General features: G+C 64.8%; 60 protein-coding genes (1 of these 60 cut by a window edge). 34 read left to right on the forward strand and 26 right to left on the reverse strand.

The annotated features are described in order from the left end of the window. Window positions 1-38 precede the first annotated feature (38 nt). The 3 genes from PSET11_RS06575 to PSET11_RS06585 are packed head-to-tail and all read left to right on the forward strand — an operon-like array spanning window position 39 to window position 1178. Window positions 39-371: a TadE family type IV pilus minor pilin gene (locus PSET11_RS06575; RefSeq protein WP_238989073.1), complete on the forward strand. Its 333-nt coding sequence runs from the start codon at window positions 39-41 to the stop codon at window positions 369-371. Next, entirely contained in the window at window positions 371-751 is a 381-nt protein-coding gene (locus PSET11_RS06580) for an Rv3654c family TadE-like protein (protein WP_124091315.1), read from the forward strand. Before PSET11_RS06575 ends, PSET11_RS06580 begins: the two co-directional genes overlap by 1 nt. Window positions 752-803: 52 nt before the next feature. Beyond that, on the forward strand, window positions 804-1178 hold the full coding sequence (locus PSET11_RS06585; protein WP_124091316.1) for a hypothetical protein: 375 nt from the start codon (window positions 804-806) through the stop codon (window positions 1176-1178). Window positions 1179-1196: 18 nt separating this feature from the next. Here the strand turns inward: PSET11_RS06585 and PSET11_RS06590 are convergent, their stop codons facing one another. Both PSET11_RS06590 and PSET11_RS06595 read right to left on the reverse strand, forming a co-directional pair. Then, a complete protein-coding gene (locus PSET11_RS06590; RefSeq protein WP_124091317.1) occupies window positions 1197-3569 on the reverse strand; it encodes a DEAD/DEAH box helicase in 2373 nt (790 codons plus the stop codon). Window positions 3570-3650: 81 nt separating this feature from the next. Next, the gene (locus tag PSET11_RS06595) at window positions 3651-4343 is read right to left on the reverse strand and encodes a GNAT family N-acetyltransferase (protein ID WP_124091318.1); all 693 of its coding nucleotides are present in this window, start codon (window positions 4341-4343) and stop codon (window positions 3651-3653) included. Window positions 4344-4474: 131 nt separating this feature from the next. Between PSET11_RS06595 and trhO the strand changes: the two genes are divergently transcribed. Next, window positions 4475-5368, forward strand: coding sequence for an oxygen-dependent tRNA uridine(34) hydroxylase TrhO (gene trhO, locus PSET11_RS06600; protein WP_124091319.1), 894 nt, complete (start codon window positions 4475-4477; stop codon window positions 5366-5368). 35 nt (window positions 5369-5403) lie between these two features. On the opposite strand, the gene PSET11_RS06605 is transcribed toward trhO, so the two are convergent. After that, a complete protein-coding gene (locus tag PSET11_RS06605) occupies window positions 5404-5976 on the reverse strand; it encodes a hypothetical protein (RefSeq protein WP_124091320.1) in 573 nt (190 codons plus the stop codon). Between the two features lie 46 nt (window positions 5977-6022). Further along, on the reverse strand, window positions 6023-6502 hold the full coding sequence (locus tag PSET11_RS06610; protein WP_124091321.1) for a hypothetical protein: 480 nt from the start codon (window positions 6500-6502) through the stop codon (window positions 6023-6025). A 91-nt stretch (window positions 6503-6593) separates the two neighbouring features. On the opposite strand from PSET11_RS06610, the gene PSET11_RS06615 reads away from it, so the two are divergent. The 5 genes from PSET11_RS06615 (at window position 6594) to proC (ending at window position 14166) form a co-directional block, all read left to right on the forward strand. Next, window positions 6594-8228 (forward strand): N5-glutamine methyltransferase family protein, encoded by a 1635-nt coding sequence (locus PSET11_RS06615; protein WP_124091322.1) that lies wholly within the window; start codon window positions 6594-6596, stop codon window positions 8226-8228. Between the two features lie 121 nt (window positions 8229-8349). Further along, the gene (topA, locus tag PSET11_RS06620; protein ID WP_124091323.1) at window positions 8350-11079 is read left to right on the forward strand and encodes a type I DNA topoisomerase; all 2730 of its coding nucleotides are present in this window, start codon (window positions 8350-8352) and stop codon (window positions 11077-11079) included. 124 nt (window positions 11080-11203) lie between these two features. Then, window positions 11204-11623 carry an SseB family protein gene (locus tag PSET11_RS06625; protein ID WP_124091324.1) on the forward strand — a complete coding sequence of 140 codons (420 nt, stop codon included), beginning with the start codon at window positions 11204-11206 and terminating at the stop codon, window positions 11621-11623. A 7-nt stretch (window positions 11624-11630) separates the two neighbouring features. Further along, window positions 11631-12626, forward strand: coding sequence for a Ppx/GppA phosphatase family protein (locus PSET11_RS06630; RefSeq protein ID WP_124091325.1), 996 nt, complete (start codon window positions 11631-11633; stop codon window positions 12624-12626). 706 nt (window positions 12627-13332) lie between these two features. Beyond that, window positions 13333-14166: a pyrroline-5-carboxylate reductase gene (proC, locus tag PSET11_RS06635; RefSeq protein WP_124091326.1), complete on the forward strand. Its 834-nt coding sequence runs from the start codon at window positions 13333-13335 to the stop codon at window positions 14164-14166. A 208-nt stretch (window positions 14167-14374) separates the two neighbouring features. Here the strand turns inward: proC and PSET11_RS17085 are convergent, their stop codons facing one another. From PSET11_RS17085 to PSET11_RS06650, 3 genes are read right to left on the reverse strand one after another with little or no spacing between them, the layout of a single operon-like run. Further along, the gene (locus PSET11_RS17085; protein WP_345788819.1) at window positions 14375-14725 is read right to left on the reverse strand and encodes an SDR family oxidoreductase; all 351 of its coding nucleotides are present in this window, start codon (window positions 14723-14725) and stop codon (window positions 14375-14377) included. Window positions 14726-14735: 10 nt separating this feature from the next. After that, window positions 14736-15422 carry a potassium channel family protein gene (locus PSET11_RS06645; protein ID WP_124091327.1) on the reverse strand — a complete coding sequence of 229 codons (687 nt, stop codon included), beginning with the start codon at window positions 15420-15422 and terminating at the stop codon, window positions 14736-14738. After that, a complete protein-coding gene (locus PSET11_RS06650) occupies window positions 15415-16848 on the reverse strand; it encodes a TrkH family potassium uptake protein (RefSeq protein ID WP_124091328.1) in 1434 nt (477 codons plus the stop codon). Before PSET11_RS06650 ends, PSET11_RS06645 begins: the two co-directional genes overlap by 8 nt. A gap of 103 nt (window positions 16849-16951) precedes the next feature. Between PSET11_RS06650 and PSET11_RS06655 the strand changes: the two genes are divergently transcribed. After that, window positions 16952-18163 (forward strand): acetoin utilization protein AcuC, encoded by a 1212-nt coding sequence (locus tag PSET11_RS06655; RefSeq protein ID WP_124091329.1) that lies wholly within the window; start codon window positions 16952-16954, stop codon window positions 18161-18163. Between the two features lie 68 nt (window positions 18164-18231). Next, window positions 18232-18789 carry an ArsR/SmtB family transcription factor gene (locus PSET11_RS06660; RefSeq protein ID WP_124091330.1) on the forward strand — a complete coding sequence of 186 codons (558 nt, stop codon included), beginning with the start codon at window positions 18232-18234 and terminating at the stop codon, window positions 18787-18789. 9 nt (window positions 18790-18798) lie between these two features. On the opposite strand, the gene PSET11_RS06665 is transcribed toward PSET11_RS06660, so the two are convergent. Continuing rightward, window positions 18799-20124: an alpha-hydroxy acid oxidase gene (locus tag PSET11_RS06665; RefSeq protein ID WP_124091331.1), complete on the reverse strand. Its 1326-nt coding sequence runs from the start codon at window positions 20122-20124 to the stop codon at window positions 18799-18801. 98 nt (window positions 20125-20222) lie between these two features. Between PSET11_RS06665 and PSET11_RS06670 the strand changes: the two genes are divergently transcribed. Beyond that, window positions 20223-20912 (forward strand): FadR/GntR family transcriptional regulator, encoded by a 690-nt coding sequence (locus tag PSET11_RS06670; RefSeq protein ID WP_124091332.1) that lies wholly within the window; start codon window positions 20223-20225, stop codon window positions 20910-20912. Window positions 20913-21054: 142 nt separating this feature from the next. On the opposite strand, the gene PSET11_RS06675 is transcribed toward PSET11_RS06670, so the two are convergent. Continuing rightward, a complete protein-coding gene (locus tag PSET11_RS06675) occupies window positions 21055-23553 on the reverse strand; it encodes a beta-glucosidase (RefSeq protein ID WP_124091333.1) in 2499 nt (832 codons plus the stop codon). A gap of 97 nt (window positions 23554-23650) precedes the next feature. Here PSET11_RS06675 and PSET11_RS06680 point away from each other — a divergent pair, with 97 nt between their 5' ends. The 5 genes from PSET11_RS06680 to PSET11_RS06700 all read left to right on the forward strand — a co-directional run bounded on the left by PSET11_RS06680 (window position 23651) and on the right by PSET11_RS06700 (window position 27488). Next, on the forward strand, window positions 23651-24241 hold the full coding sequence (locus PSET11_RS06680) for a TetR/AcrR family transcriptional regulator (RefSeq protein ID WP_124091334.1): 591 nt from the start codon (window positions 23651-23653) through the stop codon (window positions 24239-24241). 123 nt (window positions 24242-24364) lie between these two features. Further along, complete coding sequence (locus tag PSET11_RS06685) at window positions 24365-25378, forward strand: acetylxylan esterase (RefSeq protein WP_124091335.1); 1014 nt, start codon at window positions 24365-24367, stop codon at window positions 25376-25378. 317 nt (window positions 25379-25695) lie between these two features. After that, window positions 25696-26895: a 3-deoxy-7-phosphoheptulonate synthase gene (locus PSET11_RS06690; protein ID WP_238989062.1), complete on the forward strand. Its 1200-nt coding sequence runs from the start codon at window positions 25696-25698 to the stop codon at window positions 26893-26895. A gap of 91 nt (window positions 26896-26986) precedes the next feature. Then, a complete protein-coding gene (locus PSET11_RS06695) occupies window positions 26987-27199 on the forward strand; it encodes a helix-turn-helix domain-containing protein (protein ID WP_124091336.1) in 213 nt (70 codons plus the stop codon). Between the two features lie 190 nt (window positions 27200-27389). Further along, window positions 27390-27488, forward strand: coding sequence for a 30S ribosomal protein bS22 (locus tag PSET11_RS06700; RefSeq protein ID WP_003792170.1), 99 nt, complete (start codon window positions 27390-27392; stop codon window positions 27486-27488). Window positions 27489-27625: 137 nt separating this feature from the next. On the opposite strand, the gene PSET11_RS06705 is transcribed toward PSET11_RS06700, so the two are convergent. Then, window positions 27626-28441 carry an HAD family hydrolase gene (locus PSET11_RS06705; protein ID WP_124091337.1) on the reverse strand — a complete coding sequence of 272 codons (816 nt, stop codon included), beginning with the start codon at window positions 28439-28441 and terminating at the stop codon, window positions 27626-27628. Window positions 28442-28511: 70 nt separating this feature from the next. On the opposite strand from PSET11_RS06705, the gene PSET11_RS06710 reads away from it, so the two are divergent. Beyond that, complete coding sequence (locus PSET11_RS06710; protein ID WP_124091338.1) at window positions 28512-28766, forward strand: glutaredoxin family protein; 255 nt, start codon at window positions 28512-28514, stop codon at window positions 28764-28766. A gap of 98 nt (window positions 28767-28864) precedes the next feature. Beyond that, window positions 28865-29581: a redox-sensing transcriptional repressor Rex gene (locus tag PSET11_RS06715; protein WP_377947131.1), complete on the forward strand. Its 717-nt coding sequence runs from the start codon at window positions 28865-28867 to the stop codon at window positions 29579-29581. A gap of 43 nt (window positions 29582-29624) precedes the next feature. Here PSET11_RS06715 and PSET11_RS06720 read toward each other — a convergent pair whose 3' ends face one another. Beyond that, window positions 29625-30365: a hypothetical protein gene (locus PSET11_RS06720; RefSeq protein ID WP_124091340.1), complete on the reverse strand. Its 741-nt coding sequence runs from the start codon at window positions 30363-30365 to the stop codon at window positions 29625-29627. 286 nt (window positions 30366-30651) lie between these two features. Beyond that, entirely contained in the window at window positions 30652-31203 is a 552-nt protein-coding gene (locus PSET11_RS06725) for a YceI family protein (protein WP_124091341.1), read from the reverse strand. Window positions 31204-31386: 183 nt separating this feature from the next. Here PSET11_RS06725 and PSET11_RS06730 point away from each other — a divergent pair, with 183 nt between their 5' ends. Genes PSET11_RS06730 through ccsB form a run of 5 tightly spaced genes read left to right on the forward strand, consistent with a single transcriptional unit; the run spans window position 31387 to window position 36264 of the window. Continuing rightward, complete coding sequence (locus PSET11_RS06730; RefSeq protein ID WP_124091342.1) at window positions 31387-32067, forward strand: histidine phosphatase family protein; 681 nt, start codon at window positions 31387-31389, stop codon at window positions 32065-32067. Continuing rightward, window positions 32064-32684 (forward strand): TlpA family protein disulfide reductase, encoded by a 621-nt coding sequence (locus tag PSET11_RS06735; RefSeq protein ID WP_377947134.1) that lies wholly within the window; start codon window positions 32064-32066, stop codon window positions 32682-32684. Before PSET11_RS06730 ends, PSET11_RS06735 begins: the two co-directional genes overlap by 4 nt. Window positions 32685-32699: 15 nt before the next feature. Beyond that, the gene (locus PSET11_RS06740) at window positions 32700-33455 is read left to right on the forward strand and encodes a cytochrome c biogenesis CcdA family protein (protein WP_124091343.1); all 756 of its coding nucleotides are present in this window, start codon (window positions 32700-32702) and stop codon (window positions 33453-33455) included. Continuing rightward, window positions 33455-35182, forward strand: coding sequence for a cytochrome c biogenesis protein ResB (gene resB / locus PSET11_RS06745; RefSeq protein ID WP_124091344.1), 1728 nt, complete (start codon window positions 33455-33457; stop codon window positions 35180-35182). Before PSET11_RS06740 ends, resB begins: the two co-directional genes overlap by 1 nt. Beyond that, entirely contained in the window at window positions 35182-36264 is a 1083-nt protein-coding gene (ccsB, locus tag PSET11_RS06750) for a c-type cytochrome biogenesis protein CcsB (RefSeq protein ID WP_124091345.1), read from the forward strand. Before resB ends, ccsB begins: the two co-directional genes overlap by 1 nt. Window positions 36265-36395: 131 nt before the next feature. On the opposite strand, the gene PSET11_RS06755 is transcribed toward ccsB, so the two are convergent. Then, complete coding sequence (locus PSET11_RS06755) at window positions 36396-36821, reverse strand: PLD nuclease N-terminal domain-containing protein (protein ID WP_124091346.1); 426 nt, start codon at window positions 36819-36821, stop codon at window positions 36396-36398. Between the two features lie 62 nt (window positions 36822-36883). Between PSET11_RS06755 and PSET11_RS06760 the strand changes: the two genes are divergently transcribed. Next, window positions 36884-37198 carry a DUF4229 domain-containing protein gene (locus PSET11_RS06760; RefSeq protein WP_124091347.1) on the forward strand — a complete coding sequence of 105 codons (315 nt, stop codon included), beginning with the start codon at window positions 36884-36886 and terminating at the stop codon, window positions 37196-37198. Between the two features lie 38 nt (window positions 37199-37236). Here the strand turns inward: PSET11_RS06760 and PSET11_RS06765 are convergent, their stop codons facing one another. From PSET11_RS06765 to PSET11_RS06785, 5 genes are all read right to left on the reverse strand, one after another. Beyond that, a complete protein-coding gene (locus PSET11_RS06765) occupies window positions 37237-38118 on the reverse strand; it encodes a 1,4-dihydroxy-2-naphthoate polyprenyltransferase (protein WP_124091348.1) in 882 nt (293 codons plus the stop codon). A gap of 72 nt (window positions 38119-38190) precedes the next feature. Then, on the reverse strand, window positions 38191-39345 hold the full coding sequence (locus PSET11_RS06770; RefSeq protein WP_203415928.1) for an AMP-binding protein: 1155 nt from the start codon (window positions 39343-39345) through the stop codon (window positions 38191-38193). Between the two features lie 41 nt (window positions 39346-39386). Continuing rightward, the gene (locus tag PSET11_RS06775; protein WP_124091349.1) at window positions 39387-40340 is read right to left on the reverse strand and encodes a 1,4-dihydroxy-2-naphthoyl-CoA synthase; all 954 of its coding nucleotides are present in this window, start codon (window positions 40338-40340) and stop codon (window positions 39387-39389) included. Window positions 40341-40361: 21 nt separating this feature from the next. Then, the gene (locus PSET11_RS06780; protein ID WP_124091350.1) at window positions 40362-40802 is read right to left on the reverse strand and encodes a VOC family protein; all 441 of its coding nucleotides are present in this window, start codon (window positions 40800-40802) and stop codon (window positions 40362-40364) included. 37 nt (window positions 40803-40839) lie between these two features. Continuing rightward, entirely contained in the window at window positions 40840-41589 is a 750-nt protein-coding gene (locus PSET11_RS06785) for a CPBP family intramembrane glutamic endopeptidase (RefSeq protein WP_124091351.1), read from the reverse strand. Window positions 41590-41893: 304 nt separating this feature from the next. Here PSET11_RS06785 and PSET11_RS06790 point away from each other — a divergent pair, with 304 nt between their 5' ends. Then, a complete protein-coding gene (locus PSET11_RS06790) occupies window positions 41894-43327 on the forward strand; it encodes an amino acid permease (protein WP_124091352.1) in 1434 nt (477 codons plus the stop codon). 34 nt (window positions 43328-43361) lie between these two features. Here the strand turns inward: PSET11_RS06790 and PSET11_RS06795 are convergent, their stop codons facing one another. Continuing rightward, window positions 43362-44105 (reverse strand): dienelactone hydrolase family protein, encoded by a 744-nt coding sequence (locus PSET11_RS06795; RefSeq protein ID WP_124091353.1) that lies wholly within the window; start codon window positions 44103-44105, stop codon window positions 43362-43364. 125 nt (window positions 44106-44230) lie between these two features. Beyond that, window positions 44231-44407: a CsbD family protein gene (locus tag PSET11_RS06800; RefSeq protein ID WP_124091354.1), complete on the reverse strand. Its 177-nt coding sequence runs from the start codon at window positions 44405-44407 to the stop codon at window positions 44231-44233. Between the two features lie 219 nt (window positions 44408-44626). Between PSET11_RS06800 and PSET11_RS06805 the strand changes: the two genes are divergently transcribed. Next, on the forward strand, window positions 44627-45301 hold the full coding sequence (locus PSET11_RS06805) for a pentapeptide repeat-containing protein (protein WP_124091355.1): 675 nt from the start codon (window positions 44627-44629) through the stop codon (window positions 45299-45301). 18 nt (window positions 45302-45319) lie between these two features. On the opposite strand, the gene PSET11_RS06810 is transcribed toward PSET11_RS06805, so the two are convergent. Both PSET11_RS06810 and PSET11_RS06815 read right to left on the reverse strand, forming a co-directional pair. Continuing rightward, window positions 45320-46579 carry an MFS transporter gene (locus tag PSET11_RS06810; RefSeq protein ID WP_238989063.1) on the reverse strand — a complete coding sequence of 420 codons (1260 nt, stop codon included), beginning with the start codon at window positions 46577-46579 and terminating at the stop codon, window positions 45320-45322. A gap of 39 nt (window positions 46580-46618) precedes the next feature. Continuing rightward, the gene (locus PSET11_RS06815; protein WP_124091356.1) at window positions 46619-46852 is read right to left on the reverse strand and encodes a DUF6480 family protein; all 234 of its coding nucleotides are present in this window, start codon (window positions 46850-46852) and stop codon (window positions 46619-46621) included. A gap of 73 nt (window positions 46853-46925) precedes the next feature. Here PSET11_RS06815 and PSET11_RS06820 point away from each other — a divergent pair, with 73 nt between their 5' ends. The 3 genes from PSET11_RS06820 (at window position 46926) to pta (ending at window position 50506) form a co-directional block, all read left to right on the forward strand. After that, window positions 46926-47534, forward strand: a complete 609-nt coding sequence (locus tag PSET11_RS06820) for a GNAT family N-acetyltransferase (protein ID WP_124091357.1) — start codon at window positions 46926-46928, stop codon at window positions 47532-47534. A gap of 38 nt (window positions 47535-47572) precedes the next feature. After that, window positions 47573-48268, forward strand: coding sequence for a tyrosine-protein phosphatase (locus PSET11_RS06825; RefSeq protein ID WP_124091471.1), 696 nt, complete (start codon window positions 47573-47575; stop codon window positions 48266-48268). 168 nt (window positions 48269-48436) lie between these two features. Beyond that, window positions 48437-50506, forward strand: a complete 2070-nt coding sequence (pta, locus tag PSET11_RS06830; RefSeq protein ID WP_124091358.1) for a phosphate acetyltransferase — start codon at window positions 48437-48439, stop codon at window positions 50504-50506. A gap of 70 nt (window positions 50507-50576) precedes the next feature. On the opposite strand, the gene PSET11_RS06835 is transcribed toward pta, so the two are convergent. After that, the gene (locus PSET11_RS06835; protein WP_124091359.1) at window positions 50577-50819 is read right to left on the reverse strand and encodes a hypothetical protein; all 243 of its coding nucleotides are present in this window, start codon (window positions 50817-50819) and stop codon (window positions 50577-50579) included. Between the two features lie 185 nt (window positions 50820-51004). Between PSET11_RS06835 and PSET11_RS06840 the strand changes: the two genes are divergently transcribed. The 4 genes from PSET11_RS06840 (at window position 51005) to PSET11_RS06855 (ending at window position 53240) form a co-directional block, all read left to right on the forward strand. Beyond that, on the forward strand, window positions 51005-51436 hold the full coding sequence (locus PSET11_RS06840; RefSeq protein WP_124091360.1) for a hypothetical protein: 432 nt from the start codon (window positions 51005-51007) through the stop codon (window positions 51434-51436). Next, window positions 51433-51732, forward strand: a complete 300-nt coding sequence (locus tag PSET11_RS06845; RefSeq protein WP_124091361.1) for a winged helix-turn-helix domain-containing protein — start codon at window positions 51433-51435, stop codon at window positions 51730-51732. Before PSET11_RS06840 ends, PSET11_RS06845 begins: the two co-directional genes overlap by 4 nt. An 83-nt stretch (window positions 51733-51815) precedes the next feature. After that, entirely contained in the window at window positions 51816-52982 is a 1167-nt protein-coding gene (locus tag PSET11_RS06850) for an acetate kinase (RefSeq protein ID WP_124091362.1), read from the forward strand. 51 nt (window positions 52983-53033) lie between these two features. Beyond that, window positions 53034-53240: a hypervirulence associated TUDOR domain-containing protein gene (locus tag PSET11_RS06855; protein WP_124091363.1), complete on the forward strand. Its 207-nt coding sequence runs from the start codon at window positions 53034-53036 to the stop codon at window positions 53238-53240. A gap of 141 nt (window positions 53241-53381) precedes the next feature. On the opposite strand, the gene PSET11_RS06860 is transcribed toward PSET11_RS06855, so the two are convergent. From PSET11_RS06860 to PSET11_RS06870, 3 genes are all read right to left on the reverse strand, one after another. Beyond that, window positions 53382-54626 carry a type II toxin-antitoxin system HipA family toxin gene (locus PSET11_RS06860; protein WP_124091364.1) on the reverse strand — a complete coding sequence of 415 codons (1245 nt, stop codon included), beginning with the start codon at window positions 54624-54626 and terminating at the stop codon, window positions 53382-53384. After that, the gene (locus PSET11_RS06865; protein ID WP_124091365.1) at window positions 54610-54954 is read right to left on the reverse strand and encodes a helix-turn-helix transcriptional regulator; all 345 of its coding nucleotides are present in this window, start codon (window positions 54952-54954) and stop codon (window positions 54610-54612) included. Before PSET11_RS06865 ends, PSET11_RS06860 begins: the two co-directional genes overlap by 17 nt. Before the next feature lie 73 nt (window positions 54955-55027). Further along, window positions 55028-55567 carry the 3' portion of a GNAT family N-acetyltransferase gene (locus PSET11_RS06870; RefSeq protein ID WP_124091366.1) on the reverse strand. 54 nt of this gene lie beyond the right edge of the window, so 540 of the gene's 594 nt are visible here — the last part of the coding sequence; its start codon lies beyond the right edge, outside the window; its stop codon occupies window positions 55028-55030.

The following is a 55567-nucleotide window of genomic DNA, read 5'->3' on the forward strand; positions in this document are numbered from 1 at the left end:
CCCATCCGGCCGCCCAACCCGCCGCCCAACGGGGCAGCGTGACCGCTGAATTCGCAGTAGCGCTGCCCGCAGTGGTCGCATTATTGGCCATGCTGCTGGCTGGCGCTGCAGCAGGCGGAACGCAACTCAGGCTGGAAGAAAGCGCCAGGGCAGGGGCGCGCGCGTTGGCCCGCGGCGAAGATCCAGGCAGGGTCCAGCAGATCGTGTCCACCCTTGCCGGCGGTACAGCCTCGGCAACAATATCTACCAGCGGCGAGTGGTCCAGCGTGACCGTGACGGACCGGGTGGGTGGCGCCCTGGGTGCAGTCATTCCGTGGGCTCTCACCGCTAGCGCTTCGACGCCCAGCGAACGCGGGGCGGAAAGGCAGTGATGGCCATCCTCGTGCGGCGCCACGGGGCCAGCGCCCACCATGCCGAACAGCGGGGCTCGGGGACTATCTTGGCAGTGAGCCTGGCATTAGTGGTGCTGCTGACGATGGCGCTGATCCTGCTGCTGGCGCAGGCTGCTGTGATGGCTAGCAGGGCGGCGACGGCTGCTGACTTGGCTGCGCTCGCTGGTGCAGATGCGCTGCGGGGGATCACCACCGGTGTGCCCTGCGTGGTGGCAGCTGATGTGGCCAGCCGTCACGGTGCCGTGATGACGAGTTGCCACTTGGGTCCCGAACAGTCGGTGGACGTGCGGACGTCCACTATTCAGTCGTCGCTCGTGGGTCCTGCTACGGGTCATTCACGAGCCGGACCGCCGCCGTAAATGTCCCACCCACGCCCTGGAATCGGCCAAGCCCGGGGAGTAGGCTCTCTAAATGGGGCGCATTCTCTCGCAGGTTCTGACCACCGTGACAGTGCTGGTGCTGGTTGTCATCGTGGTGTTGATGGCGCTGGAACCCTCCTTGCAGGCTCGCTGGATGTTCCTCTTCTGGCCCCTCGTATGGACATGCTGCGCCTTGGTGGCGCTGCGCCTCATCCTGACCGCCAGCCAGATCAAAACTCGGACGGTAGCACCGATCGTGGACTCTGTGGGCGTCTATTCGGCGTTCTACGGCTTCACACCGGGGACCTCGCACACGGACGAATCGGGGCGGCTCGCCTACAGCACGTCCCTGGTTGAGGACCACTCAGAGCCGGAACGTGGCGCGGCACCTCGGCACATAAAGCTGGACGGCCCAACTTCTCCTTAGTCCTGTGCCGCGGTCAGCTCACTGGCCCTGTGCTGCGGGGAACGCCTCATCCGAGGCGTTTACTAACAACGCGCCCAGCAGGGTGAGCGCACCGGCCTTGTCCAGCGGGTTGTTCTTGTTGCCGCATTTAGGCGACTGAACGCAGGACGGGCAGCCCGAGTCGCACTCGCAGGCCTTGATGGCATCACGGGTGGCGCTCAACCACACCTTGGCCTTCTGGTAGGCGCGTTCGGCAAACCCTGCGCCGCCGGGGTGGCCGTCGTAGACGAAGATGGTGGGCGTCCCGGTATCCGCGTGCAGCGCAGTGGAGACACCGCCAATGTCCCACCGGTCGCTTGAGGCGACCAACGGCAGCAACCCGATCGCTGCGTGCTCGGCCGCATGGAGTGCCCCCGGAAAATCCGCTTCGACCAGGCCAGCAGCGCTCAGAGTCCTGTTTTCCACCTCGAACCACACGGCCTTGGTAAACAGGTCCCGGGCGCCAAGTTCCAGCGGTTCTTCGCCGAGGATTTCATTGGAGATCAGTGCTTTACGTTGAAAGGAAACGACTTGAGTGGTCACCTTGACCGAACCGAAGTGGACCTTCACGTCGCCCCACGGGGTGGTCCGCTCGGTTTCGAGGACCTCGATCTGGGTGACATCCCGTGCCGTGGTGTAGAAGTCCGGGTTGGCACGGCGAACCACCACGCAATGATCAGTCTCGTTCAGCTCTTCCACCACGTAACTGTCGCCCTGATGGATGTACACCGCACCGGTGTGGGCCTGGTAGTGAGTCTGCGGCGAGTCCATGGTGCCCAGAAGGGAGCCCGTGTCCGCGTCCACGATACTGACTGGACCGCCGCCGTCAGCCCTGAGGTTCACCATTCCGGCGGCGCTCTGCGAATGGGTCCAGAACCAGCCGGCGGGCCGTCGCCGGAGGTACCCCTGTGTCACCAATTGGTCCAGCAAAGTTTCCGCCGTCCCGCCAAAGAGGTGCAGTTCGCCAATCCCCAACGGCAGTTCCGCAGCTGCCGCGCACAGGTGTGGTCCCAACACGTAGGGGTTGCTTGGGTCAAAGACCGTTGCCTCCACGGACACGTCGAAGACGGCCTCTGGGTGGTTCACCAGGTAGGTGTCCATGGGGTCATCGCTGGCCACAAACGCGGCGATCGCGTCCTGCCCGGCACGGCCAGCTCGGCCTATCTGCTGAAAAAGGGAGGCCCGAGTTCCCGGCCAGCCAGCCACCAGCACTGCATCCAGGCCAGAAATATCGATGCCAAGTTCCAGTGCGGACGTGCTGGAAACACCCAGGAGAGCACCCGACCGCAGGTCCCGTTCCACAGCCCGCCGCTCCTCCGGAAGATAACCAGACCGGTAGGCGGCCACCCGTTGGGGCAGGCTGGGATCCACTTCATCGAGGTGCCGTTTGGTCATGGCCGCGATGGTTTCGGCACCGCGCCGCGACTTGATGAACGCAATGGTCCTGATCTGCGCCGAAACCAAGTTCGCCAGCAGGTCAGCTGTTTCCGCCACAGCCGTTCGGCGTTGCGGAGCACCGTTTTCGCCCCGCGCTTCGGTCAAGGCCGGCTCCCAGAAGGCGACGGTGGTGGCGCCGTGCGGCGAGCAGTCTTCGGCGGTGGCCTGGACAGGAGCACCAATCAACCGGCTGAAGGACACCTCGGGTTCGGACGCTGTGGCGGACGCGGCAATGAAGACGGGCTCGGGGAAGGACGTCCCGGCGCCGTAATAGGCACAGATCCGGCGGAGCCGCCGCAACAGGTTCGCTACGTGGGACCCGAAAACCCCGCGGTAGCTGTGCGCCTCATCGATGATCACGTAGCGGAGCCGCCGGAAGAACCCAGCCCACCACGCGTGGTTGGGCAGGATGCCAAAGTGCAACATGTCCGGATTGGCGAGAATGAAATTCGCGTGGTCCCGAATCCAGCGCCGGGCAGCCGGGTCCGTGTCGCCGTCGTACGTCTCAGCCCGGACCGTAGGCAACTGCAAGGCCCGGATGGCGTTCAGCTGGTCAGCGGCCAAGGCCTTGGTGGGGGACAGGTAGAGGGTGACTGCGCCGTCGTCGTGGATTTTCCCCGGCTCTGCCAAGACCCGGAGCTCGGAACGGTGAATCGCATCGATTGCCGGCAACTGATACGCCAGCGACTTCCCCGATGCCGTGCCCGTGGCGATGACCACGTGATCGCCACGGTGCGCAATCTCGGCAGCTTGCACCTGATGTTGATACGGCTGGTGGATTCCCAGGGAGCCGTAAGCGGCCACCACGTCCGGGTGCACCCACTCCGGCCAGGCTTGGTGCACGGCAGAGCGCGCCGGAATGGTGTGGACATGACGGAGCTGCTCCGGGTCCGGGCCGCGGCCCAGCAACGAGATCAGGGAGTCATGGGGGTTCACCCCAGTATTCTTTCACCCGGCGTCCCGCAGCCCGGCCAGATTCGCCCAAGGGGTAACCCGCACCCCAAAGATGGGGTGGAACTAACTGAGCGAGAGATCTCCCAGGTCAGAATCCGCCGAAATCATCAGGACCCGCGACACGGACGTCCAGCCCAGGTGCGAATAGAGCTTGTGCCCGTCCGCGGAGGCCAGAAGCAGCCCGTGCGTGATGTCGTGGCCGAAAATCTGGGCAGCCAACGCCCGCATGATGAAGCTGCCCAGGCCACGGCGCTGGAAATCCGGGCTGGTCACGATCTTGTCGAAAACGGCAGTGCTCTGGACTTCGAACACCCGTCCGCTGGCTGCGATCACGTCCCCGGAACGCACCTCTGCATAGTGCACGCCGTCAATTTCCTGGGTGGACAGTTCGAGGTCATCGTCCGGAAGCCAAGGATCTTCAGCATCTTGGCTTTCCATGTCCACCATCATCATGGTCTGCGACGCCGAGGTGACTTTCAGGTCATGCTTCTCCGCCAAAACGGTGAACCTGGCTGTGTCATTGCTGAGGATCGTGAGGATCCGGCCTGGCGCCACAGATACCCTGGCTGCCAGTTCGCTGAATTCCGCATCGGTGGGATCCGCGGCGAAGAATTCCCACTCTCCGGTGTCATCGGCTCGAAGTGCGGCAGGGAAGCGGCCTTCGGTGGAGGTGCGGTAGCCGCGGCAGCCCGCCCAACCAGCCACCCACACGTCGAGGAGGCCAGTAACGTCGTCAACCAAGGAGTCCGGGTTCATGGCTTGAGACTATTCCAGCCCGCCTGCCAGCAACAGGGGCTGGCTCAGTGCTTATGCAATCGTGATGCGGGGGGGGTGAGTCTCGCCTCGAACCCGCCGCGTGGCACGGCGGGGCCGGTACCTTTAAAGGCGTGGCTTTGAACAAAATTGTGCTCTTTTACGGATTTACCCCCATCGCTGACCCGGACGCCGTCCGGCTGTGGCAGCGTGCGCTGTGCGAAAAATTGGGCCTGACCGGCCGGATCCTGATCTCTCGCGACGGGATCAACGCGACAGTGGGCGGCGAGATCGGGGCGGTCAAGCAATACGTCAAGACCACGCGGGAGTACAAGGGTTTCCACGGCATCGACGTGAAATGGTCCGACGGCGGTGCAGCCGACTTTCCGCGGCTGAGCGTCAAGGTCCGGGATGAGATCGTCTCGTTTGGCGCCCCCGGCGAGCTTCGGGTCGACGCCGACGGGGTAGTGGGCGGCGGCAAGCACCTGAACCCCACCGAAGTTCACGAACTGGTAGCTGCCAAGAAGGAAGGCGGCCAGGAGGTGGTTTTCTTCGATGGCCGCAACGCGTTTGAGGCGCAGATCGGCAAGTTCAAGGACGCCATAGTCCCGGACGTTGCCACCACCCACGACTTCATCAAAGAGCTGGAATCCGGCAAGTACGACGACCTTAAGGACAAACCGGTGGTTACCTACTGCACCGGCGGCATCCGCTGCGAAGTACTGTCCAGCCTGATGGTTAATAGGGGCTTCAAAGAGGTCTACCAACTCGACGGCGGCATTGTCCGGTACGGCGAAACGTTCAAGGACCAGGGCCTCTGGGAAGGCTCCTTGTACGTCTTCGACAAGCGCATGCACCTTGAGTTCAGCGACGAAGCCAAAACCATCGGCGAATGCGTTCGCTGCTCAGCGCCCACCAGCAAGTTCGAGAACTGCTCCAACCCCAGCTGCCGCACCTTGACCTTGTATTGCGCAGAGTGCGCGGCCAGTCCCGAAACGCTCCGTTGCCCTGAGGGTTGCGCCGCCTAAGGGGTCGTCACCACAGGCTCGTCACCACAGGCACGTCACGGGGTTGGCTGGAGCCGGTACGCGAAGTTCGCAGGTGAGTCCGCTGCGACGGTGACCTGGAGGGCGGCATCTTCCGGCAGGACCACCACCCGTTCGCTGCTGGTCCCACACCGCAAACCGAGCTCCAGCAGTTCCGACTCGCCAGTACTGACGCTGAAGAAGACTTGCTGCTGGCTCCGGCATGCCAGCGACAGCACGTAGGTGCCGGCTGGAATCAAAGGCGTGAAATGGGCGCGGAGTTCGCCGGCGGCGATCAGTCCCGAGCCGGCATGAAGAGTTAGCCTCGCCGATTCCGGCAAGGCCCGGGCCACCCACTCGGCCACGGCCGTTTCGGGAACGGGATTGCGCCGGAACGGATCGCGGGTCGGCTGCGGCACGGACGGTCCGGTCTGCGACGCATCGGCCAGGGTGGGCTCAACCCGGGCAGAGCCGTCGTCGTAGTCGTATTCACACCCTGCCAGCGCAACCGTGAAGGCCATGGCAACCACCGCTAGGACGGCGGCAGCAGCCTTTGGCGCCCGCGGCACCGGAGCATTGGGAAGGGGAACGGACATCCGCGGGCGGGACATACCCAGACTCTATGCCTGCGACCACCGTCAGGGTAGGGGAGCGGAGCTATTCTGCGGGGGCCAGGTGGTAGGCGAAGATGAGCGGCGCGTCCACACTGTAGGCGGCTACCTGCACCGCACCGGCGGAAGCCACGGTGATGCGGGTGGTTTCCTTACTGCCGTTGCAGGCCGCCCCGGCATCCACCACGGCTGCGCCGTCGAGGGTGACGGCGAAGAACGCCTTGCCGCCGCCGTCGCACGTGACCGTCAAGGTGTACCGGCCTGCGGGGACGTCCGTGGCGCTGGCGCTGATCCGGTCCCGGTTCAAGATCTTCCCCGCGTCCTCCAACACGGTGTCCGGCACGGTGGGCAGTGCGGTGGCCTGCCACTGCGGGACATCGGCCTTCTCCACGGGTACGGTGGCCGAGCAGCTGACCAGGGCCAGCGACGCCAACGCCAGTGCACCGGCCAGCCGCAACGAGGTCCGGCCCGGAACGAAACGGGTACGGGCGGCGGCGAACGAACGGCGGGAAACAGGCGAAGGCATGGTTCAACGCTACCGCCTGCGAGCCGCCCACTACGCACCGTGGCTGGCCGGTGACGGCGAACGCCCAGGCGCCGCGGACTAAACTTGGCCGGTGCCCACATCTACCTTCGAGTTCACCGCCGGCAACACCCCAGGTGCCCCGCGCAGCGACCGCCCAGACCTCCTGACCGCCCTGGCTGCCGACCTGCGTCGCATCAACTACACGCTCGACGGCGTTGCAGCCCTGCTGGGCCCTTCCGCCTCTGCCGCGCTCAACCGGGACCAAATCATCCCCGCCCTCATCGCTACCGAGAGTGCGCCCCAACGCGACCCAGGCACCGCGGCGCTCGCCGCCGTCGTCCGCTTCTGGCTCCTGGCCGAACCGCAGGAAGGTGACGTGCTCGACGCCGCCCTACCGGGCATCCGCGTCGCAGGGCTGGTTGCGCTGGGACTGGTTGAGCCCGTGCCCGGCAGCAGCCGGATCGCGGCGGCAGCCGATCTGCGGCCCTACGGGTGGGACGCCAACGATGATGGCAGCGGCGGCGCCGAACTCTGGGTGGCCAGCGATCTTGCCGCCCACCAGCAGGCGGGAATGCTGCGCCATGACCACGTGCTGGGCATTGGGCAGGCATCCACCACGTTGGTCCAGACCACCATCCGGCAGCACACCGAGCGGGCGCTCGACCTGGGGACCGGGTGCGGCATTCAGGCCTTCCACCTGCTGCATCACTGTGAACACGTCACGGCCACCGACATTTCCGCCCGCGCGCTTGCCTTTGCACGGTTCAATATCCTGTTGAACGCCGAGGCCCTTTCGGTGGACCCGGAACAGCTGGCGGACAGGGTCAGCCTGCGGCTCGGATCCCTGCTGGAACCGGTGCGTGGGGAAGAATTTGGGCTGGTGGTCTCCAATCCGCCGTTTGTCATCACCCCGCGCTCAGGCGGCGAGCAGGCGGCTGACCAGTTCACCTACCGCGACGGCGGTCTGCCGGGTGACGATATTGTCGCCGCGTTGGTCAGGGACTTGCCCGCTGTGCTGGCGCCCGGCGGGACGGCCCAGATGTTGGGAAACTGGGAGGTCCCCAGCGGCAGTGCCTGGCAGGAGCGGCCGCAGGGCTGGGTGGGCCAAAATGTGGACGCGTGGTTCATCCAGCGCGAACAGGTCAGCCCCGAACAGTACGCCGAGACATGGCTGCAGGATGCGTCCGAGGCCCGCGATCGGAACCACTATAAGGACGCGTACGCCGCATACCTTGCGGACTTTGGTTCCCGCAACGTGGCAGGCATCGGGTTTGGCATGGTGTGGCTTCGCCGTCCCCTCGATGCCGATGCTCGCATCAGTCGCTTCGAGGAAATCACGTACCCGATCGAGCAGCCCATCGGGCCGCACCTGGGGGCCGCCGTCGAACGCGCCGACTGGGTGGCGGCCGCTGATATTGAGGACGTACACCTGCTCGTGGCGGAGGACGTCACGGAAGAACGGCATCAGCGCCCGGGCGCGGAACACCCCGGCGTGATCCTGCTCCGGCAAGGTGCCGGGCTGCGCCGGACCAACCTGCTCAGCACCGAACTGGCGGGCTTCGTGTCAGCGTGCGACGGCGACCTGACCGCCGGACAGATCGCCGGCGCGCTCGAGGCACTCCTGGGCGGATTCGAAGGATTCGACGGTGATGCCTTCCGCGGGCAGCTGCTTGCCGAGGTGCAGAACCTGGTCCGCGATGGGTTCCTCATCCCCGTATCCAGCTGAGCAGCCTAGCCCCGTAGCACTCGCCTGGTTTTCCACATGAATACGCTTATTGCGCCGAAATATGGTGAACTAGGCCAGTATGGGCTCATCCGCCCTGGCAACCTTTTTCTGTAGGAGCACCGTGCCCAGCAAGGCCAAAACCGGCAAGAAACTCGTGATTGTGGAGTCTCCGGCCAAGAGCAAGACCATCGCCAAGTACCTCGGTGAGGGTTTCATCGTCGAGGCTTCCGTCGGCCACATCCGCGACCTGCCGCAGCCGTCCGAGCTGCCCGCTGAACTGAAGAAAACCCCGGTGGGCAAGTTCGCCGTCGACGTGGAAAACGACTTCAAGCCGTATTACATGGTCTCCGCCGACAAGAAGAAAAAGGTGACTGAGCTCAAGGCTGCGCTCAAGGACGCCGACGAACTTTATCTCGCAACCGATGGGGACCGCGAGGGCGAGGCCATCGCGTGGCACCTGCTTGAGGTACTCAAACCCAAGGTCCCCGTGTACCGGATGACGTTCGGCGAAATCACCAAGGAAGCCATCCAGCGCGCCATGGGCAACCTGCGCGATGTGGATTCGGCGCTGGTGGACGCGCAGGAAACCCGCCGGATCCTGGACCGCCTTTACGGCTACGAAATTTCGCCGGTGCTGTGGCGCAAGGTGGCGCGTGGCCTGTCCGCCGGCCGCGTGCAGTCTGTGGTCACCCGCATGGTGGTGGACCGCGAACGCGAGCGGATGGCCTTCAAAGCCGCCTCCTACTGGGACCTGACGGGCCAGTTCGGCGCCGGGTCCGGCTCCTTCAAGGCCAAGCTGGCCGCGGTGGACGGTTCAAAGGTCGCCACCGGCCGCGATTTTAACGACGACGGCGTCCTCACGTCCCGCAATGTGGCGCACCTGAACGAGGAACTCGCGACGTCCTTGGCAGCCGGGCTGCAGAGCGCTGAGTTCAGCGTCCGCTCGGTGGACACCAAGCCGTACACGCGGCGCCCCGCGGCCCCGTTCACCACCTCCACATTGCAGCAGGAGGCCGGCCGCAAGCTGCGCTTCTCGTCGAAGAGCACCATGCAGGTTGCCCAGCGCCTGTACGAAAACGGCTACATCACCTATATGCGTACCGACTCCTCGTCCTTGAGCGACGAGGCCGTCACGGCAGCCCGTCGCCAGGCGTCGGAACTGTATGGCCCCGAGTACATCCCCGGCACGCCCCGCGTTTACACCGGCAAGGCCGCCAACGCCCAGGAAGCCCACGAGGCCATCCGCCCCGCCGGTGACTCCTTCCGAACTCCCGCCCAGGTAGCCAAGCAGCTCTCCGGTGACGAGTTCCGGCTCTACGAACTGATCTGGAAGCGCACCGTCGCCTCGCAGATGGCCGACGCCAAGGGTTCCACGGCAACGATCCGCCTCGGCGCGGTAGCCACTGACGGCCGGGACGCTGAATTCTCCGCCTCCGGTACCGTCATCACTTTCCCCGGTTTCCTTGCCGCCTATGAGGAAGGCAAGGACGAAAGCCGCGGCGACGACGACTCCGACGACGCCCGACGGCTGCCGAACGTTGCCAAGGGAGATGCCTTGACGGCGTCGGACATCCTGGCCGTGGGGCACGAAACCTCGCCGCCACCGCGCTTCACCGAAGCGTCCCTGACCGCCGAACTCGAAAAGAAGGGCATCGGCCGGCCCTCGACGTACGCGTCCACCATTTCCACCATCCAAGACCGCGGCTATGTGCGTAAACAGGGCTCGGCGCTGGTTCCCAGCTGGATCGCGTTCTCGGTGATCCGGCTCCTGGAGCAGCACTTCACCGACTATGTGGACTACGAGTTCACGGCGGACATGGAAGGCGACCTGGACAAGATCGCCAACGGCCAAGCAGTGGGTTCCGCCTGGTTGCGGCACTTCTACTTCGGTGAAGACGCCGAGCCGGGCCTGCTGAGCATCGTGAACAACCTGGGCGAGATCGACGCCCGGGAGATCAACTCGATTCCCATCACGGATGAGATCACCCTCCGCGTGGGCAAGTTCGGCCCGTACCTGGAGAGCTCCACCGCCACAGTGGACCCCAAGACGGGCGAAATTGTTGAGAACTCACGGGCCAACGTCCCCGAGGACCTGGCGCCGGACGAACTGACGGCGGCCAAGGCCATCGAGCTGATGGAGACGGCAGCCCCGGAGGAACGTGTGCTGGGCGATGACCCGCACACGGGCCACACGGTGGTTGCCAAGAACGGCCGCTACGGCGCCTATGTCACCGAGGTCATCCCGGAGATGACCGAAGAACAGATCGCCAACCAGCCGGTGGAGTATTACAAGAACGGCAAGCCGAAGCCGCCGAAAAAGCCGGTCAAGGCCAAACCACGCACCGGTTCACTGTTTGCTTCGATGACGGTGGACTCCGTCACCCTGGACGAGGCGTTGGCGCTGATGAGCTTGCCGCGCGCCCTCGGCGAGGATGCTGAGGGGAACCTCATCACGGTGCAGAATGGCCGGTTCGGTCCGTATTTGAAGAAGGGAACCGACTCTCGTTCCATCGGCACCGAAGAGGAGATCTTCACCATCACGCTGGAGCAGGCGCTGGAGATCTACTCCCAGCCCAAGCAGCGTGGTGCCCGGGCAGCGGTTCCGCCGTTGGCCGAGTTCGGTCCGGACCCCGTGTCTGAGAAGAACATCGTGGTGAAGGAAGGCCGCTTTGGCCCGTACATCACCGACGGCGTCACCAACATCACCGTCCCCCGGTCCACGTCAGTGGAAGAGCTCACGCGCGAACAGGCAGTTGAGCTGCTCGCCGAGAAACGCGCCAAGGGACCGGTCAAGCGGACCACCACCGCCCGCAAGGCACCCGCCAAGAAGAAGGTCGCGGCCAAGAAGTAGTCGGGAGTGGTTGGGAGGAATCCTCTCGTGTGCGTCCAGGCAGGCACGCTGCCGGATTCCTCCCAGCCGCCCGGTACCAGCTGGCCGAATTGCGGTGGAGAGCTCAACGTGATCGGGTAGTGGGATGACTGAACAGCCTGCAACCGCCGATCCCACGCCCCTCAACGACCTTGAGGAGAAGCTCGCCCAGGGTGACAAACCTGATGCCAGCCCCGTGGACGTGATCCTGTCATTCCTCAACAGCGAGGTCTACATTGTCAGCTCAGACAACGTGGAAAGCCCCGACTCCCAGGTGGAGCCCCTCGTCCTGGCGAACGCCGACGGCGACCCGGTCCTGGCCGTCTTCTCACACCCCAGCCGCGTGGACACGCAGTTCCTCGAGGCCGCCCCGCACGTCCTGGGTACGCAGGGTGCAGCCATCATCGGCAACATCGGTGACGAGCTGGGCATGGTGATCAACCCGAGTGCTGCCTACGGTTTCGAAATCAACCCCGAGGGCATCGCCAACATCAAACGCGACTTCAAACGCGCCGAAGAGGAATAATGGGGGGATGCGGCTAGGCGTCCTCGATATCGGATCAAACACTGTCCACCTTCTCCTGGTGGATGCCCACCCTGGCGCGCGCCCTGTGCCGTTCGCCTCGCACAAGAGGCCACTGTCGCTGGTGCAGTACCTGGAGCCGGATGGCAGCATCAACGAAGCCGGCCAGCATGAGCTGACGGACTTTGTGCTGGAGGCCTGGGAGTTCGCTGCTCGGCACAAGGCCGATGACCTGCTGGCGTTCTGTACCTCAGCCATCCGCGAGGCCACCAACGGTGCGGCCGTGTTGGCCCGAGTCAAGCACGAAACCACCGTGACCTTGCAGGAGCTCAGCGGCAGCGAGGAAGCGTCCATGACGTTCTTCGCGGTCCGCCGTTGGCATGGCTGGGGTGCAGGCCCCATCCTCAACTTGGATATCGGCGGTGGCTCGTTTGAAATGGCGTTTGGTCAGGATGAACTTCCGGAGATGGCCACGTCAGTTCCCCTGGGTGCCAGCCGGTTGACCAGGGACTGGCTGTCCGAAGATCCGCCTTCTGCGCGCAGCGTCAAGGAACTACGCCGCTACATCCGTGCCACGCTCAAGCCAGCCGTGAGCCAGTTCGACGGCCTGGGCCGGGCCAATGTGGTGGCTGGTACGTCAAAGACGTTCCGCTCCCTCGCTCGGATCGCCGGCGCCGCCCCCAGCGCATCCGGCCCATACGTCAAGCGCGAACTGCAAGCCTCAGACCTTGGAGTCTGGGCGCAACGGATCTCGGCCATGAGCTCGGAAGACCGGCTCCACCTGCCCGGCGTCTCGGAAGCCCGGGCGGACCAGCTCCTCGCCGGGGCGTTGGTTGCCGAGGCCGCCCTGGAGCTTTTCAAGTTCAAGAAAATCCGGATCTGCCCCTGGGCCCTCCGTGAAGGCCTCATTTTGCGCCGGCTGGACCAACTGGTTTTTGCCGGTCCACTCGACCCGGCACCGCACATTGCCCAGCAGACCGCACCTGAGCTGGGGGCGGGGATCTAGGGAGCTGCTGTACCTGTTGCTTGATTAGTGCGTTGCCCCATTCAAATGATGGACGTCATAAAAAGCGCTGCAGCCAGCCAAGCTTTGGTGTGACCTTGGATTCAACTACTTTTGGATTTCAAATTCAAAGTAAAGATCGGATGCAAGAGTGCAATACAAACCATCGGCCGGCATATTCATTGGCGGGCTCGTTCTCTCGTTCGCCGGGGTAACGTTCATGCTTCTGGGCAATCTCGTGGAAGAGCCTGCTGTTGCAATTCTCTTAGGGATGTTAGGACTCTTGGTGGGGCTGGTACTTCTCTGCGTAGGCGCCTCGCGAGCGTTGGTCATCATTGACCAACTGCCGGCTGCTTTTCGTCATCTCGAACGGGTCCAGGAGGTGCGTCCTTCGCAAACCGATGGTCGAACGGAAAATTAGGCGCACTTCTTTTTTGCACTGGAGATCAAGTTCTGGCTGGAAGTGTCTTCTTGTGCCCCTGCCGCTTAAACGCGAAAGCACCGGCGCCGGCAACAGGAAAATGGGGGAAAACCTGTTGCCAGCATCCGGCGCCTCGGGCAGGCATCCTCATGCCTGCCGCATCACTCGCACCCTCAATGAGGTAATAACTACTCTAAGCAGCCAAGGTGGGAGCTTCCTGCAATCAGTATGTGAGCTTCCTGTTAATCGCGAACTGCAGGCTGATACCTGAACTGCAATGATGGAGCCATGACTAATCGAATTGCTTTCCTCGGCTGTGGATCCATGAACGAAGCCATTCTTGGCGGTCTCTTGGCGGCCGGTACCGACCCAGCCGACGTGGTGGCCACCGTCCGCCGGGCAGAACGCGCAGCCGAACTTGCCGAGCGGTATCGCGGAATTGCCGCGATCGCCGGTGAGGAGGAAGCGGACAATAACAAGCTTGCCGCGACCGGGTCCGCCGTCGTGATCCTGGGCGTCAAGCCGGTGGGGATCGCGGATTTGGCCCGCGAGATCAGCGATTCGCTGGCGCCGGACACAGTGGTGGTCAGCGTGGCTGTCGGGGTTTCGCTGGCGCAGCTCGAGGCGCAGCTTCCGGCAGGGCAGCCCGTCATTCGGACCATGCCCAACACGCCGGCCAAGTTGGGGCGCGGGGTGGTGTCGGTGTCGCCGGGTACCAGCTGCACACCCGAGCAGTTGCAGGCCGTCAAGGACATCCTGCGCAGCGCGGGGACCGTTGTTGAGGTGCCCGAAGAACAAGTGGATGCACTTTCTGCCATTAGCGGCTCAGGGCCGGCGTACGCGTTCTACCTCGCCGAGGCCATGGCCGCAGCTGGCGTGGAACTTGGCCTGGACCGGGAGCTGTCGCTGTTGCTGGCCCGCGAAACGGTCGCAGGTGCTGGTTTCATGCTGGCCGAACCCGGCGCCGACCCGTCCGCCCTCCGCAAGGGTGTGACCAGCCCCAATGGAACCACCGAGCGCGCCCTCGCCACGTTTGACGAGCAGGGGCTCCCGGCAATTGTCGCTGCCGGGGCTCGGGCCGCCGCAACCCGGGCCGCGGAGATCACCCAACAGCTGGGCTGAGTCGGCCGTTCAGTCGAGGGCCGCCAGCCATTCCTGAAAGTTCTGGCGGCCGACGGCGGCACCCGCCGTGGGGATCAGGTCGCCCTTGCGCATGGCACGGCCCATCGCTCCTGGGGTGGGGATGCCCACGACCCACTTCCGTTGTCCCTGGTGTTTGAGGTACGCCTTGACCAGATTGATCAGTTCGTGCCGCTGCGGGCCGCCGAGATCAGGCAGCCTGCCTTGCGGACCAGCTTCTGCCGCGTCCCGACGCGGCCTGGTCGATGCCCACGATGGAGAGCGCCACGTGGTGGCTCACGCCTGCGCTCTGCTCCGCAGCTAGCAGGTTCCGGCCGGCGGCGGTGAAGAATTCGACGGCCTTCCGGGTGGACAGGGTCTGGATGCCCGCCGCATCAATGACGGTGTCCACGCCGGCCAAAGCTTCGGCCAGGCCACGACCTGTCACTAAGTCCACGCCATCCGCGCGGGACAGGCTCACCACCCGGTGTCCGCGCTCCTTGGCAGCCGCCACCACGTAGCGGCCAACAGTTCCAGTTCCTCCTGCAACAGCAATGTTCATGGGCCACATCCTACGGCCGGGCAGCGAACCTCTCCAGCAGGTCAACGTGGCCGGAAACGATCAGCATGTCCCGTGCGGAGACCTTCGTTTCGGGACGGGCGTAGGTGAAATCCTCCCCGGGGGACTTCACGCCCACGATCGTGACACCGTACTTTTCCCGGACCTTCGACTCACCTAGCGTGAACCCGACTGTTTCGCGTGGTGGATACATTTTCACGATCGCGAAGTCGTCGTCGAACTCGATGAAGTCCAGCATCCGCCCGGAGACCAGGTGGGCGGCGCGCACGCCAGCGTCAGCCTCTGGGTAGATGACGTGATTGGCGCCGATGCGGGTGAGGATCTTGCCGTGGGACGGCGTGATGGCCTTGACCCAGAGGTGCTCGATACCCAGGTCCACCAGGTTCACCGTGATCAATACGGAGGACTCGATCGAGGTACCCACGCCCACAACAGCCGAGCTGAATTCCTGCGCACCGAGCTGGCGGAGCGCATCGATGTTGGTGGCATCGGCTTCGACCACGTGGGTCAAGAGGGGAGCCCATTTCTGCACCAGGTTCCGGTCCCGTTCGATGGCCAGCACCTCGCGGCCCTGCTTCACCAACTGCTCGGCCGTGGAGGAGCCGAAGCGGCCCAAGCCAATCACCAATACGGGTGCGTTGTGGGCCGGGCGCCGGGGCGCGTCTGGGGAACTAGCCAATGATCGGCCTTTCTTCGGGGTAGTGGTACAGCTGGCTGCGCTGACGCAGGGTCAGGGCCGCAGCAAGGGTCACGGTGCCAACGCGGCCGGCAAACATCAGCGCCGACAAGACGTAGACGCCCTCGGGCGGAAGCTCGGCGCTGAGGTTCGTACTCAACCCTACGGTGGCGAAAGCGGAGATGGTCTCGAACAGGACCCGGTCCAGAGACGCACCGCTGATGTGCAGGAGCAGGAACGCGGACACCGAGACCAGCGTGGCACCGGCCACGATAACGGAGATGGCCACACGCATGGTGCCCTGGGGGATGGTTCGGCCGTGGACCTTCACGTCAGCATCGCCGCGGGCCTCGGCCACAATCGCAAGGAACATGACCGCGATGGTGGTCACCTTGATGCCGCCTGCGGTGGAAGCAGAGCCGCCGCCAGCAAACATGAGGGCATCGGTCAGCAACTTGGTGGTGGACTCCATCTGGTTCTGGTCCACCAGGTTAAACCCACCAGACCGCGTCATCACAGAGGCGAAGAGCGAGTGCGTGACCTTGTCCCCGAAACTCATGTCGCCGATGGTTCTCAGGTTGTCCCACTCCATCAGCCCCCACAACAAGGCGCCCGAGAACAGCAGGATGAACGAGACCTGGATGGTCAGCTTGGTGTGGAGGTTCCACTTCTTCCAGTTCAGCCCGTTCTGCTGCAGCACCATCACCACAGGAAAACCCAGGCTCCCGAAGAACACGCCCAGCATGAGGGGAACCAGGATCCACAGGTCCGTCTCATACGGGACGATCCCGTCCGAGTGGGGGGTGAAGCCGGCGTTATTGAAAGCGGAGATGGCGTAGAAGATCCCGTGCCAGACCGACTGCCAGAACGGCTCGCCCAAGGTGAGGAAGCGGGGAATCAGGGCGAGCGCAAGGATGCCTTCAATGGCCACGGACGTGGTGATCACGATCCGCAGCAGCGTACCCACCTCGCCCAACCGGCCAGCGTTGTTCATCGCTTCCTGCGCGATCAACTTGCCCCGAACACCCAGCCGCTTGCTCACCATCAGGGCCAACAGCGAGGCGAGCGTCAACGTGCCCAAGCCGCCCACGAAGATGCCCACCAGGATCACCAGTTGGCCGAAGAACGACCAGTGCACCGCCGTCGAAACCACCGTGAGTCCGGTAACGCAGACGGCCGAAACGGCGGTAAACATGGCCTGGTACAGGGGTGTGGGCGTGTTGCTGGCTGACGAAATGGGGAGTGACAGCAAGAAGGTGAACACCAGGCACACCGCGGCGAACGCGCTGAGCGCCAGGCGGGCCGGGGAGGTGTTGGCGATGTCGTCGATGAAATCGCGGATTCTGGTGAAGATCCAGAGGCCCTCGCGCTCCTCCGCGGAGGGGTGCCAGTTGGCCGAATTCCGGGGCCTCGACTGGCTTTGAGTCATGTGCCGATTGTCCTTGCTCGATTCTGCTTCCCTGAGTAGTAAACCACTAATACACCCGTCATGGCCGGGGAATGCGCCGTCCGGCTCCGGTAGCCTGTGATTGATGACATACCTGCCCGGTCTCAACCCGCCAGCCCCGCCAACCACGGTGTCGTGGAGCCCGGCCCTGACCGCCTACAACTTCGGCCCCAGCCACCCCATGGCTCCGGCGCGGCTGGACCTGACCGCTCGACTTGCCCGGAGCCTGGGTCTTTTCGACCTGGACCACGTGGCGGTGGTGGCGCCGGAAGTGGCCACCGATGGGCAGTTGGAAATGGTGCACTCGCCGGAATTTGTGGCCGCTGTCCGCCGGGTCAGCGCCGACCCCACGGCCGATGAACCGGACCGCGGGCTGGGTACCACCGATGACCCCGCGTTTGCCGGGATGCACGAGGCCGCAGCGAGGATTGCTGGCGGATCCTTCGAGGCCGCCAGCCGGATCCTGGACGGCTCGGCCCTGCACGCGGTGAACTTTGGCGGCGGCATGCACCACGCGAACCGCGACCGAGCCAGCGGCTTCTGCATCTACAACGACGCGGCGCTCGCCATCCAGAAGCTCCTGGACGGCGGTGTCAGCAAAGTGGCGTACATCGACGTCGACGCCCACCACGGCGACGGAACCGAAAGTATCTTCTGGGATGACCCCCGGGTGCTGACGTTGTCCTTGCATGAGAGCGGCCTGTCGTTGTTCCCCGGAACGGGCTGGGCCAACGAAACCGGCGGACCCAACGCGGAAGGCACGGCGGTGAATGTCGCAGTGCCCGCCGGCACGGGAGACGGGGCCTGGTTGCGCGCCTTCCACGCCGTGGTCCCGCAACTCATCGCCGCCTTCGCGCCAGAAGTGATCGTCAGCCAGCACGGCTGTGATTCGCACCGAGACGATCCGCTGACCAACCTCAAACTCAGCGTGGACGGACAGCGCGAGGCGATCACCGCCGTCGGGAATCTGGCAGACCGGCACTGCGGCGGACGGTGGATCGCTACCGGCGGCGGCGGGTACAGCATCTGCGAGGTGGTGCCACGGATCTGGAGCCACCTGATCGCCATCGCCGCTGGCCGGCCCGTGCCGCTCCGGACGCCGGTCCCCGAAGACTGGCGCGCCTATGTGGAGGACAAGTTCGGCATCGCGGCGCCCGGGCTGATGGGGGACGACGTGGAGCTGTGGTGGCGATCCTGGGAGGCCGGATTCGATCCCAATGACGCCGTGGATCGAAGCGTTATGGCCACCCGCAAAGCAGTGTTTCCGCTACACGGACTGGACCCCTGGTTCGACTGATCACCCGCTGCGGCCGGGAGCCGACACAGTGGATGCCTTTAGACGTATATGTCGCTAGGGTGGGAGGCATGGTGACAGACGACGTATTTGCCGTCATTGCGGAATCGACGCGGCGGGACATTTTGGTCTCCCTCCGCGCCGGTGACAAAGCTGTGGGGGAGTTGGTAGAGGAGTTGGCCGCGAGCCAGCCCACAATTTCGAAGCACCTCAAAGTGCTGCGCGAGGCCGACCTGGTCAGCATGCGCGCGCAGGGACAGCGCCGGTACTACGCCCTGAACCGGAAGCCTTTGGAGGGCATCGCGGAGTGGCTGGGAGCGTTCGACGTCGGCACGCCCGTCCCAGCTCAGGTCTCGGTTTCCGCTGGGGTCCAGGCTGCCGTGCCCGCTTCTGCACCGGCAACGGCGGAGTTCGTCGGGGTCCCGGCCGCGGCTGCCCCAGCCAGCGTCTTGGCGCGGGAGGGTGCTGAGCTGAGCGCCGCCGTCGTGATTCCCGGGGGTGCAGACCTGCCGCTGACCGACGATACGGTGCCGCAGCAGATCGGCCGGACGGTGGGCCGGGCCGCCACGAAGGCCGCCGACCTTTTGGCGAACCTGCCCAACCTGCCAAAGTTCGGCCGCAAAAAGTAACGCTTCCGGCTACTTACCCAGCAACCGCACGTGCTCCGGCGTGAGGTCGGAGATGCTGCTCACGCCAAGCAGCGCCATGGTGCGGGCCATGTCCTTTTCCAGGATCTGCAGCGTGCGGTCCACGCCAGCCCGGCCGCCCGCCATCAGGCCGTAGAGGTACGCCCGGCCGATCAGCGTGAAGTCTGCGCCCAAGGCCAGGGCCGCAACAATGTCCGCTCCGCTCATGATCCCGGTATCCAGGATGATGGCCGCGTCCGAGTTGTCCCTGCTGAACGCCTCCTTGACCGCCGGCAGCAGGTGGAAGGGGATGGGGGCCCGGTCCAGTTGCCGGCCGCCGTGGTTGGAGACCACCACACCGTCGGCGCCGTGGTCCACCACCTTGCGGGCGTCTTCAACGGTCTGGATGCCCTTGACCACCAGGTTGCCCTTCCAGGTTTCGCGGAGCCAGTCGAGGTCCTCGAACGTCAGCGTGGGATCGAACATGGAGTTGATCAGGTCCGCGACGGTGCCGGTGTAGCGAGAGAGGGACGCGAAGGTGAGCGGCTCGTGGGTGAGGAAATTGAACCACCAGGCCGGACGGTAGGACGCGTCCAGCACGGTTTTGACGCTCAGGGCCGGCGGGATGGTCATGCCATTGCGGACATCTCGAAGCCGGGCGCCCGCGACGGCGGTGTCCACGGTGACCATCAAGGTGTCGTTACCGGCTTTGGCTGCGCGATCGATGAGTTCCAGTGACCGGTCCCGATCCGTCCACAGGTACAGCTGGAACCAGTTGCGGCCGTTGGGTGCTGCGGCGGCAACGTCTTCGATGGACGCGGTGCCCATGGTGGAGAGGGTGTACGGGATGCCGGCGGCCTCGGCGGCTTGCGAACCGGCGTATTCACCCTCCGACTGCATCATCCGCGTGAACCCGGTGGGGGCAATGCCTACGGGCAACCGCGATGTCTTGCCTAGAATCTCCGTGGTCAGATCAACGCTGGACACGTTGCGGAGGATGCCTGGCCGGAACTCGATGTCGAGGAATGCCTGCCGTGCCCGCCGCAGGGTGATTTCTTCTTCCGCGGCACCATCGGTGTAGTCGAACGGAGCCTGCGGGGTCCGGCGCTTGGCCATGTCCCGCAGTTCCCAGATGGTGCTGGCCCGCTTCAGCCGCGCTTCCTTGCTGAATTCTGGCTTTTTGAACTGCATCAGCGGTGCCAGGTCTGAATATTTGGGGATTCGGCGCTTCAGGGCAGCGGGAATCGCCCTTGCGGGGTGAGGAACTGGGCTGGCGTCCGGCGCCGGAGTGGTCTCGGGAGTCGTCTCCGGACTGTTGGGCTGGATGGTGTTAGTCAATGCGTCCTCCATTGGGCCGACAGGTCCGCGACGGAACCTTCTGTGGTCTAACCACAGAGTAAACCATGTGGTCCAACCACATCAACTATCATTGCTGCATGCGAACCCATCAATTGGTCCTGGCGTGGATCGAGAATGAGCTATCCGACGGGAGGCTGACGTTGGGCGGCAGGCTGCCCGCCGAACGGACCCTCGCCGAGCAATTGGCCGTCTCCCGGACCTCGGTGCGCGAGGCGATCCGGATCCTCGAAGCCATGGGCGTGGTCAGAGCGGGGGTGGGGTCCGGGCCTGACGCCGGCACAGTAGTCATCGCGGACCCGACGGCCGCCCTGGGCGCTGCCCTCCGGCTGCACGTCGCCACCCAGCACCTCCCCGTCGCCGACATCGTGCAGACGCGCGTGCTGCTCGAGTCATGGGCCGTTTCTGCGGCCCGCCCCGAGGCCGCTGAACTGGATAACGCGGCGTCGCTGCTGGCTGCCATGGACCACGCGGACCTGCCGAGCGCCGACTACCTTGCCCTGGACGTGCGCTTCCACCTAGCCCTGGCAGACGCTGCTGGGAACGCCGTGGTGAGCGCCATGATGGGCTCGCTGCGCGAATCGATCCAGGGTTACGCGGCGCGACTCACCGCCAACCTCCCGGACTGGAAGGCCACGGCGGCGCGGTTGACGGCGGAGCACCGGGCGATTCTTGAGGCCATCAAATCGGACGACGGCGGCCTGGCAGCTCAACTGATCACTGCCCACATTGAGGGGTACTACAACGAGGCCGGAGCTCACTCCGAGTAGGCCCGGCGCCCGGTTGCTGCCCCGTCCTAAGCTTGTTCGCGGCTCAGAGCCTTGTAGCTCAGGTTTCGCGAACAAGCTTAGGAACGGCGCTGGTTCAGCCCTTCATGATCTCGCCGCGGCGAGACAGAGATAGGGGGCGTGGCTAGCGGACGTCGATCGCCAGCACCTGGAAGTCGTCCTCCACATGCTTGCCCACCAGGATCCGGAAGGCCCCGCGCTCAACCTGCCAGCCGCCGTCGTAATGCTCGAAGGCCCGGGCGGGAATCCGGACCTCAACACTTTCTGTCCCTGCCGGCGCCAGGTGGGTTCCGGCGAAGCCCGCGAGCCAGCGGACGGGGCGTTCCACGGTGGAGTCGGGGCGCTCCAGGTAGACCTGGACCACCTCGCGGCCCGCCCGGCTGCCCGTGTTGCGCACCGGGACGTGGACTATCACGTCGTTGCCGGCCTGGACCTGCTGCGGCGCGTGGGGAGCGCTGAACTCGAAGCTCGTGTAGCCCAGCCCGAAGCCGAACGGCACGGCCGGGGCAGGCCCACCAGCAGCCTGCTGCTGAAGCCACGCCCGGTATCCCACGTGGATCCCCTCTGCATACTCCAACTTCCCCTCCACAGGCGTGGTGCTGAGGACGGGGACGTCGGCCAGCGCGGCTGGCCAGCTGGTGGGAAGCCGACCACCGGGCTCCGCGACACCCAGCAGGATGTCTGCGATGGCCCGGCCGAACTCCTGCCCGCCGAACCAGCCCAGCAGCACAGCGCCCACGTCCTCCAACCAAGGCATCAGCACCGGCGAGCCCGAATTAACCACAACAATGGTGCGCGGATTGGCTGCCGCAACAGCGCGGACCAACTCGTTCTGATGACCCGGCAGGTCAAGGTTGCTGCGGTCAAAACCTTCTGACTCGATGCTGGAGTTGGTACCCACCACCACGATCGCCACGTCGGCGGAACTGGCGGCAGCAACGGCGTCGTCGATTTCTGCCTGCGGATCCGTGACCACCGCCTCCTCGCCCAGCAGGATTGCCGTCAGGGGGATGAACTGTTCCGGCGGCAAGGTGTAGTGCGCCTCGATCCGGACGGTCTCGCCAGCGGTGGTTTCGATCTGGTGGACGGTGCTGGGCGGGTCGAACAGCGCCGCGCCCAACACGTTGGTGGTGTCGAGCAGTTCGCCGTTGAACACCTCGGTGCCGTTGAAGGACAGCCGCGCCTGGCCCACTGTCCCCAAGCCAAGGTGGTGCACGCCTGCCTGCTCGGCGGTCCAATCGGTACTGATGGTGATGGCAGCGGTGCCTTCCGGGATGCCCACGCCAAACCAAATGAGGCTCGAAGCCAGCCGATCTTCAGCGAAAATCTCCGTGCCGCTGGCATCCAGGAAGGTGACCCGGGCGCCGGGCACATTGGATACGGGGTTGTGGAGGGCGGTCCGGGCGAACTGCTGCAGCCCCTCGGCAACCTTGGCGCCACGGGTGTAGCTGAGGCTGGTGGTCGCCGGCAGTGCCTCGCGCAGGCCCATCAGCGGGGAAATGTTCTGCTTGGGCATGACGGTGGCACTGCCGCCGCCCTGAGTGCGCGCTTCGTCAGCGTTGTGCCCGCTGAGCGCCACGCTAGTGAGCGCGCTCGCATCCAACGGCAGGAGGCCAGCGGAATTCCGGATCAGAACGGCGCCGCGGATAGCCACTTCGCGGGCGACGGCGGCGGAATCCAGGGCCGCCGGGAGCTCGGCGACGGCGGGGGAGACGCCGTCGAGCGAACCAACGCGGGCGGCGAGGCGCAGGATGCGGACCACCTTCTCAACGATGGCTTCACGGCTGACCTGGCCGGACTCGACGGCGGCCAGCAGTTTGGCGCTCCAGTGGCCTACCGGGCCGGGCATTTCAAGGTCCTGGTGGGCGTTGGCTGCCTCGACGGACCGGACGCCGGTCCAGTCCGACACGACGACGCCGTCGAACCCCCATTCGGTGCTGAGCGGGGTCTCCAGGAGGTCGTTTTCGCTAGCGGTGGTGCCGTTGATGGAGTTGTAGGAGCTCATGACCAACCAGGCGCGGGACTCGGTGATGGCGTCCTCGAATGCGGCCAGGTAAAGCTCGCGCAGCGGGCGCTCGGCCACCACTGAGTCCACGGTGAACCGGTCCGTCTCCGATTCGTTGGCCAGGTAGTGCTTGGGGGTTGCGCCCACGCCCATTGACTGGACGCCGGCAACGTACCCTGCGGCCATCGTGGCGGTGAGCCGCGGGTCCTCGCTCATGCATTCGAAGTGCCGGCCGCCCAGGGGCGAGCGGTGCAGGTTGATGGTGGGGCCGAGGACGGCGTGGACGCCCTTGCGCCTGGCTTCCTGGCCCAGGACCTGGCCGTAGCGGTGGGCCAACTCGGCGCTCCAGCTGGCGGACAAGGCGGACGACGACGGCAGGGAGACGGAGTCGTGCCGCTCATCGAAGTCTTCGCCCCGGACGCCCGCGGGACCATCGGACAGGACGATCCGGGAGAGGCCGATGCTGGGGAGCGTGTGCGTGGACCAGACGTCCGCGCCCGTCAGGAGCTGGACCTGCTCGGCCAGGGAGAGGCTGTCCGCAAGATTGTGGATGAGGGCTTCGGCGTCTGGAGATCCTGCGGCGGGCGCCGTGACGGCGGGGGAAAGCGGGAGGTTCATGCGGGCTGCTCCTTGACTGATCAGGCTGGTCCTCCGATGCTAGCCGCAAAAGCCGAGTATGACTAGGTTTTGAGTAAATTGCGGTTACACTAGCCGCATGTCCACATCAAAAGCCCGCGGCCCCTACGCAAAGGGTGCCGAGCGCCGCGAGCAGATCATCCAGCGGGCCACTGACGTTTTCGCCACAGAAGGTTTCGAAGGTACCGCCCTCAAGCGCGTTGCTGAACTGGTGGGCGTCAAAGAAGCCACCCTGTTCCACTACTTCAGTGGCAAACAGGAACTGCTGACGGCAGTCCTCGCTGAGCGCGATCGGCGCGCAGTGTCGGAGGCGCCCGGCGCCGAAGTGGGCTTGGCGTCGTTGGTGAAGATTGCCGAACGAAACCGCAGCGAGCCCGGCCTGACTACCTTGTACGCGGTGGCGTCGGCTACCGCCAACCACACGGAGCACGGCTCGCACGCGTACTTCCGGGACCGCTACGCCACCGTCGTGGCAGGTCTGACAGCGGATATTGAACGACGCCAAGCCAGCGGGGAGGTGCGCTCCGATGCCCCGGCCCAGGAGCTGGCCGAGTTGGTGGTGGCCGTCTCGGATGGCCTGCAATTGCAGTGGCTCTACAACAAGGAGGTGGATGTGGCTGCGGGACTGGCCAGGTTCATTGACACCCTCCTCAAAGCACCAGCCAGCTAGGGTTCGTTGCCGGCCTGACCGCAGCGGGGCGGGCCAGCCAAAGGGCCGCGTTGCAATCCGCAAAATAATCCCTAGGATCAGCAAGACCCACTTTCCCGCCTGCCCTAGGACTGGACCTTCCGCATGCCCCTCTTCGACCTGCCCCTTGCCCAGCTTCGCAGCTATACCAGCCACGTCACCGCCCCCGAAGACCTTGGTGCGTTCTGGGACGAAACAGTGGAACAGGCCCGGGCGTTCCCCTTGGCGGCCACGTTCGAAAAAGTCGAAAACTACCTGACTGTCATCGACACCTACGACGTCACGTTTGCGGGCTACGGTGGCGCACCCGTTCGCGGCTGGCTGCACCTGCCGGCCACGCGATCGGAGGGGGCGTCGCGGCCGGTGGTGGTGCAGTATGTGGGCTATTCGGGCGGCCGCGGCCTGGTCAACGAAGACACCAAATGGGCGCAGGCAGGCTATGCGCACTTCATCATGGATACCCGCGGCCAAGGCTTCGGCGGCATCGTGGGCCACACGGCTGACCCGCACCCGTCTGCCGGTGATGTTGCCTTCGCCGGGCTCATGACCCGCGGCATCGCGCACCGCGAGGACTATTACTACCGCCGGGTCTACATGGATGCTTTCCGCGCCGTCGAGGCGGCGCAGTCCCACCCCGCCATCGATCCGGACCAGGTGATCCTCGCCGGGATCAGCCAGGGCGGCGGGATTGCCCTCGCCACGGCGGGCTTGACCGCCAGCAGGCTCGACGGCGTGATGGCTGTCCTGGCCGACGTCCCCTTCCTGCAGGACTTTCCGCACGCCTTGGACATTGCTGCACGCGGCCCGTACACAGAGATCGCCAGCTTCCTCACCCGGCACCGGGACCGGTATGACCCCATCCTGGACGTCCTGCGCTATTTCGACGGCGTCAATCTGGTCACCCAGGCCACCGCGCCCGTGCTGTACTCGGTCGCCCAGATGGACGATGTCTGCCCGCCCTCCACGGTCTTTGCCAGCTACAACGCCTATGGGGCCGAAAGCGGGGGAGCTGTGGACAAGGAGATCGAGGTCTACCGGTTCAACAACCATGAGGGCGGCCAGGAGCACCATTGGATCCGTCAGCTGCAGTACCTCCGCGACCTGGTGACGCAACGCTGAGGGTCCTGAGGTGGCCGCCGTCGCGCGAATCCTAAGCTTGTTCGCACATCCGAACCTTCAAGGCTAGGTCTGGCGGACAAGCTTAGGACGGGGAGTGTGACGCCACGGTTTTGCACGGCCAGACGTCCCCGGCTATGGTTCTGGCATGACAAACCGTTGGTATGCGTATTTTTCGTTGGCTCTGGAGGAGCCTGCGTCTAACTGACACGCAACCAACTTTCCTTCAGAGCCAACAGGGCAGAGATCATTCTCTGCCCTTCGCCATTTCCCGGCGGGTTCTGATTGGGCCCGCTTCCCTTCCCGGAACAGGACCCAGCATGAGCACCGCAACAGCATCCAGCGCAGCACCGGCCGCTTCGCCTTCCACCAGGCAGGCCTCCGCGTCGACCTCGAACCTGCGGGTCAGCGAATTCACTGCGCTGCCCACCCCTGCCGAGATCATTGCCGAACTTCCGCTGGACGCCCGGGCGGCTGCCGTCGTCGAACGCGGCCGCGATGAGGTGCGCGCCATCATGGACGGCCTGGATGACAGGCTGCTGGTCATTGTTGGGCCCTGCTCCATCCACGATCCCAAGGCCGGGCTGGAGTACGCCCGCAAGCTGGTCAGCCAGGCCGAGAAGCACAAGGCGGACCTGCTGATCGTGATGCGGACGTACTTCGAGAAGCCGCGGACCACGGTGGGCTGGAAGGGCCTGATCAACGATCCTCGACTGGACGGTAGCCACGACATGGTGGCCGGCCTGCGCGCCGCCCGGGGGTTCCTCGCCCAGGTCACGGCGCTGGGACTGCCCACGGCCACCGAGTTCCTGGAACCGATCAGCCCGCAATACATGGCCGACCTGATCAGCTGGGGCGCGATCGGCGCGCGTACCACCGAGAGCCAGATTCACCGGCAGCTGGCATCCGGGCTGTCCATGCCGATCGGCTTCAAGAACGGGACCGACGGCGGCCTGCAGGTGGCCATCGATGCGTGTGGCGCGGCTGGAGCAGCGCAGGCATTCCTGGGCATCGACGGCGACGGCAGGGCTGCGCTGGTGGCCACGGCGGGGAACCCCGACACGCACGTCATCCTCCGTGGCGGCCGGGGTGGCCCCAACTACTCACCGGCCGACGTCGAAGCTGCCTCGGCGCAGTTGGCCGCCAAGGGGCTGAATCCGCGGCTGATCGTCGATGCCAGCCACGCCAATAGCGGGAAGAGCCATCATCGGCAGGCTGAGGTGGCGCTGGAAATTGGCGCCCAGCTCGAAGACGGCGGCCCAGCAGCACAAGCCATTGCCGGGGTCATGCTGGAGAGTTTCCTGGTGGGTGGCGCGCAGAATTTGGACGTTGCCGACCACGCTGCAGGCCGTGATGACCTGGTGTACGGCCAGAGTGTCACCGATGCCTGCATGGAGTGGGAGGTCTCGGCGGCGGTGCTGGAGCAGCTGGCTGCATCGGCCAGGAAGCGCCGCGCGGCCTGCTCGCGGCCCGGAACTACTTTCACATCTACCTCAGGAGCATCTACAGTATCTAGATAAGTGCTTGGTGGATGGGCTCAGCATCGATGAACACCGCATTTGCGTGATTTGGGGTCACCTGTGTCCATCCATCAGCGAAGGAAATAAGGAAATGCCGGCAGAACAGAACTTCTCCAACTCGAAGTTTCTGACCGTGGCTGAAGTTGCCGAGGTCATGCGCGTCTCCAAGATGACCGTGTACCGGCTGGTGCATGCCGGCGAGATGCCAGCTGTGCGGTTTGGCCGGTCTTATCGTGTGCCTGAGGCCGCGGTGGAAAACTACTTGCGGAACGCGGTGGTGGACGGGCACACGGAAACCGCGTAGCCGCTTTCGCCTTAAATATGGTGATTTGGTGCGCCTACAGCCGTGCGGTCAAGGATCGGCCCCGGGAAGCGGTACCCTGTTAAGGAACGTTTTACGTCATTGTAAGAATCTGTCGGTTGCTCAGTTCGTAGCTTCGTCCACGGACCATCCCCATCAGACAGGTACTGCATCTAGTTTGTAAGGAACTTTCGTGGGTTCAGTTATTAAGAAGCGTCGCAAGCGTATGGCCAAGAAGAAGCACCGCAAGCTGCTTCGCAAGACCCGTCACCAGCGTCGCAATAAGAAGTAGAGATACTTCGCAACGCATGGAAATGCCCGCAACCTTCACAGGTGGCGGGCATTTCGCGTTTCTGGGGCCGTGACTTTCCATCGGCAGGAAACCACGACGACGGCGCGGACCCTGGGTGCCCAGCTCCGGGGAGGCTGTCAGGCCCGTGGGCCGCGGATCCGGGCGTAGCCGCGCCAGAGGCCGTAGACGGCCCCACCAGCGGTGGCAGCCTTGAGGCCCAGGGTGGCTGCGCGGCGGCCCGAGCGGAAGTCGTACACCGGCCAGTTGTTGTCCTTGGCGTGCTTGCGCAACCGGGCATCCGGGTTGATGGCCACGGGGTGGCCCACCAGGCTGAGCAGGGGGACGTCGTTGAAGGAGTCGCTGTAGGCCCAGCAGCGTTGCAGGTCCAGGCCCTCTGTGTCAGCCAGCGCCTGCACGGCCACAGCTTTGGCCGGTCCGTGCAGGATGTCGCCCACCAGGTGTCCGGTGTAGTGGCCGTCCGCCACCTCGCCTACAGTGCCCAACGCACCGGTGAGGCCCAGCCGAGTGGAAATGACCGTGGCCACCTCTATGGGCGTGGCCGTGACCAGCCAGACCCGACGGCCCACCCGGAGGTGCTGCTGGGCCAGCGCCCTGGCCCCCGGCCAGATCCGGGAGGCGATCCGCTCGTCGTAAACCTCTTCACCCAAGGCCTTGATGTCGGCGACGGAGATGCCGGCGGCCAAGGTCAACGCGGAGTCGCGGACCGAATGGACGTCGTCGATGCTCTCGCCGCGAGCCACGAACTTAAATTGCTTCCACGCGAACCCCGCCGCCTGGGTCAAGGTGAAGGCGCCGCGCTGGTGCATCTTGCGGCCAATGTGGAACAGGCTGGCGCCACGCATCAGGGTGTTGTCCACATCGAAGAACGCTGCCTCGCCCAGGTGCTGCGGTGCAGCCTGGGTTGGGACTGCGGCGAACGTCTCCTGGGGCATGGACTCGAGTCTAGTCAATCCCAGGGCTGCCCGCGTCGCGGCTCGGTGCCAGCGGGGCTACGGTTAACGGATGCCCACTCCTGACATTGTGCTCATCACCAAGGCCGACTGCCACCTGTGTACGGCAGCCCGGCTAGCAGTGGACAGGGTTACCGGCGAGCTGGGTCTGGGCTGGACCGAGGAACAGGTTGACCAGCAACCCGAACTCCGTGACCGCTTCGCCGAAGAGATCCCTGTGGTCCTGGTCAACGGCGTGCAGCGCGACTTCTGGAAGATCGATGAAGCACGCCTAAGCCGGGTACTGCGGAAAGCAATGGCCGGCTAGGCGAAGGTGCGGGCGGAGCACGTCACGGCTTTGTTGGCGGCCTGCCGCGGGCTCTAGAGTGGATATACAACACGACACGTAAGGGAGGCCCGGTGACGATGCCAGGATCAGCCCCCCAACCTGTCCCCGAACTCCCGGCGGACCCGGATCTCGCGGAAATCTCAGGCGCGCCAACCAAGCAGATCCCGCCGGCAGCAGTGGCCCGCCTGACCATCTATCTCCGTGCCTTGACCTCATTGATGGGCGACGGCGTCGAACGCGTTTCGTCCGAATCCCTCGCGGAAGCGTCCGGGGTGAGTTCCGCGACGTTGCGGAAGGACCTCTCGCACGTGGGCTCCTACGGCACCCGAGGCGTGGGCTATGAGGTGCAATACCTGAGCCGACACATCACCGCAGCCCTGGGCCTCACCCACGACTGGAAAGTCGCCATTGTGGGCGCCGGCAACCTGGGCAAAGCCTTGGCCAGGTATGGCGGGTTCGAATCTCGCGGCTTTGACGTGGTGGCCATTTTCGACGCCGACCCCATGGTGGTGGGCAACGAGGTGGGCTGGTTGCGGGTCAGCCACGTCTCAGACCTGGAAACAGTGGTGCGACGCACGGGCGCCAACATGGCGGTGCTGGCCCTGCCGGCGGCCGTGGCTCAGGACGTCTGCGATAGGGTCATCGCCGCGGGCGTCAACAGCGTGCTCAGCTTTGCGCCCGTGATGCTCCAAGTGCCCGACGGCGTAAACCTGCGCAAGGTGGATATGGCCACGGAACTGCAGATCCTGGCGTACCACGCACAGCGGGCGCAGGCTCCGGGTCAAACCGCCTGAGCGGTACCGAAGCCCACGCCCGCAGGGGTGGAGCAGGGTTCAGTTACCGCCCATAGGGGGCGCCAGCACTGAAGTTGGGGTTCTGCTTGCTGAAGTACGGCGAGTTCGCCGGCAGGTACAGCAGGACGATCGCGGCGACGCCCAGCAGGATGGAGACCAGTTGCAGGATGCCGTACAGGGCGCCGAAAGCGAAGAGTCCACCGAAGAGGCCGAAGATGGAAAGGACGGCGAAGACAGTGCCCAGGATGCGGGCCCAGTTCTTGCCCTTCTTGACGGGGAAAGCCACCAGGCAATAGAGGCCGATAGAGATCAACGCGCCAACGATGCCGCCAAAGACCAGGCTGGACTCGACCATCTCGGAGAAGCCGTCCGGCAGTGACTGGCCTGTCCCCGCCATCTGCTCAACCATCATTTTGTTGAAGAAGGGGGCGCCGGTGAACGCAAGCACCAGTGAGGCGATGGCTGACAGTGCGCCGGCAACCAGGATCATCTTGAAGGAAAGCAAGACCTGCGCCGGGATGGTCCGGGGACCCTCGGGGGCGGCGCCGTAGGGAGACGCGTACGGAGCAGGCTGCCCGAATGCCGGTGGCTGCGGCTGGCCATACTGCGGCGCGTTCTGGCCATACTGCGGAGCATTCTGCCCGTACTGGGGGGCGTTTTGCCCGTACTGCGGCGGATTGGGCTGTGCGTTCTGGCCGTACTGCGGCGCGTTTCGCCCGTATTGGGGCTGTCCGGACGGCGTGTTGCCGGACTGGGGATCGTTCGGGACGGGAGGAGTACTCATGAAGTGTTCCTTACTCTCGGGATTCCAGGTGGGCTGCCGGGAGCTGACCTGTGCCGTGCCCCCAACATGGCTTCATTCCACCGTACCCTTGCCCCTCCGCGTTACGGGTCATCCCGGGGAGGTATTCGGTGCAGATTTCCGCGGCTGAGCAGCAGATTCACTGGGACGCCAACCCGCCGGCAGCTCAGCAAATCCGCCTGAGGAACAACTCAACCAGCCTTAAACACCTCAACCCCGGCAGGGACCAGGTCCGAGTCGGGGTTGCGGGGGAGTGCTGGAAGGTATATCAGGCAGCTGCGGGTGCGATGAAGGCGAGTTCCAGGTTGATGGCAACCTTGTCGCTGACCAGAACGCCGCCGGCTTCCAGGGCCGCGTTCCAGGTCAGGCCGAACTCCTTGCGGCTGATGGTGGTCTTGGCGCTGACGCCGGCGCGGGTGTTGCCGAACGGGTCAACAGCAATGCCGTTGAATTCGGTAGCAAGGGTGACGGACTTGGTGATGCCCTTGATGGTGAGGTCGCCGGTGAGCTGGTAGTCGTCGTCGTCGGACGTCAGGGCGTTGGACACGAAGGTCATTTCGGGGAACTGCTCAACGTCGAAGAAGTCGGCGCCGCGGACGTGGCCGTCGCGGTTGGCGTCGCCCGAGTCAAAGCTCTTGGTCGCGATGGTGGCGCTGATCTTGGTGTCTGCAACGTCGGCGGCAAGCTCCAGGGTGGCGGCAGCGTCGGTGAACTGGCCGCGGACCTTGCTGATGCCTGCGTGGCGGACGGTGAAGCCGATTTCGCTGTGCGAGGCGTCGAGGTTCCAGGTGCCGAGGGTGGAGTTTGCGGGAAGTGCCATGGGAGTGCTCCTTGAAGTGGAAGGTCAACGGCCGAAGCTTGAAGCCTCAACTAATTGCTGTATCCAGTATAAGCATGCATTTGCATGTTTTGTTCCCGCGGCTGGAACAATTCTTCAGAAATTTGAGTTCTACTGGATGTAGAAGATTTCGGATCGCAAGCCTTCTTTGAGAAACTGGTAAACATGCCCCAAGCCACTGTCCATCTGCTCCGCCACGGCGAGGTCCATAATCCCGACGGCGTCCTGTACGGCAGGCTCCCCGAATTCCACCTCTCCGAGCTGGGCCAGGAGATGGCCCGCACCCTCGCGGGACACTTCACCGAGCGCGCTGCCGCAGGTGCCCGCATCACCCACCTCGTGGCGTCGCCGCTGGTCCGCGCGCAGGAGACCGCCGCGCCCACGGCCGAGGCACTGGGCCTGGATATCACTACGGACAGCCGGATCATCGAAGCCGAAAACTACTTCGAGGGCATGAAGGTCAACCGCGCAGAGTTGCGCAGGCCCAAGCATTGGGCGAAGTTCGTTAACCCGTTGCGCCCGTCGTGGGGTGAGCCCTATAAGGCGCAGGTGGCCCGCATGATGGCCGCCGCGCAGGATGCACGACTGAAAGCCATCGAAGCGGCCAACGGCGACTTCGGCGGGTCCGGGCCGGAGGCCATCATGGTCAGCCACCAGTTGCCTATCTGGTCCACTCGCCTCAGCGCTGAGGGTCGCAAGTTGTGGCACGATCCGCGGAAGCGCGAATGCACCCTCACCTCCGTCACGTCCTTGGTGTTCGACGGCGAGGGTAGCCTCATCCGCGTCAGCTACAGCGAGCCTGCTGCCGCGCTTCTGCCCGGTGCAGCCAGCACCCCGGGGGCATGAAGATGACAAAGGAACAACCACTGACCTCGCGCCGAAGCGTCCTGACCGTGGGCGGCCTGGCCCTCACCGCACTAACGGTGGGCCTTTCGGGGTGTGCCCAGAGCGATGCTTTGGCCGACCAGGCGAGGGCTGGTGACAACAAGAACTATGTGGCCGGCGACGGCTCCGTCACCGAGTTTGCCGCCGCTGACCGAAAATCAGCCATCCAGATCACCGGCACGCTTTTCGATGGCACCGATGTTACCCCTGAAGATTTCCAGGGCAAGGTTACGGTGTTGAACTTCTGGTTTGCCGCCTGCGCACCCTGCCGGGTTGAGGCGCCCTCGCTTGAGGAGTTGCACCAGGAGTTCAAGGACAATGGCGTGCAGTTCTTCGGCGTCAACCTGAGGGATGAGAAAGCCACCGCCGAGGCATTCGACAAGACCTTCAACCTGACGTACCCCAGCTTCGATGACAAGGACGGCGGCGTCCTGTTGGCCGTTTCCGGCCTGGTTCCTCCGGGCGCTGTCCCCACCACCTTGGTGCTGGACAAGCAGGGCCGGGTGGCCTCGCGTGTCTTGGGCCAGATCGAAAAGGGCACCCTGAAGGCCCTCATCGCCAGCGCCGTGGCAGAGTAGCGCCGGACGCACCTTGTGAATAACCCCTACGCGGAGACAATCCTGAGCGGTTCGCTGCTGCTGGCCATCCCCGTGGCCCTGCTGGCTGGCCTGGTCTCCTTCCTTTCCCCCTGCGTGCTGCCCCTGGTCCCCGGATACCTGGGCTACGTGACGGGCCTGAGCGGCGTAGACCTGGAGAAGCAGAAGCGCGGCCGCATGTTCGCGGGCATTGGCCTGTTTGTGCTCGGCTTCTCCGTAATTTTTGTCCTCCTGGGCGGCGCCTTCGGGCAGCTGGGGACCATGATTACGGGATCGCAAAACGCCTGGATCACCCAGCTGCTGGGCATTTTGGTGATCATTATGGGCGTGGTGTTCATGGGCGGGTTTGGCTGGTTGCAGCGGGACGCAAAGATCCACGCCAAGCCACCCACCGGCCTCTGGGGTGCGCCACTGCTCGGCCTGACCTTCGGCCTAGGCTGGGCGCCCTGCATTGGCCCCACCTACTCCGCAGTCCAACTGCTGAGCCTGTCTGGCGGGTCATCCGCCGCCAAGGGCGCGTTCCTGGCTTTCGTCTACAGCCTGGGCCTAGGCATCCCGTTCCTGCTGATCGCGTTGGCGGTCCGGCGGGGGATGGGCGTCATGACGTTCTTCCGGAAGCACCGCCTGGCCATCCAGCGCATGGGCGGCGGCATCCTGGTGGTGTTGGGCATCCTGATGGCTACCGGCGTCTGGGGCGCGTGGGTGACCGAACTGCAGTACTGGTTCCAAAACGATGTGAAGTTGCCAATCTGATGAGCGAGCGTGTGAAGCAAACGAAGAAGTCCCCGGATTCCCTGGCCGACGCAAAGGCAGAGGCAGCGCTGCCGGCGCTGGGTGTCAAAGGCACGCTCCGCTGGGCGTGGACCCAGCTCACCAGTATGCGGACGGCCCTGTTCCTGCTGCTCCTGCTGGCTGTGGCCGCGGTCCCCGGCTCGCTGTTCCCGCAGCGCCCCGCGAATCCGTCAATCGTCACCCAGTACATCAAGGACAACCCCGGCTACGGCAAACTGCTGGACACGCTGCAGTTGTACGACGTGTACTCCTCGGCGTGGTTTTCCGCGATCTACCTGCTGCTCTTCGTTTCCCTGATCGGCTGCGTGGTGCCGCGCGCCATCGCCCACTACAAGGCCCTCCGCTCGCAACCGCCACGCACCCCCAAACGCCTCTCGCGGTTGCCCGAGTACGGCACGCTGGTGATACCGGCCGACGCCGAGATCCCGGCGTCGGACGCCATCACCCGGGCCGCAGGGCTGCTCCGCAAGCGCGGCTACCGCGTGGAGGTGCGCGATGTGGACGGCGAGCGGCCCTCCCTTGGCGCTGAACGCGGACTCACCAAGGAAGTGGGAAACCTGATTTTCCACACGTCCTTGATTGGCGTCCTAGTGTCCGTGGCGCTGGGTGGCCTGTTTGGCTACAGCGGGCAACGTATCCTGGTGGAGGGCGACACGTTCGTCAACACCCTGGTGGGCTATGACCAGTTCACGCCGGGCACCAACTTCGCGTCCTCGCAGCTGCAACCCTATTCGGTCCAGCTGAACAAGTTCGACATCACTTTTGACCGGGAGTCCAAGGGCAAAGAAGGGCAGCCCATCGACTTCTCGGCCGCCGTCACCACCAAGGAAAACCCTGACGCTCCCGCCAAGGAAGAAGTCTTGAAGGTCAACGATCCCATCACCTTGGGCGGCACCAGCATCTATCTCACGGGCAACGGTTACGCCCCCATGGTCACGGTCCGGGATGGCGACGGCAACATCGCTATGCAGGGCCCCGTGGTTGCCAAGCTGCAAGGCGACAATTACTACTCCTCCGTGGTTATCAAGGTCCCAGATGCGGCCCCGGATCAGCTGGGCTTCAACGGCTTCTTCCTCCCCACCGCGTTCATCACCCCTGAAGGGGTGTCCTTCAGCGCAGATCCGGACCTGTACAACCCGCAGCTGAACCTGAACTCCTACTACGGCGACCTGGGCCTCAACGACGGCGCCCCGCAAAACGTGTTCGAACTCGACGTCAAGGACCTCACGCCCTTGAACTCGCGCACCCTCGACTCCGGCGGCATCGTCCTCACGCCCGGGGCCACCGTGACCCTGCCTGAGGGCAAGGGGTCCATCAGCTTCGACGGCGTGAAGCGGTACATCGGCGTGGACATCCACCACAACCCGGGCCAGCTGTACGCACTGATTTTTGCGCTCCTGGCGGTGGGTGGGTTGATCCTCTCGCTCTACATCAACCGGCGCCGCGCCTGGATCCGCACCGGCACGCACGACGACGGCCGCACCATGGTGGAATACGGGCTGCTGGCCCGCGGTGAGGACCACCGATTGGCGGCAGAAGCGGCTGCCATCCGATCGCTCTTGGCCACCGAATGGGACCTCGACGCCGAACCGACAGACCCATCCCAGCAAATTCCCAGCCGCAAGGGCGATAATGGCCCAGGCTTCCACTCCCCAGCAGGCACCCCCGCGCCCGAAAAGGACCAGTAATGCAGTTTGGTATCAACGAGACCATGGGTCAGTACAGCGAGTTGTTCATGCTGCTGGCGGCTGGCACCTACACCGTGGCGTTCATGGCGTTCGCCTGGGACCTCGCCAAGAGCAGTAAGGCTTTGCACACCATCGACACCCGGGCAGCGCAGGCCGCAAAGGTCGCCGTTGGCGCCGGAGTCGCCGCCGGTGCCTCTAGGGCAGCCGATTCGCACCTGGCCGGGCCGGTGGGCCGCGCCGAACGGCCGTCGTCGGCCTCGGCCAAGGGCGGTGACGCCGATTCGGTGGTGACGGCCGACGGTGACATGAAGTACTCCACCACGCGTCGCGCCCCAGCCCGGGTCGCAGTCGCCCTGACCATCCTGGGTGTCCTCATCCACGCTGCAGGAGTGATCACCCGCGCGATCGGCGCAGGCCGCGTGCCGTGGGGCAACATGTACGAATTCCTGACCACCGGTGCATTCGTGGCCGTTGCTGTGTTCCTGCTGGTCCTCATCCGCCGGGACCTGCGCTTCCTGGGCACCTTCGTGGTGGGCCTGGCCGTCATCATGCTGGTGGCTGCCTCGGTTGCCTACTGGACGCCCGTTGGCCACCTGGTGCCGGCGTTGCAGAGCTACTGGCTGATCATCCACGTCTCCATCGCGGTGCTGTCCTCCGCGCTGTTCACGCTGACCTTCGCCATGTCCGCGCTACAGCTTGTCCAGTCGCACCGGCAAAAGACCGTGGCCGCCGGCGCCAAGGACAACCTCGGCTTCATGCGCCTGGTCCCGTCCGCGCTCAGCCTGGAAAACCTGTCTTACCGCATCAATGCCATCGCGTTCATCGGCTGGACGTTCACCCTCATGTTTGGTGCCATCTGGGCTGAAAAGGCCTGGGGCCGGTTCTGGGGCTGGGACACCAAGGAAGTCTGGACGTTCGTGATCTGGGTTGTCTACGCCGGCTACCTGCACGCCCGCGCCACCCGCGGCTGGACCGGCACCCGTGCTGCCTGGCTGTCGATTGTTGGCTACCTGTGCGTGGTCTTCAACTTCACCATTGTGAACCAGTTCTTCAACGGCCTGCACTCCTACTCCGGACTGTAAGCTGCACGCCCCCGGCTGGGGGTCGCGACAAAAAAGATGATCGGCGGGACATATGTCCTGCCGATCATCTTTTGGTTTGGCGGCAGGTCAGTGGACCCTCCTAGGGAGCCCACGGCCTGCCAAGTTTCAGGCTACTTGCGCCCGTCGGCGTCGTGTTCGTCCGTTTCGTGCGCTGCGGAACCGGTGCCTGGGCCGCTTCCGGAACCGTTCGCCGGGCCGTCGTCGTCCTGGTCCTTGCGCGACTCCAGATCAGCCTTGAGCTTGCGTAACCGTTCGGTCTCGGCCTGCTTGCGTCGCTGGGACTCAAGGTTGCGCAGGAACTCGGGGTCGTCGTCGGGCGCTGTGGAACGGCGGCGGACCTGGGGCTGCGGATTCCCGCGCGGTCGGCCAATCAGGAGCCACAGGATGGCGCCCAGAACGGGGAGGACAATCATCACCACAATCCAGGCGGGTTTGGAGATGCCACGGGTCTGGCGGCTGTCGGTTCGGATCACGTCCACGAGGCCATAAACGAAGATGGCCAGGACTGCGACGGCTAGTGCCACACGGAAGAGCATGCCATCCAGTCTATCGTTTCGGAGCAGGCAAGGAGTTGGCCGGGAGGCCGCTAAACTTGACTGTGGCCTTTTTGAAATATTCCCTGATCCGGTTGGCGCTGTTCGTGCCCTTGTTCGTGCTTTTCAGCTTCCTCCAGCTGGGGGCCATCATGTCCGTCATCTGCGCAGCTCTTATCGCCTTCGCGCTCAGCTACCTGTTCTTCCAGAACCAGCGCAACGCCGCCACGGCCAACTTGCAGCACCGGTTCTCGGGCAAAGCCAAACCGATGCGCTCCGCCGGTGAGGTGCAGGACGCCAACGCCGAGGATGCCCTCCTGGACGCCAATCCAGACATTGCCATCAGCAACGACGCCAAAGGGCGCAAACCGCGCAGCTAGGCTGCGTAGCTTCAGCTGCCGCGCTGAGAAACCCGCCTTTAGAAGCCCGCGCTGAGCACCAGGCCCAGGGCGAACAGCACACTGTAGCCCAGGTTGATCAAGCCGGTCTGCTTGAGGACTGGGATGAGGCTCTTGCGCTTACGGCCGTTGATCATGAGCCAGGACGGCATCAAGCAGGCCGGGATGAGCAGCAACACGATCAGCATCCAGGGCTTGGTGGGGGCCAGGATGACCACCAGCAAGATAGCCACGGCCAGCATCAGCACGTAGCTTTCGCGGGCGTGCTTGTCGCCCAGCCGCACGGCGAGTGTCTTCTTGCCGGCCTGGGTATCGGTGGGAATATCGCGCACGTTGTTGGCCATCAGCAGGGCGGTGGCAATCAGGCCCGTGCCCACAGCCCCGATGATCGAGGCCAGGTCGATCCGGCCGGCCTGGGTGTAGGTGGTGCCCAGAGTTGCCACCAGGCCGAAGAAGACAAACACGAATACATCGCCCAGGCCCATGTAGCCGTAGGGGTTCTTGCCGCCGGTGTACCCCCACGCCGCCATGACGCAGCCCAGGCCCACCAGGATCAGCCACCAGCTCTGCGTGATGATCACCAGGACCAGCCCGGCCGCCATGGCCACAGCAAAGGCGGCAAACGCGGCCAGCTTCACATGGTTGGGTTTGGCCACCCCGGAGCCCACCAGCCGGAGCGGACCTACCCGGTCCTCATCCGTCCCGCGGATCCCGTCCGAGTAGTCGTTGGCGTAGTTCACACCCACCTGCAACAGCAGCGCCACCACGGCCGCCAGGATCGCGTTGAGCAGGATGAATGAGTCCATCCCGTACGCCGCGCCCGAACCGATCAGCACCGGCGCGATTGCTGCGGGGAGCGTCCGGAGTCGGGCGCCTTGGATCCATTGTGCGGCTGTAGCCACGATCAGTACCTCGTGTTGTCGTGAGCGAACGGCGTGCTGCCAGGGCAACCGCCGCGATGGTGCAGCTCCACTCTACTTTCCCGCATGCCGGGCGCTGAGCTCTGCTGTCATGGTGAGCCGGTCCGGTTTACCGTTGGGAAGCATCAGGAGCCCGGCAGCAGTCACCACGGTTTTGGGCGCCCGGGCCCCCAGAGCCTGGTGCCATTCGTCCCGAAGTACGACGGCGGGATCCCCGGTTTCGGCGCTGGGATCAACGAGTGCCACGTAGGCGGCCACGGCCTGGCCCCACTCGGTCGAGGGGACGCCAGCCACAAAGGCAGCAGTGACAGCGTCGGACTTTTCCAGTTCGGCCTGCACCTTGGCGGCGGAAATCTTGACGCCTCCGGTGATGATCACATCGTCCACCCGGCCCAGGACGGTGAGCCGGCCGTCGTCGTCGATTCTGCCGAGATCGCTGGTGCGGTACCAGCGGACCCCTTCCTCCTCGAAGAAGGTGCTGCCCTGTTGGTCGGGGGCGTCCAGGTAGCCGGCGGCGATCGTGTCGCCGCCCAAGAGGATGCGGCCGTCCTCCTCCGTTCGCATGGAGACGCCCTCGAGCGGGAAGCCGTCGTAGATGCAGCCGCCGCAAGTTTCCGCCGAGCCGTACGTGGTGACTACCCGGACACCTGCTTCCGTGGCCGCGCTCAAGAGCGAGGCGGGCGCGGGTGCGCCGCCCAGCAGGATCGCGTTGAAGCGTCGCAGGGCGGCCAGGGTTTCGGGCGTGGGGTCGGTCAGGAGGCGGCGGAGCTGGGTGGGGACCAGGGAAGTGAAGCGGATTTTGTCCGTCATCTCGTTGGCCGCGGCGGTGAAGCCCTCCGGCGTGAAGCCACCAGACATGTCCATCACCCACGGCCTGGTGCCGGCGAACAAGGACCTGACCAGCACCTGGATGCCGGCAACGTATTGCACCGGCAGCGCCAGGAGCCACTGGCCTTCGCCGCGGAGCGCCAATGCCGTGGCCATCGAAGACGCGGCCAGGGACTCGACGTTGAGCACCGTGGCCTTGGGAATGCCGGTGGACCCGGAGGTGCGGACCACCGCCACGGCGTCGTCGCAGCCGGGCGTCTCGATGTGCCCCACCACGAGTGCGCCGTTGGCGTCGAGGGACAGTTCGACGGCGGGACCGTCGCCGTGCAGCGCTGCCGCAAGGGCCGTCAGTGCGGGATCAATGGCGATGGCGCTGCCCATGGGCGCGCTTTTGCTCGGTTCAGTCAACGTCCAACTCCTGCCTAGAAGTAGTGCGGGAAGGAGGACCAGTCAGGGTCGCGTTTTTGCAGGAACGCTTCCTTGCCTTCCACCGCTTCGTCGGTCATGTATGCCAGCCGGGTCGCTTCACCGGCGAAGACCTGCTGCCCGGCCAGGCCGTCGTCGGCGAGGTTGAACGCGAACTTGAGCATCCGGATGGCTTGCGGCGATTGCCGGGCGATGTCTGCGGCGTATTCCAGCGCCACGTCCTCCAGCCGGGCATGGTCAACGGCTTCGTTCACGGCGCCGCGGCGAACCATGTCTTCAGCGGAATATTCGCGGGCCAGGAAGAAAATCTCGCGGGCTGACTTCTGCCCGATCTGGCGGGCCAACAGCGCTGAGCCGTAGCCGGCGTCGAAACTTCCCACGGTGGCATCGGTCTGCTTGAACTTACCGTGCTCGCGGGAGGCGATGGTGAGGTCCGCCACGACGTGCAGTGAGTGCCCGCCACCGGCCGCCCACCCGTTGACCACGGCGATGACCACCTTGGGCATGGTGCGAATCAGGCGCTGGACTTCGAGGATGTGGAGGCGGCCGGCCCGGGCGGGGTCGATGCTTTCCTGCGTCTCGCCGTCGGCGTACCGGTAACCGTCCCGGCCGCGAATTCGCTGGTCGCCGCCGGAGCAGAAGGAATGCCCGCCGTCCTTGGGGGAGGGGCCGTTGCCGGTCAGCAGCACCGTTGACACGTCCGGGCTCATCCGGGCGTGGTCCATGGCGCGGTAGAGCTCGTCCACGGTGCCGGGCCGGAAGGCGTTGCGAACCTCGGGCCGGTTGAAGGCAATCCGGACCGTAGGCAGATCCCGCACCCAGCCGCCGTCGGCATCCCGTTCCACCTGACGGTGATACGTCATGTCCTGGAAGTCATCGAACCCGGACACGACCCGCCAGCGCTGAGGATCGAAGATATCGGATACGGAGGCGGGGATTTGGTTACTCACCTTGCAAGTGTAGTAATTGGCCTAGCTGATGCAGAACTCGTTGCCCTCCGGGTCCGCCATGGTGTGCCAAGAATGCGGTCCCTGGTTGGCGGACCACAGGTGGGTGGCGCCGCGTCCCTCCAGCTCGCGCCGGGCTTCGTCCTTGTCCTTGCCATCGAGACGTACATCCCAGTGCACCCGGTTCTTCCCGGATTTTTCCGCTTCGCTGTGCTGGAAGAGCAGACGCCGTTCCGGGGACTTTGCTTCGCGTTCTTCCGGGGGCCTGATGGCCGCGCCGTCCTTCCAGACCAGATTGCCGCGGTGGGTTATGGTCTGCTCGGCGCTCGCGTAGCCCTGTTCAATCATGGAGGTGATGAAGGCGGCGTCCTGTGGTTCCACCTCCCACTGCAGCGTCTCGGCCCACCAATCGGCGAGCTGGTGCGGGTTCTTGCTGTCGATGGCGATCTGGATGCTGAGTCCCATCCCTCCACGGTACGGCGGAACCACCGCGGGCGGAAGGTCAGCTCATCTGCTCCAGCAACTCAGGCGGGATGGCGTAGATGAACACCACGGCCATCAAGTTCTTGGCGGCATGCACAAAGTAGGAGAACATGACGTTCTTGCCGGTCCAGACGTATACGAAAACCAGGGTGGCGCCCATCGCCAGGTAGGGCAGCAGTGCGATCAGGGTGATGGCCTCCTGGCCAACAATGTGCAGCGCCGCGAAGAGGATGACCGAGAGGGCGCAGCAGACCCAGATGTTGAGCTTCCTGCTGAGCTTGCCGATCAGCAGGTGCCGGAAGATGTACTCCTCCACAAACGGCCCCAGCACCACCAGCAGCAGCACCATGAGCCACGCCGGCACCTGTTGCATCAGCCGTTGCAGGGTGGCCTGGTTGACGGACGTCTGCACCTCGCCGCCCAGCGATACCAAGATGGCGGTGAGGATCAGCATGGCGATCAGGGCAGCTGGAATCATCAGCAGCGTGAACCATGGCCTGGTGGCGAGGACCCGCAGGTCGCGGGCCATGATCCGGCGGGCGGCGATGAACGCCAGCACGCCTACCCCCGCGTAGAAGATCAGGTTGAGCGCGTAGCTTGCGGAGGCCGGGTTGGGGGAGAGCAGCCGGACCAGCGGCGCCAGAAAATCGCTGGCCACAGTGAACACGACGGTGAAGAGCAGATACACCCCCAGCGCCAGGAAGTCGGCGCGCGTGAACCGGTAGAGCTCTGGTTGCAGGGGAGGGGCAGTTCGGTGGGCGGTGGCCATGGTGCCAGCCTATCTACTTGGGCCGGGTGTGGCGGACTTGACCTGCGCACTCACTCGCCTGGCACCTCCTCGGCGGCTGGAGTCCGGTCGGCAAGACAGGAAAAGTGTTGTGCCCGTCACGTGCTGCCCGGTGTTTCTTGTAGTATGGATAGGCCGCTTGAAGCTTCGGCCCAGCGATCCCTTTAGCTACTAATCGGTAGTTTCACGAGTGAAACGCCGAATTATGTGAGCTAGGTCATTCGCTCTCCGAATGCGGCCAACCCTCAACCAACAAGGAATAGTTGTGCCTCAAAAGAGCCATGAAATGAACACTGCCCCGTCGGGAGTCACGGCGGACGCATCCCTCAGCGCCGAGGGATACAAAAAGACCCTGGGGCGCCGGCACGTCACCATGATTGCCATGGGCGGTGCAATCGGCGTTGGCCTCTTCATGGGTGCCGGCGGCCGGCTGGCCTCCACCGGCCCAGCCCTGATCTTCTCCTACGCGATTGCCGGCGTCATCGCCTACCTGCTGATGCGCGCCCTGGGTGAGCTCATCATGTACCGCCAGACGTCCGGTTCGTTTGTCAGTTACGCCGGCGAGATGTTTGGACGCAAGGGCGCGTACCTTTCCGGCTGGATGTACTTCATCAACTGGGCCATGACCGGCATTGCCGAACTCATCGCCATCGGCCTGTACTTCCAGTTCTTCTTCCCCAACGTCCCGGTTGAGGTCAGCGCCATCGCAGCCCTGCTGCTGCTCGTGGCTGTCAACCTGCTGAGCGTCAAGGCGTTCGGCGAGTTCGAGTTCTGGGCGTCCTGCCTCAAGGTCGGCGCCATTGTGATCTTCCTGGTGGTGGGCACAGTCATGGTGGTCATGAACGCCAAGGTGGGCGACGGTAACGCGTCCGTCAACAACCTCTTCGCGGCCGACGGCGGGATGTTCCCCAAGGGCGCGCTGGTCATGATCCTGGTCCTCAACGCTGTCATTTTCGCCTACAACGCGATTGAACTGGTGGGTATTACCGCCGGTGAAATGGAAAACCCGGAACGCGAAGTCCCCAAGGCCATCCGCGCCGTGGTGTTCCGCATTGTGGTGTTCTACGTCGGTTCGGTGACCCTGCTGGCCATGCTGTTGCCCTCGGACCAGTACGTTGCCGGAACCTCCCCGTTCGTCACCGTGTTCGGCCAGATGGGCCTGGCCTGGGTGGGCGATGTCATGAACATTGTGGTCATCACCGCCGCTCTCTCGTCCTGCAACTCCGGCTTGTACTCGATTGGCCGGATCTTCCGGACCATGGCCAACAACGGGCACGCCCCGCAGTGGCTGACGAAAATGTCCAGCCGTCACGTCCCGTACGCGGCGATCTTGGCGATCGCTGGCGTCTACCTGGTGGGCATCCTGCTGAACGTCTGGCTGGGTGGCTCCTACGCCTTTGACCTGGCCCTGAACACGGCCTCGATCGGCGTGATCTTCACCTGGAGCACCATCTTCGCCTGCCAGATCATGCTCCGGAAGAAGAAGGGCAAGGTCTCCAGCCTGCCCATGCCCGGTGCGCCGTGGACCAGTTGGGCAGGGCTGGTGGCACTGCTCATCATTACCGTGCTCATTGGTTTCGACACCATGACCAGCAAGACCGGTGAGGTCTTCCTCCTGGGACTCTGGACCCTCGCCAGCATCCCGTTCTTCGCCGTGGTGCTGTGGCTCGGCTGGCAAAAAGTCAAGAACAACAAGCCGAAGAGCGAACTCTTCAGCTGATCCGTCACTGACCCCACCGGCTGCCCCTGGATCTCTAGATCGGGGCGGCCGGTGGTGTTTTCAGGTAGCGGCCAAAGTGGTTCTCGATTCGTTGCCAGGCCTCTGGCGCCGACTCCGGATCCGGGCCAATCCCCATCACGCGCATCAGGGGCCGCAGCATCACGGGCCCAGCCTCCTCCTGGTTGAGGAACGCGTGGCCCGCGTGCGGAAACTCCTTGACGTCATGCTCGACGCCGAGTCCTTCAAGCGCCGTTGCCAGCTTGGCTGGTGCCCCCTTGAGGCTCTTGTCCTTGGCGCCATAGTTGGCCACGATGGGGCAGGCTCCGCGGAGGGCCTCCTCGGGGTGAGCCGGCAGCTTCCCGTAGTTGACGGCCGCCGCGTCGTAGCCATCGTTCGCCACCAGCAGGGCGAAGCCGCCGCCCATGCAGAAGCCGATCACGCCCGTAGCGCCGGTGCTCAAATCCGAATCCTTCAGCCACTTGCGCGCCGTCGCAATGTCCGCAAACGCCCGCCCGGTGCCACTGAGCAGGTTCTGCATGGTTGCCACCAGGCAACGCCGAGAACCGCCGTCGCTGTAAAGGTCGACGGCGAGGGTCAGGTAGCCTGCCGCAGCCAACCTTTCGGCGTGCCGCACCGAATTCGCATCCAGTCCGAAGGCCTCGTGGATCATCACGACGCCGGGGAACGGCCCGGGTCCCGCTGGTGTGGCAAGGTAACCGCGAAGGTTTGTCGAGCTGCCGGGGAAGGCGTTGGCACCGGTCAAATCGATGTAGGTCATGGCCTCACCCTAGCCACTCTGTCGGGGCAGCGGTGTGGAAGTTGCTGAGAAAAGCAAAAGGCGGCGAACCCGTGAGGTCCGCCGCCTGTGCGTGCTGCCGGATCGCCCGGCGGCACCGCTACTTACTAGTCGCGCTTGAACTCGTCCTTGACGTTTTCGCCGACCTTCTTGGCATCAGCCTTGACCTGGTCGGCCTGGCCCTCTGCCTTGAGCTTGTCGTTGTTGCTCACGTTACCGGCGGCTTCCTTGGCCTTGCCGCCCAGGTCCTGTGCTGCGTTGCTGATCTTGTCTCCGAGGCCCATGTTGGTGGCCGCCTTTCGTGTCGTTGATCAATCCTGAAATTTCAGCCTAACATGAAGGTTGCTTACTATTTTCGTCATCAGCTGGCGGCGAACATGGGGCAGGACTCGACCAGGCAGGCGCCGCCGATAAGCTGGACGGATGACGCTTCACCTCAGCAACGAACATGTCCAGGGCTCGCGCCGCATCAAGCCCCTGCATCGTCGCGAGGCGCAGCGCTGATGGCGGCTGCCAAGGCCAAAGCCGCAAAAGTTGCGCCGCCCAAGGCGCCGATCCGCCTTGAAGACCTTGACCTGCGCGACCTGGACTCCGCAGAGTTCCAGCATGAGGACAAGTTCGACGGCGGCCGGTTCAGTCGCGCGTCCGCGGAGGGCCTTGACCTGGGCGGCGCCGACTTCTCCGAATGTGAGTTCCAAGGCATCTCCTTCAACGACACCGAGCTCCGCGGCAGCAGGTTCCGGGACTGCATTATCAGCGAGCTGTATGCCCCGGTGTTCCGTGGGGCCCGGAGCGTCTGGCGGGACGTGGAGATCAGCAACCTTCGGCTGGGCTCGGCGGAACTCTATGAAAGCGGCTGGCAGGCCGTCCATATCGACGGCGGCAAGGTGGACTTCCTCAACCTGCGCGGCGCGAAGCTCACCGACGTCCTCATTACGGACTGCATCATCAACGAACTGGACCTCGGCTCGGTGACCGGTACCCGGGTGGCGTTGCGGAATTGCACCCTTGGCACCTTGGACGTGCACGGCGCAAAGTTCAAGGACGTAGACCTGCGCGGCAGCGAATTCAGGTCCATCAGTGGGCTGGGAAGCCTGGCCGGACTGGTGATCGACGACTACCAACTAAGCCTCCTCGCGCCCTTGCTGGCAGCGCACCTGGGCCTGACCGTCCTCTAGCTATGTAGGTCCGCCCGGTCAGACCGTGACCTGGTCTGGTGCGGCCAGCGGCGCCCGCATGGCCCGCAGCCCCAATGCCACCATGGGCAGCAGTACCGCGAGCGCCGCGAGGTTGATCCAGAGGAAGCCGCCGGCGCTCAGGATGGGGCCGGCCAACGCCGCCATGCCAGCTGCGCCGAAGTTCATCAGCATGTCATTGGCACCCTGCAACGGCACCCGGACCTCCTGCGGCGCCGACTGGCTCAGCAGGGACGAGCCGCCCAGCAGGCACGCAGACCAGCCCAGGCCCAACACGCTGAGCGCCAGCGACATGCTGATGGGTGTGGTCATGGCCGAGCCCAGGATGCCCATCGCGATGGCGGTCCCCAGGATCGCGCAGCCCAGCAGCACCACCTGCGCGGCCCCCACCTTGTCCACCAGCCAGCCAAACAGCGGGCTCGCCGCATACATGCCAAGGATGTGCAGGCTGATCACAATGCCGATGATCTCCAGAGGCTGGCCCATGTGGTTCATGTGGACGGGCGTCATGACCATGATCACCACCATGATCATGTGCCCTCCGGTGACTCCGGCCAGGGCAAACATGGACCTGGGTGAGCGTGCGGCGATCCGCAGCGCAGCCCACGTGCCGTGCTTACTGGAAGGCACGACGGCGGCACCCGGCTGGGCGCTCGACGGTGCTCCCGACTGGGGCACCGGCGTCGCGGTGGCGAAGAACAGCGCGATCACGCAGGCCGCCGTCAGGAACGAAACGAGCGAGAACAGGTAGGGTCCGGAGAGCGGCACCATTCCGAGGGATTGGCCCAGCCGCCGCCCGGGTTCGGAGAGGTTGGGCCCCGCCACGGACCCCACGGTGGTGGCCCAGATGACGATGGCCATAGCCCGCCCTGAGGCGTTGGCGGGCGCACCGTCCACTGCTGCGTAGCGGGCCTGCAGCCCTGCTGCTTGCGAGGCACCGAAGAAGAGCATGCCCACGGCCATGAGCCAAAACTGGCCCACCATGGCGGAAAGCAGAACCAAGCCGGCACCCAGCGTCCCCAGCGCGAATCCGGTGCTGAGCGCCCACCGTCTTCCAGCCCGGAGGGCAAGTTTGGCGAGCGGGACGGCCACCAGGCCCGCGCCCAAGGTGGAAGCGGTCTGCACAAAGCCGGATGCCGCCGTCGTGCCAGCCAGTTCCTCGGCCAGGACACCGCCCACGGCGACCCCGGACGCTACGCCGACGCCGGACAGGAGTTGGCCCATCACCAGGACCACCTGGTTCCTACGTACTAGGTTCACGGTGCCAGGCGTCCTTACCTGCGGCGGCGGACGGCGCGATCAGTCGAAGAAGCCAACAATGTAGCCGATGAAGAAGAGCAGGAAGAGGACCACGCCGGCGCCGATTGCCGCGAGCCAGAAGATCTGCTGGCCTTTTCCGGAACCGCGTTGCTTGGGTTCGTTGTAGCCGGCCACTGACCCCTCGCCCGGTGGGGTTTCGCCTGGTGGAACGCCGCCGCCCGGTTCCAGGCCAGTGATCTTGTCGTCTTCCGGATCCGGATTGGTGCCTGACACGTTGTGCTCCCTCGCTGGACGTCCACTCCTCCCCAGCGTAGCTGTCGGTCCCCGTGGGACCTAGGCTGGTGCGGTGACGTTAATTGAACCTGTAACTTTGGCCGGAGCCCGCGTGATTCTGGAGCCGTTGGCGCCAGAACATCACGATGGATTGGTCGCAGCGGCCGCGGATGGCGAGCTCTGGAAGCTTTGGTACACCTCCGTACCCACGCCTGATGGCATGGCAGCCGAGATCCAGCGCCGCCTGGACCTGCAGGCCAGTGGCAGCATGCTGCCGTTCACCACCAAGAGGGTCGATCCGGCCACCGGCGGGCCCGGGGACATCATCGGCATGACCACGTACATGAACATCGACGCTGCCACGCCACGGCTGGAGATCGGCTCCACGTGGAATGCGGCATCGGCGCAGCGAACGGGTACCAACACCGAGTCGAAGCTGCTGTTGCTGCAGCACGCCTTCGAGGTCCTGGGCTGCCCCGCCGTTGAATTCCGGACGCATTGGCTCAACCGCCAGTCCCGGGAGGCGATCGCCAGGTTGGGAGCGAAGCAGGACGGCGTGCTCCGTAACCACTCGCGGACCCTGGACGGGTTGCTCCGCGACACGGTGGTGTTTTCGATTCTTGAGCACGAATGGCCCATGGTCCGCGCCGGGCTCGAGCACCGGCTCAACCGGCACCGGTGACTGGCGTGGAGTTGCACGGCGATGCATCCGGCCGAGCCATGGGCTGGGACGGGGCGGTCAACGCCTGGCACGTCAGCGGTGGGATCTACCGGATGGGCCGGCGGGAGTGGCTGACGGCGGCTGGCTGGCAGGACGCGTTCGACGACGGCATCCGCACTGTTGTTGACCTCCGCAACCAGGCGGAGGTACGGCAGCGGGACACCGACCCGGCCGTGGTGCCGGACGCCGTCGAGGTCGACGTGATTGCTGCTCCCACCGAGGTGCCCGGCGATGCCCGGTTCGAGGCAATCTGTGGGCCCTATCTCAACAATCCGGCGCACTACGCTGCCAACGCAGAGCTGTTCCCGGCGCAGTTAGTGGGTGTCTTTCGGGCCATCGCAGCGGGGGCTGAAGAGGGCGATGTGGTGGTGCACTGCGCGGCTGGCCGGGATCGGAGCGGCATGATCGCCGCCATGGTCCAACACCTTGCGGGGGACTCGGACCAGGACATTGCCGCGGGCTACGAGCGGGCAGCCCGGGGAATCAACGAACGCTACCGCACCCACGGCCCGCCGCACGCCCGGGAACGGTACCTCAAGGAAGCTGAGTTGGCGCCGCTGTTGGCTGTCCGCAGGGAACTGGTGGTGCGGTTTGTCCGGGACCTGGACCCGCGCACCTACCTGCTCCGGCACGGGTTGCCCGCCGCCGACCTGGACGCTGTGTGCCGGCTGGCGGGTGCCGCCGTCGCTCCCTGACCTGCCGAACGTTCAAATCCCGCGCCGGCATAACCCCTGCGTCTGCGCCGGACCCAACGCGCCACGCGTGCCCAGCACCACACGCATCCGTGACCTGGAACCCTGCGACAACCCGGCCTGAGGTGCAAGGATGGTTTGGACCGGATTCAGCACAGCAAAGGGCGAACCATGGCCAAAGGCATTTACGTCAGCGCAACCACTCCCGGCTCGGGCAAATCGCTTGTGGCCTTGGGCCTCGCGGACACGCTGCACCGGCACGCGGACCGGATCGGCTTCTTCAAACCGGTCGTTCAAGGCCCCAACGCGGCGGACGATCCCATGGTGGCGCTGATGAAGTCCCGCTTCGCCTTGGACGATGAGCGCTGCCGTGGCGGGCTCACCTTCGATGAAGTGCGCGCCCTGCTCGCTGCCGGTAAAAGGGCAGACATTGACGCCCGATGCGTGGAGATTTTCGCCGAAATCTCCCGGCATTGCGACGTGGTCATTGTGGAGGGCACGGACCTCACCGGGCACGACGCCGCCGTCGAGTTTGATCTGAACGCCCGCCTTGCAAACAATCTCGCCGCCCCCGTGGTCGCCGTGGTTGGTGCCAAGGGCCGGACCGTTTCGGAGGCTGCGGCAGCTGTAGAGGTGGCTCGTAAGGAACTTGTTGCGGAGAAGTGCTCGCTGCTGGCCATCATGGTCAACCGTGCAGACCCTGAGGATGTCGAAGCCATCGCCGCAGCCGTGAAACCTGGGGCGTCGGGACGTCCGGTCTATGTGTTCCCGGAGCTTGATGAGATTGCCCGCCCCACCACCGGTGAGGTTGCCGCTGCCTTGAGCGTGCGCCAAATCGCCGGCCGCGCCGACATGGAGCGCGACGTCCGCGACATCAAGGTCGCCGCCATGAACGTGGGCAACTTCCTGAACGTGCTTGACGAAGGGGCCTTGGTGATCGTGCCGGGGGACAGGGCCGATGTGATGGTTGCCTGCCTGGCGTCATCGTTCTCGCCGGAATTCCCCGTTCCGTCTGGGTTGATCCTCACCGGCGGACTGGCCCCGGACGCCAATATCTACCCGTTGCTGGCGCAGGCACCGTTCCCCGTCTTCGCCACTGACGATGACACGTACACCACTGCCCGCCGGGTAGCTGAAGTCCGGAGCGAGATTTGGTCCGGGCACCGCCGGAAGGTTGCGTCCGCATTGGGCCTGTGGTCACGCCGCGTGGATGAGGCGGAGTTGGTGGAACGGCTGCACCTACCCCGTGCGGAGCGGATGACTCCATTGCGCTTCCTCCACGACCTCATTGAACGGGCACGGTCGCAGCGTCGGCACGTGGTGCTGCCCGAAGGCACTGACGTCAGGGTGCTCCGCGCCGCCGAGATCCTGCACCGCCGCGACGTCTGCGACCTGACCCTGTTGGGCCCGGAAACCGCGGTCCGCGAACTGGCTGCGTCCAGTGGCATCGACCTGACTGGCATCAACGTGGTGGATCCGGCCACCTCCGAGCTCCGCCAACAGTTTGCCGAGAAGTACGCCGAGCTGCGGGCGCACAAGGGCGTTGACCTGGCCAAAGCTCTGGAAACCATGCAGGATGTCAGCTACTTCGGCACCATGATGGTCCAGCTGGGCGTGGTGAACGGCATGGTCTCCGGCGCGGCGCACACCACCGCGCACACCATCCGGCCCGCCCTCGAGTTCGTGAAGACCCGTGAGGGCGTCAAGATCGTGTCCTCCGTGTTCCTCATGCTGATGGCCGATCGCGTGCTGGTTTACGGCGACTGCGCCGTGAACCCCGATCCGAACGTGGAGCAACTCGCGGACATCGCCGTGGCCTCGGCGGAGACGGCAGTGCAGTTCGGCGTGGAACCACGCGTGGCCATGCTCTCCTACTCCACGGGCGGTTCCGGCTCCGGCGAAGCAGTGGACGAGGTGCGGCAGGCCACGGAACTGGTCCGCCAGCGCCGCCCGGATCTCGCGGTGGAAGGTCCCATCCAGTACGACGCCGCCGTGGACGCATCGATCGCAGCCTCCAAAATGCCGGGATCCACCGTCGCCGGGCAGGCTACCGTCTTCATCTTCCCGGACCTGAATACCGGCAATAACACCTACAAGGCAGTCCAGCAGAGCTCCGGGGCCGTCGCGGTGGGACCTGTCCTGCAGGGCCTCCGGAAGCCGGTCAACGATCTCTCCCGCGGCTGCACGGTGGAGGACATTGTGAACACCGTTGCCATCACGGCCATCCAGGCGCAAGGATAAGCGGCGCAAGGTTAAACGAGACGGGCCCCGCTGAGAGTTCAGCGGGGCCTGCGGTTCTGAAGGCGCTACGTCAGCTGTTGCCGGGTTTGACCGGGCTGTCCGGCTCTTCCTCCTTGGCCGGCTCATCGGCGAGGCCATCAGGAGTGAGGTCAAGGTCCTCGACGTTCTCGGGTTGCTCCGCGGTGTCTCCGGTCTGGTCCGCTTTGGCGTGGCCGTTGTCGTCGAGGGCGGGGTTGGCGCCGTCGACGCCGGTGGGATCCTTGGGCTTCTCGGCGGCGGGGTCGTTGTCCGGTGCTGTGCTTGGGGCCGGCATGGGTAGTCCTCCTTGCATTGCGTGCGGTGTCTTTCGACCCTAGGCACAACGCGTGACGCATAGCAATGGGTGGGCGTCGGTGAGGGGCGATCCAACGAGGACGCTACTAAGAAAGTACTTGACAATATGGAAAGTACTTTCTTAGAGTTGAGTCATTCAACCGCACCGCCCGAGGAGCAACCATCGTGGATAATCCAACACCCGCCGAAGCTCAGGAACTCCTGGCCAAGGCCCGCTCCATCGGAGCTACCTCCACCAACGCCGCCGCCTGGCCCACCGCCATCGTTTTCACGAGCTTGGCGATCCTGGGTTCCATGTTGATGATCGGCATGCAGATTGTGGCCCACACCGGCTACGGTGCACCCCTGCTGGCCTGCACGGTGGGGGCTTGGGCAGCCGTCACGGCCTGCCTTTGGCCCATCTTCCAGAAGTCCAGCAAAGTCGGTTTTACCCGCCGGTTCACCACATCCCTGATCGCCTACTTCGCCCTGTACGTCGTGGCGATCGGGGCTGGGGTGACCCTCTTCCGGGACGGCAACATCTGGTATTACGTCAGCGCCGCCGTCGTTCTGGCCGGGGTTGGCCTGGCTGCTGCCCTGCGGGAGGTGCGAGCGTGACGGTTGAGCACCCCCGGCTCCGGCTGGATGACCTGGTCCACTCGCCGGTCCGGTTCTCTATCATGGCGGCGCTGGCCAGTGCCGAGTCCCTGGACTTCAAGGACCTGCGGGACGCCATCCAGGTCAGTGACTCGGTGCTCAGCAAGCAACTGACCATCCTCGAAAAAGCCGAGTACGTGGCCATCAAAAAAAGCTTCGTCGGCAAGATGCCCCGCACCTCGGCGAGTGTGACTGCCGTCGGCCGCAACGCCTGGAAGGCGCACCTGCAGACGCTCCGCGAGATTGCCGGCGGCTAACAATAGACCCCGGCGGCATAGGCAGTCAGTGGGCACATATAGTGAGAAGTGAACCGCCCCGCAAGGCTCAGGAGGCCCCGCACATGCTCGTACTCGTCATCAACTCCGGCTCGTCTTCGCTCAAGTATCAGGTGCGCGATGTGGCCGCCGGGAGTGTCCTGCTGGAGGGCTTGATCGAGAAGATCGGCATGGGCAACGGTGGCGGGGGAGACGGCGAAATCGAGGGCCCCCGGGACCATGCGGAGGCGTTGGAAATGGTGAGCACCGCCATCCATGACGAGTTGGGCGAGCTGGAGTTGGGGGCCGTGGGACACCGCGTGGTCCATGGCGGTGAGCGGTTTGCCGAGCCGGTGTTGATCGATAACGAGATCACCCGTGCCATCGAGCGGCTCAATCCGCTGGCCCCGCTGCACAACCCGGCCAACGTGCTGGGCATCCGCGCGATCTCGAAAAAGTGGCCGGACCTGCCGCAGGTGGCCGTGTTCGATACCGCGTTCCACCGCACCCTGCCCGAGCACGCCTGGCGCTACGCCGTCCCGGAGGAGCTCTACACCAACCACGGGATCCGCCGGTACGGCTTCCACGGCACCTCGCACGAATACGTGACGCGGCAGGCGGCGGACCTGCTGGACGTGCCCTTGGGCGAGTTCGACGGCGTCATCGCCCACCTGGGCAACGGGGCCTCGGTCACCGCGATCCGCGCCGGCCAGTCCGTGGACACCTCCATGGGCTTCACCCCGCTGGAGGGCCTGGTCATGGGCACCCGCTCCGGTGATCTGGACCCTTCCATCCTGGTCTTCCTGGGCCGGGCTGGCTGGACGCCCGAGGACCTGGACACCCTGCTCAACCGCGAATCCGGGCTCAAGGGCCTGGCCGGCAACAATGACATGCGCTCCGTGGTGGAAGCAGCGGAAGCTGGCGAGGCCAGGGCTGCCGCCGCACTCGCCGTCACGTCCTACCGGCTGGCCAAATACGTTGGTGCCTACCATGTGGCGGTGGGCGGCGCGAAGGCGCTGGTCTTCACGGCCGGGATCGGCGAGAACTCACACCAGTTCCGGTCCCTCGTGGCGGATCGGTTGGGTGCGTTGGGTGTAGTGCTCGACGCCGGCCTGAACGCACGGCGCTCCAAGGAGCCGCGGGTGATTTCGACGCCGGAGTCGGCGTTGCCGGTGTTGGTAATTCCCACCGACGAGGAGCGGGCCATCGCGGAGGCAACGGCCGCCGTCGTGAGTTCAGCGGCTGCCGAGTAGCGACCCTCAGAGGGCTTTCGCGCCAATAGTATCCATGCTTACTATTGGTGCATGTCGCTGACCAAAGGTACGTCCGTCGAATGGAACACGCCGCAGGGTGTCACGCACGGAAAGATCGTGGAGAAGAAGACCAGTGACTTCGAGTTGGCCGGGAATACGCACCGGGCCAGCGCGGAGGAACCCCAGTACGTGGTGGAGTCGGCCAAGACGGGTGCCCACGCAGCGCACAAGGCCTCGGCCCTTACCGAGAAGAAGTAGCCCGCCACTCGTCGGGCGTTGGTCCCGGCGACCGTCTTTCATCAGTGCGGCGGTACCAGCACGCCCATCAATGCTGCTGCTGTCAGCTAGTGGGTGGATGGATCTCGGCGTCGCTCGGGCAGTAGGGTCCTTGGGTGAGCTTCACCGATCGCGGAAACCGTAGAGGGTGCCGGGATTGAGAAATTGCCGCCCCCACAGAAGGCGCCTGTCGGCGCCGGTCAGCATTCCAAAGTCCGCAGCCTCTGCCCAGTGCACGTGAATAGCGTCTTCGATTCGGGCAACGATGTTGTTGGCCTCGTCTTTGGTCAGGTCATAGAGACTACGGCTGGCAATGAGGTCAGCTAAGTTGTTCCGCTTTGTCCCGTTCCTGTCGTATGCGATGGCCTGCGACGCCGTTTCTCCGCTACGCCGCATGGGCGATAGGTCATAGGCGGGGCTGAGTATCGCTATAGATCCGTCCCAGAGCGCCGCGTGGTTCCTAAGGTGGTCGTCGGAGTTGGAGATTGACATGTTGAATGCGATGCGTGCGAAGAGTTCGGAGGCAGTACCCTCTGGCGCTCCGTTGCTGCGAAGAGCGTCTAGAAACTCGACATAGCTGCCGCTGCGCGCCTGCAGTTCGTCCAAGCCGGTCAGGGTCAGGGCGCTGGTCGCGAGGATGCGCCCGCCGTCGTTCGTTCGGTCGAATCGCTCGACCAGCAAGACAATCCGACCGAGGACGCTCTCGACCCGAGTTCGAGCGACGTCGAGTCCTGCCTTCTCGGCGAGAAACATGCTCGCTGCTTCTGCCCCGACCACTGGGAAGTGGTCATTGGACGCGGTGAACTTTGCTATGTACTCGCGACCAGAGTCGTGGATGACGGACTTCGGACGCGCCCCACCCATCGCTGTACCGCTCAGGAGAGCTCGCTCGAGTTCGAATGGCAGATCGCCTCCGGCTTCAACGAGGTCTGCAGCGTTCAAGAGAGTTCCCAACGGGACGGGCGTCGCGGCACGCGGAACGTAGTCGGTGACGGACCTCTGGAAATCGATAGCGCCGAAGCGGTTGGAGCCGGAATTCAAGAGATATGTGCGTTCGTCAAGGTCACCCGTGTCGGCGTCGTCACCCCGGTTACCGGTCACTTGGTACTGAACGACGCGCCGCCCCCATGCATCTGGTGACGCGTCGCGCAGGGCACCTGGTAGCCCCAGTGACCCAGTGGGCTCGAACGTTCGCTCGGATAGCGGCAGGGTTGGAGACAGGGAGATGGCGTTGCGGCGCTCCAGGTACCGCCTGCCGTAGTCGAAGGAGAACTGGCCGGGCGCACCCTCCCGAAGACGGCCAGCGGGCACCGGTGCGGTCGACTCGGGCAGCCACACCCACACATAGATGTCAGAAGTCGAGGCCATCGTCGTGGTCCTTTCGCTTCTTGTCGACACGGGTGGGAAGCAGTGCGAGTCGTTCCTCGCCTCGTCGGCGGAGCGCGATGAGTTCACTCGGGTCGTCGACACCGAATAGGGGGACACCAACGATCGACGCAACGTTGAACACGTTGCCGATACTGGTCGCGGCTCTTCCGTGCTCGATGGCCGCCAAGGTTTTCCGTGTAATGCCGGCTGTGCCAGCGAGATGCTCGGCGGTCATCCCTCGCGCGGCGCGCGCCATCCGAATTTGCTGGCCGAGCACGACAATCGCGTCCTCAGCAGCGCGGGTTAGACCAAGTTCACGACGTCCCATGGGTAATATTTTACCCCTAAAAGCTATTTATGTATCAACTATTACCCATTCGGCTAGAGAAGAAACCCACCCCTCAGCGGGACGAAACCACTGTAGCCCGCCACTCCTCGGCCAGGATCGCGTAGACGAGTTCAGTGGCCCACGCGCCTTTGTAGTGCCATTTGTCCACGTGCCGGGCTTCCAACCGCATGCCCAGCCGGACGCAGAGCGCTGCCGAGGCGTCGTTGAGCTCATCCAGGCGCGCCTCGATCCGGTGCAGCTTGAGCTCCTCGAAGCCAAGTTTCAGCACAGCGGCAGCAGCCTCCGTCCCGTAGCCTTTGCCACGGGCGGAGGGTGCCAGCGTCCAGCCAATTTCGCCCTGGTCGCGGCCAGCCGCCCACTTCAGGACCACCTCACCCTGCAGCCCGGGCAGCTCCGGCAAACTAGGCAGCCCCGGCGAATCAGCCACCTCGATCACCATCGCCGCCCAGTCGCCTTCCTTCTCGAACACGAAGTTGGCGTACTGCCCCACCCGTTCCATCGACTGGGTGTACGTTTTGGCTGGTCCGGGCAGGAACCGGGCCGTTTCCGGCAGCGAGTGGTAGGCATGGAACGCGTCCAGGTCGCTGCCGGT

This window comes from Arthrobacter ulcerisalmonis (assembly GCF_900609065.1).
In the GTDB taxonomy this organism is placed as follows: domain Bacteria; phylum Actinomycetota; class Actinomycetes; order Actinomycetales; family Micrococcaceae; genus Arthrobacter; species Arthrobacter ulcerisalmonis.

Coding starts and splice junctions, on each gene's coding strand:
- PSET11_RS06825 (WP_124091471.1), top strand. CDS start 47,573: ATGGGCTGGGACGGGGCGGTCAACGCCTGGCACGTCAGCGGTGGGATC.
- PSET11_RS06680 (WP_124091334.1), top strand. CDS start 23,651: ATGTCCACATCAAAAGCCCGCGGCCCCTACGCAAAGGGTGCCGAGCGC.
- PSET11_RS06630 (WP_124091325.1), top strand. CDS start 11,631: ATGCGGCTAGGCGTCCTCGATATCGGATCAAACACTGTCCACCTTCTC.
- PSET11_RS06690 (WP_238989062.1), top strand. CDS start 25,696: ATGAGCACCGCAACAGCATCCAGCGCAGCACCGGCCGCTTCGCCTTCC.
- PSET11_RS06685 (WP_124091335.1), top strand. CDS start 24,365: ATGCCCCTCTTCGACCTGCCCCTTGCCCAGCTTCGCAGCTATACCAGC.
- PSET11_RS06780 (WP_124091350.1), bottom strand. CDS start 40,802: ATGGGACTCAGCATCCAGATCGCCATCGACAGCAAGAACCCGCACCAG.
- PSET11_RS06705 (WP_124091337.1), bottom strand. CDS start 28,441: ATGCCCCAGGAGACGTTCGCCGCAGTCCCAACCCAGGCTGCACCGCAG.
- PSET11_RS06580 (WP_124091315.1), top strand. CDS start 371: ATGGCCATCCTCGTGCGGCGCCACGGGGCCAGCGCCCACCATGCCGAA.
- proC (WP_124091326.1), top strand. CDS start 13,333: ATGACTAATCGAATTGCTTTCCTCGGCTGTGGATCCATGAACGAAGCC.
- PSET11_RS06725 (WP_124091341.1), bottom strand. CDS start 31,203: ATGGCACTTCCCGCAAACTCCACCCTCGGCACCTGGAACCTCGACGCC.
- PSET11_RS06655 (WP_124091329.1), top strand. CDS start 16,952: ATGACATACCTGCCCGGTCTCAACCCGCCAGCCCCGCCAACCACGGTG.
- PSET11_RS06595 (WP_124091318.1), bottom strand. CDS start 4,343: ATGAACCCGGACTCCTTGGTTGACGACGTTACTGGCCTCCTCGACGTG.
- PSET11_RS06865 (WP_124091365.1), bottom strand. CDS start 54,954: ATGGGACGTCGTGAACTTGGTCTAACCCGCGCTGCTGAGGACGCGATT.
- PSET11_RS06660 (WP_124091330.1), top strand. CDS start 18,232: ATGGTGACAGACGACGTATTTGCCGTCATTGCGGAATCGACGCGGCGG.
- PSET11_RS17085 (WP_345788819.1), bottom strand. CDS start 14,725: ATGAACATTGCTGTTGCAGGAGGAACTGGAACTGTTGGCCGCTACGTG.
- PSET11_RS06800 (WP_124091354.1), bottom strand. CDS start 44,407: ATGGGCCTCGGAGACAAGATCAGCAACGCAGCACAGGACCTGGGCGGC.
- PSET11_RS06675 (WP_124091333.1), bottom strand. CDS start 23,553: ATGAACCTCCCGCTTTCCCCCGCCGTCACGGCGCCCGCCGCAGGATCT.
- pta (WP_124091358.1), top strand. CDS start 48,437: ATGGCCAAAGGCATTTACGTCAGCGCAACCACTCCCGGCTCGGGCAAA.
- PSET11_RS06710 (WP_124091338.1), top strand. CDS start 28,512: ATGCCCACTCCTGACATTGTGCTCATCACCAAGGCCGACTGCCACCTG.
- PSET11_RS06730 (WP_124091342.1), top strand. CDS start 31,387: ATGCCCCAAGCCACTGTCCATCTGCTCCGCCACGGCGAGGTCCATAAT.
- PSET11_RS06650 (WP_124091328.1), bottom strand. CDS start 16,848: ATGACTCAAAGCCAGTCGAGGCCCCGGAATTCGGCCAACTGGCACCCC.
- PSET11_RS06805 (WP_124091355.1), top strand. CDS start 44,627: ATGGCGGCTGCCAAGGCCAAAGCCGCAAAAGTTGCGCCGCCCAAGGCG.
- PSET11_RS06860 (WP_124091364.1), bottom strand. CDS start 54,626: ATGGCCTCGACTTCTGACATCTATGTGTGGGTGTGGCTGCCCGAGTCG.
- PSET11_RS06585 (WP_124091316.1), top strand. CDS start 804: ATGGGGCGCATTCTCTCGCAGGTTCTGACCACCGTGACAGTGCTGGTG.
- PSET11_RS06855 (WP_124091363.1), top strand. CDS start 53,034: ATGTCGCTGACCAAAGGTACGTCCGTCGAATGGAACACGCCGCAGGGT.
- PSET11_RS06835 (WP_124091359.1), bottom strand. CDS start 50,819: ATGCCGGCCCCAAGCACAGCACCGGACAACGACCCCGCCGCCGAGAAG.
- PSET11_RS06605 (WP_124091320.1), bottom strand. CDS start 5,976: ATGTCCCGCCCGCGGATGTCCGTTCCCCTTCCCAATGCTCCGGTGCCG.
- PSET11_RS06795 (WP_124091353.1), bottom strand. CDS start 44,105: ATGACCTACATCGATTTGACCGGTGCCAACGCCTTCCCCGGCAGCTCG.
- PSET11_RS06610 (WP_124091321.1), bottom strand. CDS start 6,502: ATGCCTTCGCCTGTTTCCCGCCGTTCGTTCGCCGCCGCCCGTACCCGT.
- ccsB (WP_124091345.1), top strand. CDS start 35,182: ATGCAGTTTGGTATCAACGAGACCATGGGTCAGTACAGCGAGTTGTTC.
- PSET11_RS06790 (WP_124091352.1), top strand. CDS start 41,894: ATGAACACTGCCCCGTCGGGAGTCACGGCGGACGCATCCCTCAGCGCC.
- PSET11_RS06625 (WP_124091324.1), top strand. CDS start 11,204: ATGACTGAACAGCCTGCAACCGCCGATCCCACGCCCCTCAACGACCTT.
- PSET11_RS06720 (WP_124091340.1), bottom strand. CDS start 30,365: ATGAGTACTCCTCCCGTCCCGAACGATCCCCAGTCCGGCAACACGCCG.
- PSET11_RS06755 (WP_124091346.1), bottom strand. CDS start 36,821: ATGCTCTTCCGTGTGGCACTAGCCGTCGCAGTCCTGGCCATCTTCGTT.
- PSET11_RS06850 (WP_124091362.1), top strand. CDS start 51,816: ATGCTCGTACTCGTCATCAACTCCGGCTCGTCTTCGCTCAAGTATCAG.
- PSET11_RS06770 (WP_203415928.1), bottom strand. CDS start 39,345: ATGGGCAGCGCCATCGCCATTGATCCCGCACTGACGGCCCTTGCGGCA.
- PSET11_RS06785 (WP_124091351.1), bottom strand. CDS start 41,589: ATGGCCACCGCCCACCGAACTGCCCCTCCCCTGCAACCAGAGCTCTAC.
- PSET11_RS06735 (WP_377947134.1), top strand. CDS start 32,064: ATGAAGATGACAAAGGAACAACCACTGACCTCGCGCCGAAGCGTCCTG.
- PSET11_RS06670 (WP_124091332.1), top strand. CDS start 20,223: ATGCGAACCCATCAATTGGTCCTGGCGTGGATCGAGAATGAGCTATCC.
- resB (WP_124091344.1), top strand. CDS start 33,455: ATGAGCGAGCGTGTGAAGCAAACGAAGAAGTCCCCGGATTCCCTGGCC.
- PSET11_RS06715 (WP_377947131.1), top strand. CDS start 28,865: ATGCCAGGATCAGCCCCCCAACCTGTCCCCGAACTCCCGGCGGACCCG.
- PSET11_RS06695 (WP_124091336.1), top strand. CDS start 26,987: ATGCCGGCAGAACAGAACTTCTCCAACTCGAAGTTTCTGACCGTGGCT.